The sequence below is a fragment of the Pseudomonas sp. H1_F01 genome, from assembly GCF_054681425.1.
In genome coordinates this window covers 6,595,759-6,653,429 of the sequence record NZ_CP162823.1, presented here as the reverse complement: position 1 = coordinate 6,653,429, position 57,671 = coordinate 6,595,759, and the positions used below count along the sequence as shown (strand labels likewise).

Annotated in this window: 37 protein-coding genes and 1 tRNA gene (2 of these 38 only partly in view); 21 read left to right on the top strand and 17 right to left on the bottom strand. The window is 61.3% G+C overall.

Features of this window, described 5'->3' with window-relative positions; all coding sequences use genetic code 11:
* From AB4O09_RS29825 to AB4O09_RS29815, 3 genes are all read left to right on the top strand, one after another.
* Nucleotides 1-1,384: the 3' portion of a vWA domain-containing protein gene (locus AB4O09_RS29825; protein WP_003196478.1), read on the top strand. The gene continues 290 nt to the left of window position 1, outside the view; the window shows 1,384 of its 1,674 coding nt (coding positions 291-1,674); its start codon lies off the left edge, out of view; it ends in the stop codon at nt 1,382-1,384.
* 170 nt (nt 1,385-1,554) lie between these two features.
* Nucleotides 1,555-2,127, top strand: a complete 573-nt coding sequence (locus AB4O09_RS29820) for an RNA polymerase sigma factor (protein ID WP_003196480.1) — start codon at nt 1,555-1,557, stop codon at nt 2,125-2,127.
* Entirely contained in the window at nt 2,124-2,741 is a 618-nt protein-coding gene (locus tag AB4O09_RS29815) for a hypothetical protein (protein ID WP_013692007.1), read from the top strand. Before AB4O09_RS29820 ends, AB4O09_RS29815 begins: the two co-directional genes overlap by 4 nt.
* Before the next feature lie 62 nt (nt 2,742-2,803).
* On the opposite strand, the gene AB4O09_RS29810 is transcribed toward AB4O09_RS29815, so the two are convergent.
* Nucleotides 2,804-2,880: transfer RNA gene (locus AB4O09_RS29810), tRNA-Arg, on the bottom strand.
* 350 nt (nt 2,881-3,230) lie between these two features.
* Here AB4O09_RS29810 and gabD point away from each other — a divergent pair.
* From gabD to AB4O09_RS29795, 3 genes are all read left to right on the top strand, one after another.
* Complete coding sequence (gene gabD, locus AB4O09_RS29805) at nt 3,231-4,673, top strand: NADP-dependent succinate-semialdehyde dehydrogenase (protein WP_003196484.1); 1,443 nt, start codon at nt 3,231-3,233, stop codon at nt 4,671-4,673.
* A 171-nt stretch (nt 4,674-4,844) separates the two neighbouring features.
* Nucleotides 4,845-6,122, top strand: a complete 1,278-nt coding sequence (gene gabT, locus AB4O09_RS29800) for a 4-aminobutyrate--2-oxoglutarate transaminase (RefSeq protein WP_003196486.1) — start codon at nt 4,845-4,847, stop codon at nt 6,120-6,122.
* Between the two features lie 138 nt (nt 6,123-6,260).
* Nucleotides 6,261-7,475: a response regulator gene (locus AB4O09_RS29795; RefSeq protein WP_003196488.1), complete on the top strand. Its 1,215-nt coding sequence runs from the start codon at nt 6,261-6,263 to the stop codon at nt 7,473-7,475.
* Nucleotides 7,476-7,623: 148 nt separating this feature from the next.
* Here the strand turns inward: AB4O09_RS29795 and AB4O09_RS29790 are convergent, their stop codons facing one another.
* A complete protein-coding gene (locus AB4O09_RS29790; RefSeq protein ID WP_027912073.1) occupies nt 7,624-8,613 on the bottom strand; it encodes a GGDEF domain-containing protein in 990 nt (329 codons plus the stop codon).
* Nucleotides 8,614-8,899: 286 nt separating this feature from the next.
* Entirely contained in the window at nt 8,900-10,087 is a 1,188-nt protein-coding gene (gene desA / locus AB4O09_RS29785) for a delta-9 fatty acid desaturase DesA (protein ID WP_003196493.1), read from the bottom strand.
* A 143-nt stretch (nt 10,088-10,230) separates the two neighbouring features.
* Here desA and dibA point away from each other — a divergent pair, with 143 nt between their 5' ends.
* Complete coding sequence (gene dibA / locus AB4O09_RS29780; protein ID WP_003196496.1) at nt 10,231-12,138, top strand: phosphodiesterase DibA; 1,908 nt, start codon at nt 10,231-10,233, stop codon at nt 12,136-12,138.
* Nucleotides 12,139-12,580: 442 nt separating this feature from the next.
* Here the strand turns inward: dibA and AB4O09_RS29775 are convergent, their stop codons facing one another.
* Nucleotides 12,581-12,964 (bottom strand): DUF6124 family protein, encoded by a 384-nt coding sequence (locus AB4O09_RS29775; RefSeq protein WP_003196498.1) that lies wholly within the window; start codon nt 12,962-12,964, stop codon nt 12,581-12,583.
* Between the two features lie 487 nt (nt 12,965-13,451).
* Between AB4O09_RS29775 and oscA the strand changes: the two genes are divergently transcribed.
* From oscA to AB4O09_RS29735, 8 genes are all read left to right on the top strand, one after another.
* Entirely contained in the window at nt 13,452-13,634 is a 183-nt protein-coding gene (gene oscA / locus AB4O09_RS29770; protein WP_003186967.1) for a sulfur starvation response protein OscA, read from the top strand.
* Nucleotides 13,635-13,773: 139 nt separating this feature from the next.
* The gene (locus tag AB4O09_RS29765; protein ID WP_003196501.1) at nt 13,774-14,787 is read left to right on the top strand and encodes a sulfate ABC transporter substrate-binding protein; all 1,014 of its coding nucleotides are present in this window, start codon (nt 13,774-13,776) and stop codon (nt 14,785-14,787) included.
* Between the two features lie 177 nt (nt 14,788-14,964).
* Nucleotides 14,965-15,783, top strand: a complete 819-nt coding sequence (gene cysT / locus AB4O09_RS29760; RefSeq protein WP_013692011.1) for a sulfate ABC transporter permease subunit CysT — start codon at nt 14,965-14,967, stop codon at nt 15,781-15,783.
* A 12-nt stretch (nt 15,784-15,795) separates the two neighbouring features.
* Nucleotides 15,796-16,665, top strand: a complete 870-nt coding sequence (gene cysW, locus AB4O09_RS29755; RefSeq protein ID WP_003196505.1) for a sulfate ABC transporter permease subunit CysW — start codon at nt 15,796-15,798, stop codon at nt 16,663-16,665.
* Nucleotides 16,666-16,668: 3 nt separating this feature from the next.
* On the top strand, nt 16,669-17,658 hold the full coding sequence (locus AB4O09_RS29750) for a sulfate/molybdate ABC transporter ATP-binding protein (RefSeq protein WP_003196507.1): 990 nt from the start codon (nt 16,669-16,671) through the stop codon (nt 17,656-17,658).
* Between the two features lie 281 nt (nt 17,659-17,939).
* On the top strand, nt 17,940-19,301 hold the full coding sequence (locus tag AB4O09_RS29745; protein WP_003196508.1) for a hypothetical protein: 1,362 nt from the start codon (nt 17,940-17,942) through the stop codon (nt 19,299-19,301).
* The gene (locus AB4O09_RS29740; protein ID WP_003196510.1) at nt 19,298-19,810 is read left to right on the top strand and encodes a hypothetical protein; all 513 of its coding nucleotides are present in this window, start codon (nt 19,298-19,300) and stop codon (nt 19,808-19,810) included. Before AB4O09_RS29745 ends, AB4O09_RS29740 begins: the two co-directional genes overlap by 4 nt.
* Nucleotides 19,807-21,984, top strand: a complete 2,178-nt coding sequence (locus AB4O09_RS29735; RefSeq protein WP_003196512.1) for a GMC family oxidoreductase — start codon at nt 19,807-19,809, stop codon at nt 21,982-21,984. Before AB4O09_RS29740 ends, AB4O09_RS29735 begins: the two co-directional genes overlap by 4 nt.
* A 171-nt stretch (nt 21,985-22,155) precedes the next feature.
* Here the strand turns inward: AB4O09_RS29735 and AB4O09_RS29730 are convergent, their stop codons facing one another.
* Nucleotides 22,156-22,680 (bottom strand): Mpo1 family 2-hydroxy fatty acid dioxygenase, encoded by a 525-nt coding sequence (locus AB4O09_RS29730; RefSeq protein WP_003196514.1) that lies wholly within the window; start codon nt 22,678-22,680, stop codon nt 22,156-22,158.
* 87 nt (nt 22,681-22,767) lie between these two features.
* On the opposite strand from AB4O09_RS29730, the gene AB4O09_RS29725 reads away from it, so the two are divergent.
* Nucleotides 22,768-23,454, top strand: coding sequence for a Crp/Fnr family transcriptional regulator (locus AB4O09_RS29725; RefSeq protein WP_003196516.1), 687 nt, complete (start codon nt 22,768-22,770; stop codon nt 23,452-23,454).
* Between the two features lie 66 nt (nt 23,455-23,520).
* Here AB4O09_RS29725 and AB4O09_RS29720 read toward each other — a convergent pair whose 3' ends face one another.
* A complete protein-coding gene (locus AB4O09_RS29720; protein ID WP_003196518.1) occupies nt 23,521-24,525 on the bottom strand; it encodes an AraC family transcriptional regulator in 1,005 nt (334 codons plus the stop codon).
* Between the two features lie 100 nt (nt 24,526-24,625).
* On the opposite strand from AB4O09_RS29720, the gene AB4O09_RS29715 reads away from it, so the two are divergent.
* Complete coding sequence (locus tag AB4O09_RS29715) at nt 24,626-25,699, top strand: fatty acid desaturase (RefSeq protein WP_028237215.1); 1,074 nt, start codon at nt 24,626-24,628, stop codon at nt 25,697-25,699.
* A 127-nt stretch (nt 25,700-25,826) separates the two neighbouring features.
* Here the strand turns inward: AB4O09_RS29715 and AB4O09_RS29710 are convergent, their stop codons facing one another.
* From AB4O09_RS29710 to AB4O09_RS29700, 3 genes are all read right to left on the bottom strand, one after another.
* Complete coding sequence (locus AB4O09_RS29710; protein ID WP_003196522.1) at nt 25,827-28,331, bottom strand: TonB-dependent siderophore receptor; 2,505 nt, start codon at nt 28,329-28,331, stop codon at nt 25,827-25,829.
* 85 nt (nt 28,332-28,416) lie between these two features.
* Nucleotides 28,417-29,418: a FecR domain-containing protein gene (locus tag AB4O09_RS29705; RefSeq protein ID WP_033063711.1), complete on the bottom strand. Its 1,002-nt coding sequence runs from the start codon at nt 29,416-29,418 to the stop codon at nt 28,417-28,419.
* Nucleotides 29,408-29,908: a sigma-70 family RNA polymerase sigma factor gene (locus AB4O09_RS29700; protein ID WP_028237216.1), complete on the bottom strand. Its 501-nt coding sequence runs from the start codon at nt 29,906-29,908 to the stop codon at nt 29,408-29,410. The genes AB4O09_RS29705 and AB4O09_RS29700 overlap by 11 nt, the downstream gene beginning before the upstream one ends.
* A 253-nt stretch (nt 29,909-30,161) precedes the next feature.
* Here AB4O09_RS29700 and AB4O09_RS29695 point away from each other — a divergent pair, with 253 nt between their 5' ends.
* Entirely contained in the window at nt 30,162-32,042 is a 1,881-nt protein-coding gene (locus AB4O09_RS29695) for a methyl-accepting chemotaxis protein (protein WP_003196528.1), read from the top strand.
* 230 nt (nt 32,043-32,272) lie between these two features.
* Here the strand turns inward: AB4O09_RS29695 and AB4O09_RS29690 are convergent, their stop codons facing one another.
* From AB4O09_RS29690 to AB4O09_RS29670, 5 genes are all read right to left on the bottom strand, one after another.
* Nucleotides 32,273-32,743: an SRPBCC family protein gene (locus tag AB4O09_RS29690; RefSeq protein ID WP_003196529.1), complete on the bottom strand. Its 471-nt coding sequence runs from the start codon at nt 32,741-32,743 to the stop codon at nt 32,273-32,275.
* Nucleotides 32,744-32,775: 32 nt separating this feature from the next.
* The gene (locus AB4O09_RS29685; RefSeq protein WP_460107829.1) at nt 32,776-36,315 is read right to left on the bottom strand and encodes an amino acid adenylation domain-containing protein; all 3,540 of its coding nucleotides are present in this window, start codon (nt 36,313-36,315) and stop codon (nt 32,776-32,778) included.
* Between the two features lie 10 nt (nt 36,316-36,325).
* Nucleotides 36,326-37,258 (bottom strand): diiron oxygenase, encoded by a 933-nt coding sequence (locus tag AB4O09_RS29680; RefSeq protein ID WP_003196532.1) that lies wholly within the window; start codon nt 37,256-37,258, stop codon nt 36,326-36,328.
* On the bottom strand, nt 37,255-38,031 hold the full coding sequence (locus AB4O09_RS29675) for a DUF3050 domain-containing protein (RefSeq protein ID WP_003196534.1): 777 nt from the start codon (nt 38,029-38,031) through the stop codon (nt 37,255-37,257). Before AB4O09_RS29675 ends, AB4O09_RS29680 begins: the two co-directional genes overlap by 4 nt.
* A 684-nt stretch (nt 38,032-38,715) precedes the next feature.
* Nucleotides 38,716-39,408 carry a GntR family transcriptional regulator gene (locus AB4O09_RS29670; RefSeq protein WP_003196536.1) on the bottom strand — a complete coding sequence of 231 codons (693 nt, stop codon included), beginning with the start codon at nt 39,406-39,408 and terminating at the stop codon, nt 38,716-38,718.
* Between the two features lie 269 nt (nt 39,409-39,677).
* Here AB4O09_RS29670 and lapG point away from each other — a divergent pair, with 269 nt between their 5' ends.
* Both lapG and lapD read left to right on the top strand, forming a co-directional pair.
* A complete protein-coding gene (lapG, locus tag AB4O09_RS29665) occupies nt 39,678-40,301 on the top strand; it encodes a cysteine protease LapG (RefSeq protein WP_371856198.1) in 624 nt (207 codons plus the stop codon).
* Nucleotides 40,302-40,315: 14 nt separating this feature from the next.
* Nucleotides 40,316-42,262, top strand: a complete 1,947-nt coding sequence (lapD, locus tag AB4O09_RS29660) for a cyclic di-GMP receptor LapD (RefSeq protein WP_027912081.1) — start codon at nt 40,316-40,318, stop codon at nt 42,260-42,262.
* A gap of 874 nt (nt 42,263-43,136) precedes the next feature.
* On the opposite strand, the gene AB4O09_RS29655 is transcribed toward lapD, so the two are convergent.
* Nucleotides 43,137-44,567: an IS1182 family transposase gene (locus AB4O09_RS29655; RefSeq protein ID WP_069970836.1), complete on the bottom strand. Its 1,431-nt coding sequence runs from the start codon at nt 44,565-44,567 to the stop codon at nt 43,137-43,139.
* A gap of 494 nt (nt 44,568-45,061) precedes the next feature.
* Here AB4O09_RS29655 and AB4O09_RS29650 point away from each other — a divergent pair, with 494 nt between their 5' ends.
* On the top strand, nt 45,062-45,406 hold the full coding sequence (locus AB4O09_RS29650) for a DUF6124 family protein (RefSeq protein WP_043043120.1): 345 nt from the start codon (nt 45,062-45,064) through the stop codon (nt 45,404-45,406).
* A gap of 151 nt (nt 45,407-45,557) precedes the next feature.
* Here the strand turns inward: AB4O09_RS29650 and AB4O09_RS29645 are convergent, their stop codons facing one another.
* The gene (locus tag AB4O09_RS29645; RefSeq protein WP_003196545.1) at nt 45,558-45,896 is read right to left on the bottom strand and encodes a hypothetical protein; all 339 of its coding nucleotides are present in this window, start codon (nt 45,894-45,896) and stop codon (nt 45,558-45,560) included.
* 141 nt (nt 45,897-46,037) lie between these two features.
* On the bottom strand, nt 46,038-57,671 hold the 3' portion of the coding sequence (locus tag AB4O09_RS29640) for a retention module-containing protein (RefSeq protein ID WP_460107826.1). Its footprint extends 2,505 nt past the window's final position; only the last 11,634 of its 14,139 coding nucleotides appear in the window; its start codon lies beyond the right edge, outside the window; it ends in the stop codon at nt 46,038-46,040.

Below are 57,671 nucleotides of genomic sequence, written 5' to 3'. Positions count from 1 at the left end.
CAACCCCATCCATAGCGTCGCCGAAACGCCGGTCTCGACCTTCAGCGTGGATGTCGACACCGGCAGCTATGCCAATGTGCGACGTTTGCTCAATCAAGGCAGCCTGCCGCCCGAAGGTGCCGTGCGACTGGAGGAAATGGTCAATTATTTTCCGTATAGCTATGCCCTGCCCACCGACGGTTCACCCTTTGGTTTGACCACCGAGGTGGCACCATCGCCGTGGAACCCTCACACCCGCTTGTTGCGCATCGGCATCAAGGCCAGCGACCGTGCTGTGGCGGATCTGGCGCCGGCCAACCTGGTCTTCCTGGTGGATGTTTCCGGTTCCATGGACCGTCGCGAAGGCCTGCCGCTGGTCAAGAGCACGCTGAAATTGCTGGTGGACCAATTGCGCGATCAGGACCGGGTATCCCTGGTGGTCTATGCCGGCGAATCCCGGGTGGTGCTCAAGCCCACTTCGGGGCGCGACAAGGTGACAATCCGCAACGCCATCGACCAACTCGACGCCGGTGGTTCCACCGCAGGCGCCTCGGGTATCGAACTGGCCTACCAGATGGCTCGGGAGAGCTTTATCGACAAAGGCATCAACCGCATCCTGCTGGCCACCGATGGCGACTTCAACGTCGGCGTCAGTGATTTCGACAGCCTCAAGCAGATGGCGGTGGACCAGCGTAAGAGTGGCGTTTCCCTGACGACGCTGGGCTTCGGTGTGGATAACTACAATGAACACCTGATGGAGCAATTGGCTGACGCCGGTGACGGTAACTACGCCTACATCGACAACCTGCTCGAGGCGCGCAAAGTCCTGGTCGACCAGCTCAGCTCCACCCTGGCGGTGGTGGCGCGGGATGTGAAGTTGCAGGTGGAGTTCAACCCCGCCCAGGTCAGTGAGTATCGCCTGCTCGGTTATGAGAACCGCGCGTTGAAGCGTGAGGATTTCAACAACGACAAGGTCGATGCGGGCGAGATCGGCGCCGGGCATACGGTGACGGCCTTGTATGAAATTGTCCCGAAAGGCCAACCGGGCTGGTTGGAGCCGCTGCGCTATGCCAGCACGCCCCAATCGGAGGGTAAATCAGGCGAATTGGCGATGTTGCGCGTACGCTACAAACCCGCTGAGGGCGGTAGCAGTCGATTGATCGAGCATCCGATTGCGGGCGTGCAGGACGAACACAAGGCCAGCGATGACCTGCGTTTCTCGGCTGCCGTGGCGGCCTTCGCCCAGCAGCTCAAGGGTGATGGGCGTTACACTGGGACGATGAGCTTGAAGGACACTGCGCAATTGGCGCGCTCGGCCCGTGGTGATGACCCGTTCGGGCTGCGTGCCGAGTTCGTGCAGTTGGTGGAACTGGCCCAGAGCCTCGAGCCCGCGGCCAAGCGCTGATCCCGAGCACAACGAGGACCAAAATGTGGGAGCTGGCTTGCCTGCGAAGGCGGCGTTTCAGGCACAGCAGTTTCGCCTGACACGCCGCCTTCGCGGGCAAGCCCTGCTCCCACAGAGTCCTCTGCAATCTGCAAGACCGTGTTCTACATCGAAAGGAGTTCGTCCCCCACATGCCCGCTGCGCTTGATTCTCCCAGCGACGAATCGCTGCTGGCCCGCTACCGCAATGGCGATGGGGCTTCTTTCGAAGTCCTCTACGCCCGCCATCGGCAAGGGCTCTACCGTTTCCTGGTGTCCTTGAGCAACAAGGCCGAACTGGCCGAAGAAGTGTTCCAAGACACTTGGCTCAGCCTGATTCGCAGCACCACCCAGCCACAAGGCCGGGCGAGTTTTCGCACCTGGCTGTTCCAGATTGCCCGCAACCGCTTGATCGACCACTGGCGCAAGCATGGTGTCCGCAACCCGTTGCACGACAGCTACGACGAGCAGCTTCACGTCCAACCCGACGACACCAGCAGCCCTGAGCGACAGTTGACCCTGAGTCGAGACCAGGCGCGTCTCGACGCTGCATTGCAGGCTTTGCCCGAAGATCAGCGGGAAGTCTTCCTGCTGCGCCTGCACGGCGACCTGGAGCTGCCACAGATTGCCGCCTTGACCGGCGCCCCGCTGGAAACGGTCAAGAGCCGCTTGCGTTACGCCCAGCAGAAATTGCATCGCCTGCTGGCCGAGGAGGTACCCGCATGATCGACCCCAAAAACACCCCGGCCCCCGACGATGAAGTGCTGATCGAGCATTTCCGCCAACACGCCAGCGCCGAGCCGCCGGCCTCCCTGGACGCCTTCATCCTGGCCGCTGCCCGCCGTGAAGCCCCGACGCCCGCGCCAAGCCTGTGGCAGCGCTGGCTACAGGCCTGCCAACGGCCGCGCTGGCAAATGGCATTCGCCACGGTTGCCGGCGTGGCGCTGATGATCGGCCTGGTACTGCGTTCGCCCGTGACCCACGACGAACTGTCCGCACCCGCCTCGATGGAGTTTTCCGCCGATCGGCAAGCGCCCGCCGTTGCCGCTGCACCGCCGCCGGCGATGCCCGCCCCTGCACCGATCATCCGCATGGCGCCCCAGGGCGAACTGGCCCGAGCCCCGGCAAGCCCTGACCAGACCCTTGCGGAAAAGTCGGCGGCGAAAATGAGCAAACCCGCGCCCGCTGCACTGCCATCGTTGGAGCAAGGCTTGCTGGAGATACTGCGCTTGCGCGAGGCGGGAGAGAGCAAGGCTGCTGATGAAAAGCTGCTGGCGCTGCATCAGCGCTTTCCCGAGGAGGACTTGCCGGCGCGGTTGGAGGCGTTGCGCAAGCGTTGAGTAAGATCAGCGCCCACAAAAAAGCCCCAGGCCTTGCGACCTGGGGCTTTTGATTCTGAAGATGGTGCACCAGGCGGGATTCGAACCCACGACCCCTGCCTTCGGAGGGCAGTACTCTATCCAGCTGAGCTACTGGTGCGACGCGGGCGCCATGATACTCATATGCATCGCGGGCGTCCATGCTGCTGATTTGCCGGTGTTTTCATGAGGCTGGGCGGGCATCGGCTACGCTGATCAGAAAAAACGGGCAAATTCGTTTTTTTCGTTCTTTTTTTCGAACAGCCTATTGTCCTTCACCCCTATCGGCCCTAGGATTCGTTTGAGATTTCAAACGCTCTTGTCTGGGTGCTGAACCGCACGTCTGTGCTTTTGTGCGTTATTTCTGTGCTTCAGCCCGGTGAATGATTTCCCTGACGGCAGCCCCCCGAGGCGCCTTTCTACAAATCTAATTCGCTCCGCGCGTGCGCGGTGCTGTTAAGGAAAGCCGACATGCAGCTTAAAGACACCCAGTTGTTCCGCCAACAAGCCTTTATCGATGGCGCTTGGGTCGATGCGGACAATGGTCAGACGATCAAGGTCACCAACCCGGCAACGGGCGAAGTGCTGGGCACTGTGCCGAAAATGGGCGCCGCCGAAACCCGCCGGGCGATTGAAGCCGCCGACAAGGCACTGCCGGCCTGGCGTGCACTGACCGCCAAGGAGCGCGCCAACAAGCTGCGCCGCTGGTACGAATTGCTGATCGAAAACCAGGACGACCTCGGTCGCCTGATGACCCTGGAACAAGGCAAGCCACTGGCCGAAGCCAAGGGCGAAATCGTCTACGCCGCCTCGTTCATCGAATGGTTCGCCGAAGAAGCCAAGCGCATCTACGGTGACGTGATTCCCGGCCACCAACCCGACAAACGCCTGATCGTGATCAAGCAGCCGATCGGCGTGACCGCAGCCATTACCCCGTGGAACTTCCCGGCCGCGATGATCACCCGCAAGGCCGGCCCGGCCCTGGCTGCCGGTTGCACCATGGTCATCAAGCCAGCTTCGCAAACCCCGTTCTCGGCCCTGGCCCTCGTGGAACTGGCGCACCGTGCCGGGATCCCGCAAGGCGTGCTGAGCGTGGTCACCGGTAGCGCCGGCGACATCGGTGGCGAGCTGACCAGCAACCCGATCGTGCGCAAGCTGTCGTTCACCGGTTCGACCGAGATCGGTCGCCAGTTGATGGCCGAATGTGCCAAGGACATCAAGAAAGTCTCCCTGGAACTGGGCGGCAACGCGCCGTTCATCGTGTTCGACGACGCGGACCTGGATAAGGCCGTCGAAGGCGCGATCATTTCCAAATACCGCAACAACGGCCAGACCTGCGTCTGCGCCAACCGCCTGTACATCCAGGATTCGGTGTACGACGCGTTTGCCGAAAAACTGAAAGTGGCGGTGGCCAAGCTCAAGATCGGCAACGGCCTGGACGATGGCACCACCACCGGTCCCTTGATCGACGGCAAAGCGGTCGCCAAGGTGCAGGAACACATCGCTGATGCCGTCAGTAAAGGCGCGACCGTGCTGTCGGGCGGCAAGGCAATGGAAGGCAACTTCTTCGAGCCGACCATCCTGACCAACGTGCCGAAGAACGCTGCAGTGGCGAAAGAAGAAACCTTCGGCCCGCTGGCACCGCTGTTCCGTTTCAAAGACGAAGCCGAAGTGATCGCGATGTCCAACGACACCGAGTTCGGCCTGGCCTCGTACTTCTATGCTCGCGACCTGGGCCGTGTGTTCCGTGTGGCCGAAGCCCTGGAATACGGCATGGTCGGCGTCAACACCGGGTTGATTTCCAACGAAGTCGCGCCATTCGGCGGCATCAAGGCTTCGGGCCTGGGCCGTGAAGGCTCCAAGTACGGCATCGAGGATTACCTGGAAATCAAATACCTCTGCCTGGGTATCTGATCTGCTTCAAGCGCAAAGGGCACGAGAGCGCTGTCCCTTTGCGCGTTTCACCCGTTCTGTTTCTTGTGGCCGGAACGCTGCGGCAGTCGATCATCGCATGCTGTCGCAGTTGCCTCCCCGCCATGTATTCCTTGAGCCACGCCGACCGATGAGCGGCGAATGAGGACTGTAATGAGCAAGACTAACGCTGACTTGATGGCCCGCCGTACCGCCGCTGTTCCACGCGGTGTTGGCCAGATTCACCCGATCTTTGCCGAATCGGCGAAGAACGCCACGGTAACTGACGTTGAAGGTCGTGAATTCATCGACTTCGCCGGCGGCATCGCCGTGCTGAACACCGGCCACGTACACCCGAAAATCATCGCCGCCGTGACCGAGCAGCTGAACAAGCTGACCCACACCTGCTTCCAGGTCCTGGCCTACGAGCCCTACGTGGAACTGTGCGAAAAAATCAACGCCAAGGTGCCGGGTGATTTCGCCAAGAAAACCCTGCTGGTGACCACCGGTTCGGAAGCGGTGGAAAACGCCGTGAAAATCGCCCGCGCCGCCACGGGCCGTGCCGGTGTGATCGCCTTCACCGGCGCTTACCACGGTCGCACCATGATGACCTTGGGCCTGACCGGTAAAGTCGTGCCGTACTCGGCCGGCATGGGTCTGATGCCCGGCGGCATCTTCCGCGCGCTTTACCCGAACGAACTGCACGGCGTGAGCATCGACGACTCCATCGCCAGCATCGAGCGTATCTTCAAGAACGACGCCGAGCCGCGTGACATCGCGGCAATCATCATCGAGCCGGTACAGGGCGAAGGTGGTTTCTACGTAGCACCCAAGGAATTCATGAAGCGCCTGCGCGCTTTGTGCGACCAGCACGGCATCCTGCTGATCGCTGACGAAGTGCAGACCGGTGCCGGCCGTACCGGCACCTTCTTCGCCATGGAGCAGATGGGCGTTGCCGCCGACCTGACCACCTTCGCCAAATCCATCGCTGGCGGCTTCCCGTTGGCCGGTGTGTGCGGCAAGGCCGAGTACATGGATGCAATCGCGCCGGGTGGCCTGGGTGGCACCTACGCCGGTAGCCCGATCGCCTGTGCGGCGGCGTTGGCGGTAATGGACGTGTTCGAAGAAGAACACCTGCTGGACCGCTGCAAGGCGGTGGGCGAGCGTCTGGTGACCGGCCTCAAGGCGATCCAGAAGAAGTACCCGGTCATCGGTGACGTGCGTGCCCTGGGCGCGATGATCGCCGTGGAGCTGTTCGAAAACGGCGACTCCCACAAGCCGAACGCGGCAGCGGTAGCCCAAATCGTGGCCAAGGCGCGCGACAAGGGCCTGATCCTGCTGTCCTGCGGCACCTACGGCAACGTACTGCGGGTGCTGGTGCCGCTGACCGCGCCGGACGAGCAACTGGACAAAGGCCTGGCGATCCTCGAAGAGTGCTTCTCCGAACTCTGAGTGACGGTTGTGCGCTGATCCACAAAAACCCGCCTTCTGGCGGGTTTTTTCATGTCCGCGAACCTGCCCGGTGGATTTTGAGCTGTCTGGAACGGCCACCAAGGTCTAAGGTGCAAGTATGGCAAGGGAGCATGCTGCATGACTGCTGTGGATTTACCCGCTGTACCGCGTGTGTTGATCGCCGAGGCCGATCCGGCGTCCCGTGAGCTGCTTGAGCAGGTGTTGTCGGGTGTGCGCTGCGATGCTCGGGTGGACACTTGTGGCGACGGCAAAGAGGCTTTGGATTTGCTGGCGAAACATCCCTACGACCTGGTGATCGCCGATTGGGAGCTGCCGGGGGTTGATGGCCTGGCGATTCTGCGTGGCCTTCGCCAGCAGCATCGCACCCCGCCGTTGCCGTTCATCCTGATGAGCCGACGCAACGACAGCGCCAGCGTGCGCGAGGTCTTGCCGCTGGCGCCGACCGCGTATCTGACCAAGCCCTTGAACCGGGAGAACCTGACCCAGCGTTTGCAGGGGTTGTTGGTGGGCGGTGAAGAAACCTCCAACGATGCGCCGGTTCCGGGGCCGGGGTTGACCCTGATAGCTTTTCTGGAGCGTCGGCGTGATCTGTCCGAAGGCGCGCCGCTGATGACCGATGTGCAGGTGGCAGTCAAGCGCTGCCTCAACCCCGCTGGCCTGGATCTGAAGCTGCTGGAAGAAGAGATTCGTACCGACCCGCAAATCACTGGGGTGCTGATTGCGGCGGCCAACAGCGCTGCCCAGCATCAGGGCGGCGGCCCGGTGCAGACCGTGGCCCAGGCGCTGCACCAGCTCGGCACCGGGCAAAGCATGAACCTGATTCTCGGCCTGACCCTCAAGCGCTGCGCCCGGCTCACCGTTCCCTGTCTGGCGGACTATGCCAAGCGCTACTGGGAATTGTCGCTGCACACCGCGGAGTACGCCCGGATCCTGGCGCGGCTACTGGATCTGGAACCGGAGCGTTGTTACTGCGCGGGGCTGTTACACCGCCTGGGCGACCTGGCGCTGTTGCGTTGCCTGGAGGAGTGGACCCAGGCGGGTGGCGAGTTGGATGAGTTGGAGGAAGTAGGGAGTTGCCTAGATCAATACGGCGCCGGTTTCGGCTCGGCGCTGCGCACTCGCTGGCGCCTGCCGCTGGAGCTGCGTGAGTTGATCGCGGCAGCCTATAGCCTGGGTGGTGGGGTTTATTCCCGCGAGGCACTGGTGATGAACATGGCGGCGCAGATGGCCCACCTGACCGAGCATGAAGGACTTGAAGAGCTGGCCCGGGGGCGCACGGCACGGTTGCTGAAGATCGGCTTGCCGGAGTTGATGCGGTTGCGCCGCAAGTAGCACCACCACCTAACCCCCCTGTGGGAGCGAGCTTTGTGGGAGCAAAGCTTGCTCGCGATGCAGGCAACTCGGGTTCAAGTGGACACCGAGGCGCTGCTATCGCGGGCAAGCCTTGCTCCCACAGGGGTTCAGTGGCGGGACAACTCACTCAAGCCGCGATGATGCGGTTCTTGCCCTGGCGCTTGGCTTCGTACATGGCCGCGTCGGCGCGGGCGAACAGGCTGTCGAGGCTCTGGTCGTCGGCCGTGATGCCGGTCAGGCCCTGGCTGACGGTAATACCGAAGCCCCGTTCCCCGCTGCGGAAGGCCAGGCGCTGGATCTCCCGTTGCAACCGCTCGGCCACTTGCAGCGCCATGTCCGGGGCGCAGCCGGGGAACACCGCGGCGAACTCTTCGCCGCCGATCCGCCCGAACAGGTCACCGCGCCGGAGCACGGACCGCCCGCTTTCGGCGATTCTCTGCAACACGGTATCGCCTTCCTGGTGGCCGTAGGTGTCGTTGATCACCTTGAAGTCATCGATGTCGAGCAACAGGAACGCCATGGGCATGCCTTGTAGCCGTGCCTGCTCGAATTCACGGTGGGCGCATTCGAAGAAATGCCGGCGATTGCTGCTTTGGGTCAGCACGTCGGTGGTCGCCAGGCGCTGGAGTTCGCTTTCCAGCAGCTTCTTTTCGGTGATGTCTTCGGCAATGCCCACCACAATCACCGGTTGCCCTGGCTCGGCCTTGCGGTTGATGAAGCATTTGTCGCTCAGCCAGCGGATCTGGCCGTTGCCGGCGATGATGCGGTATTCACGGTCTTCGACGGCGCCTTTGACCAATACTTCGGCCAGGCTGCGTTCGGCGTATTCCAGGTCGTCGGGGTAGATTGCGTCGCGCCATTCGTTGAAGTCAGCCAGGACCAGGCCGGCGGGGCGGCCGAAGATCCGCTCGTAGGCGGGGCTGACATACAGCACTTGGCGGGTTTCCCAGTTGAACGCCCACAGCACGGCATTGACGCTGACCAGCAACGAGCTGAACAGCTGCTCACGCTCGCTCAGGCGCGCCACTTCACCCTGGGCATGCATCAGCGCCATGAGCGTCTGGGCTGCCTCGGGCCAATGAGGTAGGGAGTAATCCTGTAGGTTCTTGTCGACCATCGGTACAAATCTCAAAGAGCATGCACTGCTGTTGGTTCGCACGCGCTTTCTCCAAAACCCGCCTGGATGGCGAAGTGCTCTTTGAGATAGGGGATTTGGGGCGAAGTTCCTTTTCAGGCGACGAAGGGCGGGGGATTTAGCCGGTCAGTTTATGGGGGCTGAACTTGTGGCCAGAGATTGCCCCCGCTGGGCCTGTAGGAGCTGTCGAGCGGAGCGAGGCTGCGATCTTTCCCCTGACGCTTGAATCTCAAGCGAAAGATCGAAAGATCGCAGCCTTCGGCAGCTCCTACAGGGCCGTGGCAGGCCGTAGCGAGTAGGTCTTGAGCTGGTCGGCGAAGTCCCGCAGGGACTGGATGCCGCTGGCCTCGGCCTCGTGGACCCATTCCTTGATGGCGGCGAGCATGTCGTGGCCGTTGCTGCTGGTCTTGACCCAGATCTGCTGCAAGGCCAGGCGTTTCTCGTAGATCACCTTCAGCGCCTGGCTGTGTTCGAGCATGTTCTGGATGCGCACGTGGTGACGGTCGTCCAGCAGGCTGGTTTCCCGCGACAGCAGGCGTTTGGCCCGGTGGAACTGATGACGCACCGAGTGATCGACCTTTTCCAGTTCCTGCTTGACCAGCGGCGCGATGACCAGCCGGCGGTACTGCGCCATGATCTGGAAACGGTTGTTGAGAATCGCCATGGCCGTGTCCATGTCCAGGTGGCCCTTGCCTTCGACCCGGTGGGCGATCGGCGCAACCCGCTGGACCTTGGCCAGGCGCAGGACACTGAACACCCGGATCCAGGCCCAGCCCAGGTCGAACTCCCATTTGCGTACCGACAGCTTGGCCGAGTTGGGGTAGGTGTGGTGGTTGTTGTGCAGTTCTTCGCCGCCGATCAGGATGCCCCAGGGCACCAGGTTGGTCGCCGCATCGCGGCATTCGAAGTTGCGGTAGCCCACGGCATGGCCCAGGCCGTTGACCACGCCGGCGGCCCACACGGGAATCCACATCATCTGGATGGCCCAGATGGTGATGCCGATGGTGCCGAACAGCAGCAGGTCGATGACGCCCATGATCGCCACGCCCAGCAGCGGGAAGCGGCTGTAGAGGTTGCGCTCGATCCAGTCGTCGGGGCAGTTCTTGCCGTAGATGCGCAGGGTTTCCGGATTTTCCGCCTCGGCGCGATACAGCTCGGCGCCTTTGCGCAGCACGGTGGACAAGCCTTTTATGACCGGGCTGTGGGGGTCGTCGACGGTTTCGCATTTGGCGTGGTGCTTGCGGTGGATGGCGGTCCACTCGCGGGTGTTCTGTGCCGTGGTCAGCCACAGCCAGAAACGGAAGAAATGTTTGAGACCCGCATTGAGCTCCAGGGAGCGGTGCGCCGAATAACGGTGCAGGTAGACCGTGACGGCAATGATCGTGACGTGGGTCATCAGCAGGGTGACTGCCACCAGTGACCAGGCCGACAAGCCAAGAAAACCTTCGTACCACATAGGCTGTAGGGCCCTCATAAAGATAGAAACAGCCGTTGCATTATCACCGGCCCTACAGATAAAACCAGTCGGCCTTTCAGATAAGAGTGGCTGGATGTTTCTTCCTCTATAATCCACCTCTTTGTAGGGACATGGATGGCCGAATGACTGTCTATCAACGCAGTGCCATGCGCGTAGCGCTGCTTTATCTTGTGCTGTCAGTCATCTGGCTGCAACTGACTGGTTATTTATCGACCAGTTTCTTCGATCAATTCGCCGACAGACAACGCTGGCTACTGATCAACGGCTATGCCTGGGCTCTGTTCAGCGCCGGGTTGGTCTTCCTGGCGCGGGCGCGGATCTCGCGATTTTTCGCCAAGGGCGAGCACGGCGCCGATCGAGAGCGCCTGCGCCAGGCTGCCGCCGTCTTCGATTGCACCCGCGAAGGGGTGTTGGTGACCGACCGCAACGGCCTGATCGTGCACGTGAACCGGGCCTTCATCGCGATCACCGGTTATGTGCGGGACGAAGTGCTGGGCCAGCGCCCCAGCCTGTTCAAGTCCGGTCGCCACGGGCCGGAGTTCTATCGCGACATGTTTGCTTCCCTGAACAGCCAGGGCGAATGGAGCGGCGAGATCTGGAATCGGCGTAAAAGCGGTGAGATCTACCCGCAATGGCAGACGATCCGCGTCATTCGCGACGACAGCGGCGAGGTCAGCCATTATGTCGCGGTGTTTTCCGACATCAGCGCCATCAAGGATTCCGAGCATGAACTGGCTTACCTGGCCCATCACGACCCGTTGACCGGCTTGCCCAACCGCCTGCTGTTTTCCGATCGCACCGAGCAGGCCTTGGCGTCAGCGCAATTGCACAAGCGTGGCTGTGCCCTGTTGCTGCTGGACCTGGATCACTTCAAGAACATCAATGACAGCCTGGGTCACAACGTGGGCGATGAATTGCTCAAAGGCGTGGCCGAGCGGTTTCGCGGGCTTTTTGCGCCAGGGGTGACCCTGGCCCGGCTCGGGGGCGACGAATTTGCGGTGCTGGTGGAAAACTGCTCGCAGCCAGGCCAGGCAGCGGCGTTGGCCCGGCGCATCCTCGATGCCTTGAAAGAGCCCCTGCGGTTCGATGACCACGCATTGTTCATCAATGCCAGCATCGGCATCAGCCTGTTTCCCGGCGATGCCCTGAGCGCCGGGCAACTGCTGCGCAATGCCGATTCGGCGTTGTTCAAGGCCAAGAACGCCGGACGCGACGGCTATGCCTTGTACACCGAAGAACTCACGGCCCACGCCCAGCAGCGGGTCGAGATTGCCTTCGAATTGCGGCGCGCGCTGCAGCAACAGGAGTTGCGCGTTCACTACCAGCCGGTCCACGAGCTGGCGACCAGTCGTCTGATCGGTGTCGAGGCGCTGGTGCGATGGGAGCATCCCACGCGGGGGCTGGTGTCGCCGGCCGAGTTCATTCCCATCGCTGAACGTACCGGCCTGATTGCCCAGGTCGATGCCTGGGTCATGGACCAGGCCTGCCGGCAGATGTGTCAGTGGCAGCAGGCCGGCGTGGCGCTGTCGTTTGTCGCCGTCAACGTATCGAGTCGGTTGTTTGCCCGTCGCGAGTTGTATGACCAAGTCGCCCAGGTGTTGCACGACACGGGCCTGGATCCGGGTTGCCTGGAACTGGAAGTGACGGAAAGCGCGGTGATGGAAGACCCAGAGGTGGCACTGGAGCAGATGCATCGCCTGCGGGAGCTGGGCGTGCGCCTGGCCATCGACGATTTTGGCACGGGCTATTCGTCGTTGCTGCGGCTCAAGCGTTTGCCGGTGCAGAAGCTGAAGATCGATCAGGGTTTTGTCGCGGGGTTGCCGTGGGATGAGGATGATGCGGCGATCGTCCGGGTGATCATTGCCCTGGCCCACAGCATGGGTATGCAGGTGCACGCCGAGGGCATCGAGCAGCGTGAGCAGGCGGCTTTTTTGCTTGGCCAGGCTTGTGAGCTGGGGCAGGGTTACTGGTTTGGCCGGCCCGTGGCGGCGGCGCTGTTGGATTGGGATCGGGTGCCGGTTATTGCTTGATCGTCAGGGGTATTGATGTTGGTCGAGTGCATATCTGTTGCTGCGGTAACGGCGGCTTAGGGTTCCGCCCTGACGGCGGCTCACTTTTGAAGAGCCCGGAAGCCGGCCCAGTCAAAAGTAAGCAAAACGCTTTTGCCCCACCACTCGGCACCTCGCTTGGGCTCGGTGTGCCCTCACTCCGGCATTGCTCCGTGGGCCCGCCGCGAAGGGCCATCCATGGCCCAGCGCGGCTATCCCGGCATCCATGCCGGGATGCCCACTGCGCAATGCCTTCGTTCGGCCAGCGTGGTTAATGGGGCGCCGAGATCAACGTCCACCACGAGGCGGCCTAGTAGCCGACCTGGTTCTCCCGGTCGTACACCCCTCAGATCTGTTTGAGCAGGACCTGTGGGAGCAAAGCTTGCTCGCGAAGGCGTCGGCTCAGCTTGCATCAATGCAAGCGCTACCCCTTGGCCCCAGGCGCCGCCATCTCCTTGGTTTCCAGATGATCCAACGCCCGCTCGACCAACAACTGCACCCCATCGGCCATGCGGCTGATCGCCAGGGCGACGCAGCGGCGTGAGTCATCCACGTCGTCAGCCAGGTCGGCGGCGATGGTGCTGATGGAGAGCAGGTCTTCGGAGGCGTTGGCGAGCAGGGTTTCGGTGTCGATGTGAGGGGCGACGATGAACAGCTTGGTGCTGTCGGGTTCAGGCGGTGAGGCGGGCTTGGGGTTGAGGTAGTAGTCGAGGGCGCGGGTGGCGGCGTCATCGAGCTTTTTTTCTTCCTGCGCTTGGACGCGGGATTTGTGGCCGTTTTGCGGCGGATTAGGTGATGGCTTGAACATAGTTGTACTCCGAAGTTTTCAGGAGCCAACACCGCTTCGCTTGCACAGTCGAGAGAGGTGGCAGCTATGCATAGGTGTGCAAGACCGGTCGGAGTACCCGGCAGACCCGAAGATCTCCCATACACAGCTGCCATAACGACTCGCGAGCATAAAAAAATGCCCGATGAATAGCCATCGACAATTGTGTCCTCCGCCGGACTTGCACGTCCGTGTCACCGTTTTTTGCGATGACGAACAGAGGTTATCCGCGCCATAGAGCGCTGCCTAGTTCATGAACGGCCCGGCGTTTTGAAGGAAATATCCGAGGGTTTGGCAGGGAAAAAGCCCCTAACCACCCCTGCCGTAGAACGTCGGCTACTTTCTGTAATTTTGGTTATATAAAAATTCTTAAATAGTCTTTTTAAGAATATCTGCACTTATCTAGTATTGCTCCCACGCCGCAAGCAGTGCCGCCCACTGCCAGGCATTCATTCAAAGGAGCAGCAGCATGAGTGCATCTCTACGTAGCGTTGACGGCCAGGACGAAGCAACCATCTTGCGCGAGATCCAGAGCGCATTGCGCGATCTGCGTTTTGGGGCGGTGGAAATCACCGTGCACAACGCGCAGGTGGTTCAGATCGAACGCAAGGAAAAATTCCGGCTGCAGCAGCCGAGTCATAAGCCGTCTTGAAGAAAGACAAAAGATCGCAGCCTTCGGCGGTGCCTACGGGGGGCTGAGTGTAGGAGCTGCCGAAGGCTGCGATCTTTTTCTACAAGCCAAACGAATTTCCAGAAGCCATAAGAAAACCAGAATTCCAGGAGCTTTCACCATGTCGTCCATTCGTCGTTATGCCCTGGCCGCGCTGGCCAGTGCTGTTTTTGCAGGTTCCGCCGTCGCCAAAGATTACGAGCTGCTCAACGTGTCCTACGACCCGACGCGTGAGCTTTACCAGGATTACAACGCCGAATTCGCCAGTTTCTGGAAGAAAGCGCACCCGGACGACAGCGTGAAGATCCAGCAGTCCCACGGTGGTTCGGGCAAGCAAGGCCGGGCGGTGATCGATGGTCTGCGGGCCGACGTGGTGACTCTGGCCCTGGCTGGTGACATCGATGAAATCGCCAAGCTGGGCAAATCCCTGCCAGCGGACTGGCAAACACGCCTGCCGGAAGCCAGCACGCCCTACACGTCCACCATCGTGTTCCTGGTGCGCAAGGGCAACCCCAAGGGCATCAAGGATTGGGGCGACCTGATCAAGAACGACGTGTCGGTCATCACCCCGAACCCGAAGACCTCCGGCGGTGCGCGCTGGAACTTCCTCGCCGCCTGGGCCTATGGCCTGAAGGCCAACGGGGGTGACGAAGCCAAGGCCAAGGAATACGTGCAGGCACTGTTCAAGCACGTGCCGATCCTCGACACCGGTGCCCGTGGCTCGACCATTACCTTCGTCAACAACGGTCAGGGCGACGTATTGCTGGCCTGGGAAAACGAAGCCTTCCTGGCGTTGAAAGAGGACGGTGGTGCGGACAAGTTCGACATCGTCGTGCCGTCGCTGTCGATCCTCGCCGAACCGCCTGTGGCGGTGGTGGACAAGAACGCCGAGAAAAAGGGCAACCTGGAGATCGCCGAAGCCTACCTCAAGCACTTGTACAGCCCGGCCGGCCAGGAAATCGCCGCGAAAAATTTCTATCGTCCACGGGACAAGGATGTGGCCGCCAAGTACGCCCGGCAGTTCCCGAAACTGGACCTGGTGACCATCGACAAGGACTTCGGCGGCTGGAAAAGCGCCCAACCGAAATTCTTCAACGATGGTGGCGTGTTCGACCAGATCTATCAGGCGCAGTAAGCTGAAACAAAGCTAAATCCGGACACCGAATTTGTGGCGAGGGGATTTTGTGGGAGCAAGGCTTGCCCGCGATGGATGCGATGCGGTCCTTCAGAAACCGAGTCGCCTCTATCGCGGGCAAGCCTTGCTCCCACCCAGTCTTGCTTCCATGTTTAGTGTTTTTAACCAAGGACCTTTATGTCGCGTCGCATATCCCCCGTCATACCCGGCTTCGGGCTGACGCTGGGCTACACCCTGGTGTACCTCAGTCTGATTGTGCTCATACCCCTGGCGGCGATGTTCGTGCATGCCGCCCAGCTCACCTGGGAACAGTTCTGGGCGATCATTTCGGCGCCGCGTGTGCTGGCGGCCCTGAAACTCAGTTTCGGCACCGCGCTGTACGCCGCCATCATCAACGGCGTGATCGGTACGTTGCTGGCCTGGGTACTGGTGCGCTACACCTTCCCCGGTCGCAAGATCATCGACGCGATGATCGACCTGCCGTTCGCCCTGCCCACCGCCGTGGCCGGTATTGCCCTGACGGCGTTGTATGCGCCGACCGGCCTGGTCGGCCAGTTCGCCACTGACCTGGGCTTCAAGATCGCCTATACGCCGCTGGGCATCACCCTGGCGCTGACCTTCGTGACGTTGCCGTTCGTGGTGCGCACGGTGCAGCCGGTGCTGGCCGATATTCCCCGTGAAGTCGAAGAAGCCGCTGCCTGCCTCGGCGCCAAGCCATGGCAGGTGTTCCGCCACATCCTCGTGCCGGCGTTGTTGCCGGCCTGGTTGACCGGCTTCGCCCTGGCCTTTGCCCGTGGCGTGGGCGAGTACGGTTCGGTGATTTTCATCGCCGGCAACATGCCGATGAAAACCGAGATCCTGCCGCTGCTGATCATGGTCAAGCTCGACCAATACGACTACACCGGCGCCACCTCCATCGGCGTGCTGATGCTGGTGGTTTCCTTCGTCCTGTTGCTGCTGATCAACCTGCTGCAGCGGCGCATCGAAACCCCATAAGGAGGTGCGAACATGTCCCAATCGTCTATTTCCGCGGCCTCCACCAATGCCGCTCGCCGCGGCAGTGCAACGTCGCGGCGCGTGTTGATCGGCCTCGGCTGGCTGATTTTTGCGCTGTTTCTGCTGTTACCGCTGTTCATCGTGGTGTCCCAGGGCCTGAAGCTCGGGCTGGGGGCGTTCTTCACCGCGATCTTTGAACCCGACGCACTGTCGGCGTTGAAGCTCACGGTGGTTGCGGTGCTGATCTCGGTGCCGCTGAACCTGGTGTTCGGCGTCAGTGCCGCGTGGTGCGTGAGCAAATATTCATTCCGCGGCAAGAGCATGCTGGTGACGCTGATCGACCTGCCGTTCTCGGTGTCGCCAGTGATCGCGGGCCTGGTCTACGTGCTGATGTTTGGCGCCCAGGGCTTGTTCGGGCCGTGGCTGTCGGATCACGACATCCAGATCGTGTTTGCGCTGCCGGGCATCGTCCTGGCGACCATCTTCGTCACCGTACCGTTCGTGGCTCGTGAACTGATCCCGCTGATGCAGGAGCAGGGCACCCAGGAAGAGGAGGCTGCGCGCCTGCTCGGCGCCAATGGCTGGCAGATGTTCTGGCATGTCACCGTGCCGAACATCAAGTGGGGCCTGATCTATGGCGTAGTGTTGTGCACCGCCCGGGCCATGGGTGAGTTCGGCGCGGTGTCGGTGGTGTCCGGGCACATTCGCGGGGTGACCAACACCCTGCCGCTGCACGTCGAGATCCTCTACAACGAATACAACCACGTGGCCGCGTTCGCTGTGGCGAGCCTGTTGCTGATCCTGGCGCTCTTCATCCTGCTGCTCAAGCAGTGGAGCGAAAACCGAATCAACCGCCTGCGCGCCAGCGCCGCGGAGGAATAAGTCATGTCGATCGAAGTCCGTAACGTCAGCAAGAATTTCAACGCGTTCAGGGCCCTGGACGAGATCAGCCTGGATATCCAGAGCGGCGAGCTGGTGGCGCTGCTGGGCCCGTCGGGTTGCGGCAAGACCACTCTGCTGCGGATCATCGCCGGCCTCGAAACCCCGGACCAAGGCAGCATCGTGTTCCACGGCGAGGACGTGTCCGGCCACGACGTGCGTGATCGCAACGTCGGTTTCGTGTTCCAGCACTACGCCTTGTTCCGCCACATGACGGTGTTCGACAACGTTGCCTTCGGCCTGCGCATGAAGCCCAAGAACCAGCGCCCGAACGAAAGCCAGATCGCGACCAAGGTCCACGAGCTGTTGAACATGGTGCAGCTGGACTGGCTCGCCGACCGTTACCCGGAGCAGCTGTCCGGCGGCCAGCGCCAGCGTATCGCCCTGGCCCGCGCCCTGGCGGTGGAGCCCAAGGTGTTGCTGCTGGATGAACCGTTCGGCGCCCTCGACGCCAAGGTCCGCAAGGAACTGCGCCGCTGGCTGGCGCGGCTGCACGAGGACATCAACCTGACCTCGGTGTTCGTGACACACGACCAGGAAGAGGCCATGGAAGTCGCCGATCGGATCGTGGTGATGAACAAAGGCGTGATCGAGCAGATCGGCTCGCCCGGCGACGTCTACGAAAACCCGGCCAGCGATTTTGTGTATCACTTCCTCGGCGACTCGAACCGCCTGCACTTGGGTGAGGACCGGCATGTGCTGTTCCGCCCTCACGAAGTTTCGCTGTCGCGCTCGGAGCTGGAAGACCACCACGCCGCCGAAGTGCGCGACATCCGTCCGCTCGGCGCCACCACTCGGGTGACCCTGAAGGTGGAAGGCCAGAGCGAGCTGATCGAGGCGGAAGTGGTGAAGGATCACGACAGCCTGGTGGGCCTGGCGAAGGGCGAGACGCTGTTCTTCAAGCCGAAGGTCTGGCAGAAAGTCGCCAACCTCTAAAAGCAAAAGCATCGTCGGAACGCCGCCCGGAGCAAGCTCGCTCCCACAGGGGATTTGTGTGTGGCGCAGATCCATTGTGGGAGCGAGCCTGCTCGCGATGGCGTCCTCGACATTACCTCGATCTGAATCTGAATAACGACGTTTCTGTTTGCTTCAATCGGTTCTACTTCTGCACCTGTCCTTGAATCAAACCCTACCTAGACTCTGACTTGCCAGGAGGCAGTGAGAGTCCAATGACGGACCGGTGTTATCTCCTGGCGCCTGATGCCAAGGAGATGAGTATGAGAGTGGAAGTCAGTCGGCATGGCCCGCTTGGCTGTGCATTGTTAGGCGTCTTGCTGGCCCCGGCCGCCAGCGCCGCCCCCTCGTTGTCCCCCCAGATACCCTTCGATGTCACGGTGACCAAGCCCGTTTCACTGGTCAGCCTGCAAGCCAATTTCGATGAGCTGTCGTGGCAGACCTTCATCGCCCTGAGCTGGCCGGCGCTGGATAACGGCGACCCCAATACCGGCACCTCCATCGGCAAGCAGGATGGCGCCACCGTGTGGGAAAGCTGGAAAGAGAGCTACCAGATTTTCCGCGCCAAGGGCCAGGCCCCGCTGCCCTGGAATGCCCCGGCGACCCTGCCCGAAGCGTGCAAGTCGCTCAAGCCCGGTCGCCTGTTGCAGCAAATGGGCAAGGTGCCCGATGTGCTGGATGAATTTATCCAGCCCTTCGAGAGCGGCCCGCTGGTGGACCAGAACGGTACGTACACGCGCAACGAAATCGTGGTCAACCAATCGATGTTCAACGGCATCGTCGACAACGGCCTGTACAGCATTGAAGGACAGCAGGCGTTTTTCGCCGCGAAGCCGACCAATGCCGTGGCGTTCAGTTGTGGTTCCACCGAGACCAAGCAGGTCGGCGCGGTGATGGTGAAGGCGTCGTGGAAAGTACTGGGCCCCAACGACAACCGGCAGGACTTTCACACCGTCGATGCGCTGGTCTACACCCCGGGCAACAACGACCCGAGCCATGGACCGATTGTCGCGGAGTCGTGCGTGTCCGAGCCGGTCGGTTTGGTGGGGTTGCACATGGTCCATAAGACCGCCAGTGCGGCGCAATGGGTCTGGTCAACCTTTGAGCATGTGAAAAACGTGCCGGAAAAAACCACGCCCGTTGCCCAGCGGACGGGGCCTTATCTGTTCTACAACGCAGCCAGCACAAGCGACATCAACCAGCCGCCACCACGGCCATGGAACCCGGCGGTCAAGGCGACGCCCTCGCAGATCGTGCGCGACGTGCCGCTCACCGAGGCCACCAAAAAACTGAACGCTACGTATCAAGGTCTGTTGCGTACGGTGAACCCGAAGAGCGTCTGGGCGAACTATCAACTGATCAGTACCCAGTGGCCGTCAGACCCGCCCAAGAACTGCCAGATATCGGCCGCCAACCCGCTGGGCAGCCCTGCGCCCTCGTTCCTGGCCAACGCCACGCTGGAGACCTACATCCAGGGCACCGTGCCCCAGGCGTCTTCCAGTTGCATGGCTTGCCATGGCAATGCGGCCACCCATGTCACCGAGTCGCCGCGTACCAGCTTCGCGGATTTCACCTATTTGCTCGAACGCGCACAGTCCACCAGTGGACAAGGAGCCAAGCAATGAGCAGCAATCTGGATAATTTCGTAGGCCTGTCATCAGCCCTTATTGGCATCTCGACGGATCGTTTGGCACCTCAGATCGACCCGGTCGGTTTGCCGCCGATCTTTCTCGATTATGTCACTGCGCGAGTTCCTTCCGACGTGCTCAACGCGCTCTTGACTCAATACGCCACCCTGGTGGCTGAGCACTTCCCGCCCGACCAGATCGCCCAGCAGATACTGAAGTTCAACATGCAACCGACGATTCCACGCACGGTACTCGCCGCGCGCTCGATCATGAAGCTGTGGTTGTTGGGCGTCTGGTATCAACCGTTCGATATGGCGCCTTTCAAGAAAGATGATTCAGCGGTGGTGTCCGATCAGGCCTACATCCACAGCTGGGCCTGGAAAATCGCTCAGGCTCACCCGATGGGCTACAGCGAATCGTTTTTTGGGTATTGGAACAGCGCGCCCTCCAGCCTTGAAGATTTGACCGGCGTATCCGCTAACGGACAGCAAGGAGCGTTGTCATGAGTACCGAACAAGCCGAAGTGGTGATCGTTGGCGCAGGCCTGGCCGGTAGCATCATTGCCTATCAGTTGAGCATGGCCGGGATTGATGTACTGGTACTCGAATCGGGGCCGGAGATACCGGTCAATCGTGCCCAGTATCTGGAGCGTTTCTATACCGCGACGCTGAAAACCCCTGAGTCCCCTTACCCACCAAGCACGACACTGGACCCACATCTCAAGGGGCCGGCCGAACTGAACGCTCCACGGGCGACCATTGCCGATCTGCTCAATGGCAACTGGAACAACCCGGCGGTCAGCTACTTGGTCCAGAAAGGCCCGATGCCCTTTACGAGCACTTACGAACGGGTGGGTGGCGGCACGACATGGCATTGGGTCGGAACCTGCCTGCGCATGGTGCCGAACGATTTTCGCCTGCGGTCCAAGTATGGCGTCGGGGTGGATTGGCCGATAGGTTATGACGATCTGCAAAGCGCCTATTGCCGGGCGGAAGCGGAAATCGGTGTGTCGGCCAACGTCGCCGACCAAGGTTATCTGGGCATGACCTTTCCCGAGGGTTATGCATTCCCGATGCGCAGCATTCCGTTGTCGCTGGTCGATGGCAGCTTTGTCACGGCTGTCACGGGACAGACGTTCGATAGCCTGCCGCTGGTAGTCAGCCCGACGCCGGCTGGGCGCAACTCCCAACCTTATGCCGGTCGCCGGGTATGCGCCGGCAATACCAACTGCACGCCGATCTGCCCGATCCAGGCCAAGTACGACGCCACTGTGACCATGAACAAAGCGTTGAATACTGGCAAGGTCCGCGTGCTTTATCGAACCGTGGCCAGCAAAGTAACCGTTGGCACTGACAGCAATATCAATGGCATCGAGTTCAAGCAATATCAGTTGGAAGATGGCCCCGTCACTGGAACCGGCGTGGCAATAGGACAACGTTATGTGATCGCCGCCCATGCGATCGAAACACCGAAACTGCTACTGCACTCCGGCGTGGCCAACAGCAGCGGGCAAGTGGGGCGCGGCCTGGCTGACCATCCCATTTATCTGGCGTGGGGGTTGATGCCCGAGGGCAAGGCGATTTTCCCCTACCGGGGACCGCTATCGACGGCCGGCATCGAAAGCCTGCGCGACGGTGCCTTTCGCAGCGATCGTGCGGCGTGGCGTATCGAGATTGGCAACGAAGGTTGGAACTGGCCGGCCGGTGATCCCTACACCACGGTCGCTGACTTTATCGATGGGAAGAACAATGGTGGCGCCAACCCGAGCAATAAATTGCTATCCGGAACGGCGTTGGTACAAAAGCTCAACGACGTCTTCACCCGCCAGTTCCGGATCGGTTTCCTGGTCGAGCAGGTCGAGGACGATCCCGACCACGCGCAATGCTACATCGTGCCCTCGACCCAATACACGGACCGGCTCGGCATCCCTCGGCCGGAAATCCACTACAACCTGTCCGAGTACACCATGAAGGGTTTCCAGCAGGCGAAAGTACTGGCGACACGCATCATCGAGGAGCTGCTCGGTGCCCAGGAGTTGACGGGCATCATCGGACCTGGATGTTTTACGTACGACAAGGTGCCCTACAGCTTCCAGGGCGCCGGCCACCTGATGGGGACTTATCGCATGGGCGATGACCCCACCAAGTCTGTGGTGGACAAGTACCAGCGCAGTTGGGACCACAAGAACCTGTTCCTGGTGGGCGATGGCGTGTTCCCCAGCACCGGCACCTCGAACCCGAGCCTGACGATTGCGGCGCTGTCGTTCCAGGCTGGGGATACGCTGGCCAATGACCTGCGGGCGGTGACGATGCAGGTCCAATCCAACGTCGCCTGGCAGGGCACTGGCGTGCAGGTCAACGGGTTGGTACCGCGACTGGTGCGCTATGTCAGTGGGCGATGGTGTGCCAGTCCGCAGGGTGGCAATGTCGATGGAAATGGCGGTTCGAGGCACATCGACTACAGCAGCTATGCCTTGCCCGGTGCCGCCGAAGGCGCCTTGATCGGTCGCGTGGGCAATGATGGCAAGCCGTTCCTGGTGGGTGACCTGGGGCAGGTTCCGGGCGACCAGCAAGGGGAACTGCAACTGTGCATCAACGATGACCTGACCGGGCAGCACGGGTCTGGCTTGAAAGATAACACCGGCGCGCTGACGATTCGGGTCGAGTTTGGTGCGCTGTAAGGCTTGAGCGGTAACGGTCCAACTCCTGTGGGAGCGAGCTTGTGGGAGCAAGGCTTGCCCGCGATGGCATCGCCTCGGTCTATCAGTTACACCGAGGTGTTTGCATCGCGGGCAAGCCTTGCTCCCACAGGTTCGTTCCCACAAGGGGGGAGGCGGGGTATTGCGGTGTTTTCAGGCGGCCGAGCGCTGGTTGCGCAACGCCACCGGCCCGACGCGCTCTTCGATGGCCTGCTTCAGTTCGCCGCGAAGCCCCAGCAGAAAACCCGCTTCCACTACCACAAACAGCGGCCCGACAATCAGCCCGGTGAGGTCGTCGACGAACGCCGGCTTGCGGCCTTCGTAATAGTGACCGACGAACTGGATCACCCAACCCACCACGAACATCCCCAGGCCACTGCCCAGCCACACCAGGGTGCTTTGCGCGGCGAGCACCTGGCCCAGCCATAGCGCCAGGCCCAGCAGCACCGTCATCAACACCCCCAGGCGCAACTCCAGGCGCAGGTAGAACCAGGCACTGGCCACGGCCACCAGCAGCGCCGGCGACACGAGGACTGCGCCCACTGGCCAGCCGGGCCGTGACAGCAGCACGGCGACGGCGACGAAGATCAGCGGGATACCGATGAAATGGCTGGCGATGTTGCGCGGGTCGCGATGATAGGCGGCGTATTGACTGAGATGATCGACGAGGCTTTTCATTGTTGTTCCTCCTGAGGTGATGCCTGCATGATGCCCAGGTACCACAAGGCGTTCTGTCAGTTAGCCGACACTTGTCCCGGAGTTTCCATGAATTCGCATCCCTGGCACTCACACCTGATGGCCGGCCACTGGTACAGCCATCTGCCTGTTGAGTTACACAATAGTCTGCTGGGCATGGCACGGGTGCGCCGCCTGCCGCCGGGGCATCGGTTGTTCCAGCGTGGCGACCCACCGTGCGGGCTGTATGCCGTGCTGGAGGGCGCGGTGCGCGTCGGTGCGGTGAACGAACAGGGCAAGGAGGCGTTGCTGAGCGTGGTAGAGGCGCCCCACTGGTTCGGTGAAATCTGCCTGTTCGATGGCCAGCCGCGCACTCATGATGCGGTGGTTGTCGGTCAATGTACGCTTCTGCACGTGCCCCAGGCGCCGTTGCTGGCATTCCTGCAAGAGCAGCCGATCCACTGGCGGCATCTTGCATTATTGATGAGCCACAAACTGCGCCTGACCTTCATCAACCTCGAACACCTGAGCCTGATGCCCGCCCCGGCCCGCGTGGCCCACCGCCTGCTGCTGATCGCCGAAGGCTACGGTGAAATCGAACCGGCCCGCCGGGTCCTGCAACTGCCCCAGGAACAACTGGCGCTGATGCTCGCGCTGTCACGCCAGACCACCAACCAGATCCTCAAGGACCTGCAGGCCCAGGGCATCCTGCACCTGGGTTACGGCGAGATCGAAATCCTCGACATCGAGCGGTTGCGGGCCCTGACCACGCCCTGAACCCGATCTGAACCTTGTGGGAGCGAGCTTGCTCGCGATTGGCGGCAGCCCAGGCACTGCAAATCCCTAGCGCAACCCTTCCCGAAACTGCCCTGGCGTCATCCCGGTCCAGCGCTTGAATGCGCGGCTGAAGCTGCTGGCATCGGCAAAACCCAACAGGTAGCTGACTTCGCTCAGCGAGCAATTCGGATCCCGCAGGTGCAGCAGCGCCAGATTCTCCCGGCACTCGTTGAGCAGGGCGTCGAAACGGCAGCCTTCGTCGGCCAGGTGCCGTTGCAGGCTGCGCAGGCTCAGGTGCATGGCTTGGGCGATGCGTTCGGCGCTGGGCTCGCCTTCGGGCAATTGGGCCTCGATGGCCGAACGTACCTTGCGCTCCCAGGTCAGCGGCTTGAGCTGGGCGAGGGTGCGTTCGAGCACGGTTTCGTTGTGTTCGGCCAGTTCCGGGTTGGCGTCGTCCAGATGGCTGTCGAAATCAGCGAGGTTGAACTCCAGGCAATCCTGCGCGGCGCCGAAATGCACCGGCGAGCGGAACACTTTGTGCCAGGGGCTGGGGTCCGCCGGTTCCGGGCGCCGCAGGTACACCGCCAGCGGTGCGTAATCACGGCCGAGGCGGTTGCGACAGGTGCGCACGTAAATCGCCGTGAACGCGTCGATGGCTTCAAAGGCTGGCACCGGTCGGCCCGGCGGCACCTCGAGGCTAAAGCGATAGCGGTCCTCTGCGCGGATCAGTTGGAGGGTCAGTGCATCGCTGACCACCGGGTGATAGCGCACGATCCGTTCGAACACTTCCCGCAGGCTGCCGCTCGCCACCAAGGCATAACCCAGTGCGTGAAACGTGGTGGGGCTGACGAAGCGCGACACCCGCAGGCCGATGGCCGGGTCGCCGCTGGCCTGCACGGCCAATGCCCACAGGCGGGTAGTGGCCGAGAGCGGGTAACGGGCGTTCGGGTCGTCCATCCATTGCGGGTCGAGGCCGGCCTCGACGCACAAGGCGTGGCTGTCCAGGCCCAACGCATCGAGCTGTTTGCGCAGGGCGCGGGTCCAGCTGGCAAGGGAGGTGGGTTCAGTCATGACGATTGGCGCTTGCGGTCAACAGGTTGGCGTTTACGGCTACCACCCCGTGGGACTACGCCCGGCAGGATGAGCACATCTCTAACAGAGGATGTAAGCCATGCACGGCACTTGCGCAAGCCCCGAGCGATTGAATGCACAACAACGATCGGCCCATATTCGCCAGGTGGTCCTGGCCCGGGGCGAAGAATTGCGCCAGCGCTATCCGATCCTGCGCCACCAGGATGCGTTGGGCGCGGGCATCCTGGCGTTCGCCCTGGCCGGGATGATCGGTTCGGCGCTGCTCTACATCAACGGTCACCTGGCCGGGTGGGCGTGCCTGTTGCTCAACGCGTTTTTCGCGTCCCTGACCCACGAGCTGGAACACGACCTGATCCACAGCATGTATTTTCGCAAGCAGCGCCTGCCCCACAACTTGATGATGGGCCTGGTGTGGCTGGCGCGGCCGAGCACGATCAATCCGTGGATCCGTCGCCACCTGCACCTCAACCATCACAAGGTGTCCGGCAGCGAGGCCGACATGGAAGAGCGGGCCATCACCAACGGCGAGCCCTGGGGACTGGCGCGGTTGCTGATGGTCGGGGACAACGTGATGTCGGCCTTCATCCGCCTGCTGCGGGCCAAGACCTGGGCGCACAAGCGCAGCATTCTCAAGCGTACGCTGAAGGTGTATTTCCCGCTGGCGTTGCTGCACTGGGGCGCCTGGTATGTGTTTCTCGGTTTTCATGGGGCCAACGGCATCGCCAGTCTGCTGGGGACTTCAATTGATTGGTCGTCCACAACGCTGGCGGTTATGCACGTGATCGACATCGCCGCGGTGGTGATCATCGGCCCGAACGTGTTGCGCACCTTTTGCCTGCATTTCGTCAGCTCGAACATGCACTACTACGGCGACATCGAGCCGGGCAATGTCATCCAGCAGACCCAGGTGCTCAACCCCTGGTGGCTGTGGCCGTTGCAGGCGTTCTGCTTCAACTTCGGCAGCAGTCACGGCATTCATCATTTCGTGGTGAAGGAGCCGTTCTACATTCGTCAACTGACGGTGCCGGTGGCGCATGAGGTGATGCGCGAGATGGGTGTGCGGTTCAATGATTTTGGCACGTTTGAACGGGCGAACCGGTTTGTGCGGGAAGAGGGTGTGGTGCGGGAGGAAGGGGATACGGTTCGGGTCTGATCGTTCCCATGCTCTGCGTGGGAACGCATCCCGTGACGCTCCGCGTCACACTCCAGAAGCGGAACGCGGAGCGTCCCTGGCGACGTTCCCACGCGGGAGCGTGGGAACGATCGATCTGAGGAACAGGTTAGAACTGATAACTCACCGTCGCCGCCACATTGCGTTCTTCACCCATGTAGCAATAGCTCAGGCTGGCGCACGAAGCGACGTAGGTTTCGTTGGTCAGGTTGTTCGCGTTCAGGCGCACGTCCACGCCCTTCAAGCCGACCTTGCCCAGGTCATACCCCACCGAGGCATCGAACAACGTGTAGGACGGCACCTTCATGGTGTTCTCCGCATCGGCCCAGCTGTAGCCGACATAGCGCACGCCGCCACCCAGGCGCAGGCCGTCGAGGGCGCCGCTGTCGAACTTGTAGTCAGCCCAGACCGAAGCCATGTGGCGCGGGGCCTGGGTCGGTGAGTTGCCCTTGTTTTCGATGATGTCGGTGGTGGTGCTCAAGGTGCTGATCATCGATTTCGAGTATTCGATGTCGGTGAAGGTGTAGCTGCCCAGCACTTTGAATTGTTCCGTCAACTGCAGGTGCGCTTCCAGTTCCAGGCCCTGGGAGCGCACGGCCCCGACGGCGCGGTAGAAGTTTTCCTGGGGCAGTTTGGTCGCCAGGTTTTCCTGGTCGATGCGAAACAGCGAGGCGGTGTACAGGTCATCGGTGCCCGGCGGCTGATACTTCAGGCCCAGTTCCCATTGCTTGCCATCGGTCGGCGGCAGTGGGTTGCCGGCGCTGTCTGCGTAGGAGTTCGGATTGAACGACTCGGAGTAGCTGATGTACGGCGCCAGGCCGTTGTCGAACAGGTACAGCGCCCCGGCGCGGCCCGTGAGCTTGGTGCGTTTGTCGTTGATCTCGGTGCCTTCCGGGCGGCCAAATTCGGCGATGCGGTTTTCATCCGAGGTTCGGACCCAGTCCTGGCGCAGGCCGAGGGAGAAGCGCCATTTGTCCATTTCCACCAGGTCTTGCAGATACACGCCGGTCTGCTCCAGGCGCCGCAGGTAACTGGTGGGGCTGAAGTAGGTGATGGTCGAGTTGCCGTAGGTCGGGTCTAAGGCATTGATCGGCGCGAGGCTGCCGCTGGTCCAGTCGACCACGGTTTTGCGCCGCTGGTAGTCGACCCCCATCAGCACGGTGTGCTTGGTCGCGCCGGTAAAAAATTCGGCTTGCAGCATGTTGTCGACGATGAAGGAGTGGAGCTTTTCTTCGGCGCCGGTGTAGTAGCGGTTCAGCTCGTTGCTGGTGGGCGTGGTCCAGCCATAGGCGTAGACCTGATCGTTGGTGACTTGGGAGTCCAGGTAGCGGAAGTTCTGCCGGGCGGTGAAGACATCGTTGAAACGGTGCTCGAACTGGTAGCCGAACGACTGCTGGTCGCGTTCGTAACCGTCGACGCCAGGCTCGCCTTCGAAGAAGCTTTCGGAGATCCGCCGGCCGTTGCGCTGATGCAAGGTGCCGTCGGCCGGCATGCCACCGTGGTAGCCGCCGTCGGGGTCATGCTGCAGGTAGGCTTGCAGGGTCAGCGAGGTGTCCTCGCTGAAGTCGATGTTCACCGTGGGCGCGAGGGCGAAGCGTTTTTCCTTGTTGTGGTCGAACTGGGTGTCGGAGGTGTCCGCCAGGCCGATCAGGCGATAGGTGATGCGTTTGTCGTCATCCACGGGGCCAGTGAAGTCGAAGCCCATGCCGCGTTGGCCCTGGGTACCGACCGTGGCCTGGATCTGGTGATAGGCCTCGTACTGTGGCTTCTTGCTGGTGAGCGCTACCAGGCCGCCGGGCGAGCTGCGGCCGTAGAGCACCGAGGACGGACCCTTGAGAATGTCGACCCGCTCCAGGAAGTACGGATCGACCTGCATCGAGCTGTAGGTGCCGCTGTCGCCCATGGACTTGAGGCCGTCGAGGTAGATGTTATCCACCGAGCCGTCGTTGAAACCGCGCATCGCCACGTAGTCGTAGCGATGGGTCGCACCGTAGGGGTTGGTCAGCACGCCGGGGGTGTAGCGCATGGCCTGGGACACGGTTTGCGCGCCCTGGTCGTCCATTTGTTCGCGGGTGACCACGGACACGCTCTGGGAGGTTTCGCGCAGGGCGGTACTGGTCTTGGTGGCGACCTGGCTGTGGGTGGCGTTGTAGCCTTCCATGCTGCCCAGGGCGTTACCCAGGGCGAAGCCCTTGATGTCGGTGGTCGGCAGTTCCAGCGTGCTGCCAGCGGTCTGGGTTTGCAGCACGTAGCTGCTGCCATCCTGGCTGACGGCAACCAGCCCCGAGCCGCTGAGCAGTTGGCTCAGGGCCTGGTCGGGCGAGTACTCGCCCTTGAGTCCCGGGGACTGGACGCCGCCGGTTTGCGCCGGCGTGCTTGCCAGGGTGATCCCGGCCTGGCGGGCGAACTGGTTCAGTACGTCGCTCAGTGGGCCGGGGGCGATGTTGTAGCCCTGACGGCTGGCGGTCACGCCGCTTTGTGCGGCGAGCGCGAGCATCGGCACGACGCTGACCCCAAGCGCAGTGGAGAACAGCGCTGCATGGATCGCCTGGCGCAACAGGCCCGGTTGCGCAGAGAAGCCGAAGGGGTTCTTGAGAAGCAAGCGCTCAGTCATTGTAGGTTCCGTTGGAGTCGCTGAAGGCAGATAAGGGGTGCTTACTGTCCTAGCCGGACGCCGGCCTGAAACCCGCCAAAAAAAATCAAGCCAGGCGCTGCACCGTGATCCACCAACGGGTTCGATAACGGACTTGCACGGGGAGCGTGCGTGGCAGGACGGCGAGCAATTTGTCGGTGTCCTCCAAACGAAAAACCCCCGACAAGCGCAGGTCGGCAATCGACGCCGCGCAGTTCAAATAGCCTGGGCGGTAGCGTCCTACTTCGTTGAGAAAGTCTGCCAGGCGCATGTTGCGCGTGACGATCAAGCCGTCGGCCCAGGCGCCTGCGTCCATGTCCAGCGGCGGCGCCAGGGTCGCCGTCGATGTGGTGACCAGGTAGCTTTGCCCGGCCTCGACCTGAATGGGTGTGCCATCGCTGTTTGGGTGCGAACGGATAACCACCCGGCCGCTGGTGACGCTCAAGCGTGTGCAGTCGCTGTCCTGGCGCACGACGAAGCGCCCTTCCAGGCCTTCGAACAGGCCATGGCGGCTTTGTACCCGCAGCGGGCGCCCCGGGTCGCGGCCACAGGTGACCATGATTTCGCCGCGGGCCAGGGTAATCAGGCGCTGCCGGGCGCTGAAATCCAGGTTGGCGGCGCTGTGGGTATTGAGCTCTAGCCGCGTGCCGTCCGGCAGCTGGAAGCCTCGGCGCTCACCGGTGGCGGTGGCGAAATCGGCATTCCACGGCTGCCAGCCCAGGTCCTTGCCCAGCCATGCCGCGCAGCCCACAAGTGCGACGCCCGACAACAACTTCAGGGCCTGGCGACGACTGAGGCGCTGGGCGCTGTTTTCCAGGGTATCCAGGGCGACATGAGCACCGGGCACGGCCCGCAGGTTGGAGGTCAATTCACTGTGCAGCGATTGCACCCGTTGCCAGGCCAGTTCGTGTTCCGGGTGGGCGGCGCGCCAGGTGTCGCACTGTTGGCGCAGGGTCGGGTGGGTGGTGTGATTGCGCAGGCGCAGCAGCCAGTTGATCGCCTGCCTGACCACCTGTTGCGACGGGCCGTTGCGTCGGCTCTGCAAGTGCTCCGCCGGCTCAGCTTTCATAGCGCAACACATAGCAGTGGTACAGCGCATCGGCGACGTAGCGTTCCACCGAGCGCAACGAAATGCCCATCTGTTCGGCAATCTGCTTGTACGTCAGGCCTTCGCACTGGGCCAACAGAAAGGCCCTGCGCACTTTTGGCTTGAGGCCTTCGAGCATCCTGGCGATGGCTTCGAGCAGTTCCAGAATCAGGGCCTGTGCTTCAGCACCAGGGGTTTCGGCTTCCGGCAGGTGAGCTATGGTTTCCAGGTAGGCGCGTTCGATTTCCGCTCGACGCCAATGGTCGATCACCAGGCCTTGGGCGATGGTGCGCAAAAAGGCGCGTGGGGCGCGAAGCTCCAGGCGTTCGCTACGCTGCAACAGGCGCATGAAGGTGTCTTGGGCCAGGTCCGCGGCATCGGCGGCGTTGCCCAGGCGGGTGCGCAGCCACGTATTGAGCCAGCCGTGATGACGGCTGTAGAGCGCCTGTACTGCTAACTCGGGAGATGACATGGACGCAACGGCCTGGATGTTACAAATGATAATAGGTCGCATTGTCATCAGCCGTCGGCGAATTTGCAACCACCGTTCGCTCGCCGTGTCCTCCCGTCGGCTATTTCTTCGCATCCCTAATTATTTGTACAGGTTTGCCGACAGACTTGTACGTGTGCACCAAAGTGGAGCGGATTGATAACCGCTCGCACTGTTACATGGAACGTTGCAAATCTGGAATGCACCCCCACTCCTTGCATAAGAAGCCTCATCAATGAATCTAAAGTTCAGCCACAAAATCCTTCTTGCCGCCTCTGGTGTGGTGGTCCTGGCTTTTGCCCTGTTCACGCTCTACAACGATTATTTGCAGCGCAACACCATCGGCAGCAGCCTTGAGTCGTCCATCGAGCAATCCGGCGACCTGACGGCCAGCAGCATCCAGAACTGGATGAGTGGCCGGATACTGGTACTGGAAAACCTGGCGCAAAACATCGCGCACCAGGGCGCTACTGCCGATCTGCCGGGGCTGGTCGATCAGCCGGCGCTGACCTCGAACTTCCAGTTCACTTATGTGGGCCAGGCCAACGGCGTCTTCACCCAGCGCCCGGACGCCAAAATGCCTGACGGCTACGACCCGCGTCAGCGCCCCTGGTACAAACAGGCGGTGACCGCCGATAAAACCATGCTGACCCCGCCTTACCTGGCGGCGGTGGGTGGCCTGGTGGTGACCGTTGCCCTGCCGGTGAAGCACAACGGCGAACTGCTCGGCGTGGTGGGCGGCGACCTGAGCCTGGAAACCCTGGTGAAAATCATCAACTCCGTGGACTTCGGTGGTATCGGCCATGCGTTCCTGGTCAGCGGCGACGGTCAGGTAATCGTCAGCCCGGATAAAGACCAGGTGATGAAGAACCTCAAGGACATCTACCCCGGTACCCCGGTGCGCATTGGCAAGGGTATCCAGGAGGTTGAGCTGAACGGGCAGGACCGTATCCTTTCGTTCACCCCGGTTACCGGCCTGCCGAACGCCGAGTGGTACATCGGCCTGTCGATCGACAAGGCCAAGGCCTACGCGCCGTTGAGCCAGTTCCGTACGTCTGCGCTGATTGCGATGTTTGTCGCGGTGGCGGCCATTGCGTTGCTGCTGAGCCTGTTGATCCAGGTGCTGATGCGTCCGTTGACCACCATGGGCCGTGCCATGCAGGACATCGCCCAGGGCGAAGGCGACCTGACCCGGCGCCTGGTGGTGCAGGGCAAGGATGAGTTCGCGGTGCTGGGTGGCTCGTTCAACCAGTTCGTGGAGCGGATTCACGCGTCGATCTCGGAAGTGTCTTCCGCCACTCGCCAGGTGCATGACCTGTCGCAGCGGGTGATGACCTCGTCCAACGCTTCGCTCGTCGGCTCGGATGAGCAGAGCGCTCGCACCAACAGCGTGGCTGCGGCCATCAACGAGTTGGGCGCCGCGACCCAGGAAATCGCCCGCAATGCCGCCGATGCCTCGCAACATGCCAGCGGTGCCAGCGAGCAGGCCGATGACGGTCGCCAGGTGGTGGAAAAAACCATCCAGGCCATGACCGAGCTATCGCAGAAAATCAGCCTTTCGTGCACCCAGATCGAAACCCTGAACGCCAGCACCGACAACATCGGCCACATCCTGGACGTGATCAAGGGCATCTCCCAGCAAACCAACCTGCTGGCCCTGAACGCGGCCATCGAAGCGGCCCGTGCCGGTGAAGCCGGGCGTGGTTTTGCGGTGGTGGCCGATGAAGTGCGCAACCTGGCGCATCGCACCCAGGAGTCGGCGGAAGAAATCCACAAGATGATTACCTCGCTTCAAATCGGCTCCCGTGAAGCGGTGACTACGATGAACGCCAGCCAGACGTCCAGCGAAGAAAGCGTGGAAGTGGCCAACCAGGCCGGCCTGCGACTGGTCAGCGTGACGCAGCGTATCGGTGAGATCGACGGCATGAACCAGTCGGTGGCTGCTGCGACCGAAGAGCAGACCGCTGTGGTTGAAACCCTCAACATGGACGTCAGCCACATCAACCTGCTGAACCAGCAAAGCGTGGCCAACCTCAATGAAACCCTGAAGGATTGCGATGCCTTGTCGCAACAGGCCAATCGACTGAAGCAACTGGTGGACAGCTTCAAGATCTGACCCAGTCGCAAGCCGACCCACCGCCATCGCGAGCAAGCTCGCTCCCACAGGGGACTGGCGGTGGGTCGGTATTTTGCATTCAACCCCGGAACCAAAACTGTGGGAGCGAGCCTGCTCGCGATGGCGGCCATCCAGTCAACATCGCCGACACAGACCCACCGCTTTCGCGAGCAAGCCCACACACATAGGTTTGGTGGTGGCCCTGAGTCTCAAGGCCACCCTGGAGCAGGTTATGCCTCGGGGAACATCCCCTGCACATTCCCCATCGCCTCATCGGCGAAGCCCTGGAGGAAATCCCGGAAGCCCGCCGGCGTGTGGGCGTCGGTGTGGTCGGCGATGATGGTCCAGGTGGCACGGCAGCGGTTGTCCGCCAGGGGTTCGACGCGCATGGCTGCCCACAGGTTGTCGATGCCCAGGGTGTTGTAGATCAGCGTCCAGGTCATGTGCATGGCCTGGTCGTCGCGGCTGTTGAGCTGTTCCACCACCAGGTTCTGCCCATCGCGGAAGAATTTCTTGCGCAGGGACCTCACACCCTCGCCGGTCATTTCGATGTGCTCCAGTGCCGGAATGAAATGGTTGAATCCGCCAAAATCACCCACCACGTCCCAGACGCGCGCCGCGTCGGCCGCGACCTCCACCGAGGTTTCGACCTGGCAGGCTTGGGGGTTTTTGATCAGGGTGTCGGGTTGAAATGCACTCATGGTCTTGCTCCTTGCTTTGGGTTGAGGGTGTTTCAGATGAAGTCGATGGCCTTGAGGTAATCGGCGCCGCGACGCAGCAGGGCCGGGGACTTTTCCGGGTAGCTGGCGCCCATCTGCCGCACGCCGGCGCGGGCGTTGTCGTGGCTGATCAGCGAGATATCGCCGATGTCTTCCTCGAAGCCGTTGAGGTAGAAACCCAATACGCCAAACAACGCGTTGTCGGCATCGACCCGAGCCAATTGCCGTTGCCACTCGGCAACGCTGACCAACGAAAATTCCCGGCCGCTGTCGCGAAACGAGGCGACGTAAGCGTCCCAGCTCAAAGGCTGCGGGTTGTGCAGGTTGAACACCGCTTGCGTCGGCTGGTAGCGGCTGGCGTGGAAGGCGATGAAGCGGGCCAGGAAATCCACCGGCATCAGGTCGAAATTGAGGGACAGCTCCGGCACCTGGCCGAGCTGGATCGAGCCTTTGAGCATCAGCATCAACCGATTTTTATGGGGCTGGCAGACCCCGGTCAGGCTGTTGAAACTGATGTTGCCGGGGCGGAACAGATTGACCGACACCCCGCGATCCCGGGCCCGTTGCAGGATCCGTTCGCCGACCCATTTGGACAGGTTGTAGCCGTTCTTGATGTAGATCGGCGGCGTCTTGGCGGCTGGCTGTTCCAGCACCTGGCCGTCGGCGTCCAGGGCACTGGAGGCGGAAAGCGTGGAGACGAAGTTGAAGATCTTCTTGCTGCGCCCTTCACACAGGCGCAGGCATTCGAAGATCGGCTCCACGTTGTCCCGCGCCAGGGACTCGTAGTCGAGCACATGGTTGACGTGGGCGGCGTTGTGCACCAGCGCGCCGAAGGTACGGTCGATGCGGGCGTAGACGTCGTCCGGCAAACCCAGTTGCGGTTGAGTAATGTCGGCGGCGTACACACTGACGCGGTCCAGGTCCAGGTGGGTCAGGTGATTGTCCTGAAGGGCTTGGGAGAAGCGCTCGGCCGCGCTTTGTTCCGCGCTCGCGCGCACCAGGCACGCGACTTCGGTGGCGCCCCAGGCCAGCAGTGCCTCGACGATGTGCACGCCGAGAAAACTGTTGGCGCCGGTCACCACCACCTTGTGCACATCGCCGCATTGGCTGATGGGCAATGGATCGAGGTTGAGCTCGGCCTCGGCATCGATGAAGGCCTGGGGGCTGAGGATCGATGCACTGTTTTGATCAGGATCGTCCAGCAACTTGGCCAAGGTCATCAGCGTCGGTGCTTCGATGAAGCGATTGATCGACAGGCTGCGGCCGAACGTCTGGCGGATGCTCAACAGCAGTCGCGACAGCAGGATCGAATGCCCACCGAGGTTGAAGAAACTTTCGTCGGTGGCGATGTCCTCGACCGGCAGTTCAAGCAGTTCGGCCCACAGTTGCTGCAGTTGTGTCTCGAGGGCGTTCTGCGGCTGCCGGCGTTGGCCGTCGACCTGCACCTGCACCGCCATGGCGAGCAAGGCCCGGCGATCGACCTTGCCGTTGCTGGTGTACGGCAGGCTCGGCAATTCGACGTAGGCGGCCGGGTGCATGTAGCTGGGCAAGCTGTTCTGCACATGCTCGCGTAACGCCTGGAGGGCGTCACCGGAGTGCTCGGGATGAACCAGGAACGCCAGGATCCGCCGCCGTTCATCGACCCCCACCGCCACTTGGCGAAACAACTGGCTATCGCGCAGGCAGTGCTCGATTTCCTCGGGCTCGACCCGAAAACCGCGGATCTTCACCTGGTTATCGCGCCGACCACACAGTTCGATGCCGTTGTCGGTCCACTGGCCGATATCACCCGTGCGATAGATCCGCAGCGTTTGCCCGGTGGGCAGCGTCAGGTCGAGGTAACGTGTCGCGGTCAGCGTCGGGTCGTTCAGATAACCCAGCCCGACGCCCGGGCCGGCGATGTACAGCTCGCCGGGAACACCCTGGGGAACCGGCTGCAACTGTTCGTCCAGGATCAGCACCCGGCCATTGGCGATGGGCACGCCGAGGTTGCGGTTGTTGTCGCCGACGCCTAACTGTCGTGTGGTCGCCAGCACCGTGGTTTCGGTCGGGCCGTAGATGTTGTGGAACTGGCATTGTGGCGCGAGCTGTTCGATCACGAACGGTTCGCAGACATCGCCACCGGTGATCAGGTGCGCCAGGCCCAACGGTGTATCAAGGGGCATGACGCTCAGCAGCGCAGGCGGCAGGAAGGCATGGCTGATGTGCTGCTGGTGAATCAACGCGACCAATTGCTGCGGATCGCGGCGCTGGTCTTCGCTGGGCACCACCAGCAGGGCGCCGTGGATGAAGGTCGGGAGGATATCCAGCAGCGACGCGTCGAAGTTGATGGTGGAAAACTGCAACGCCCGGCTGTCTCGTTGCAACCCGACGTAGTCGCCGTACCAGGCACAGAAGTGACTGAGGTTGCGGTGGCTGAGCAACACGCCCTTGGGCTGGCCGGTGGTGCCGGAGGTGTAGATCGCCACGGCTGGTTCGTCGCTGTCCACTGTGCGGCGGATCAACGAGGTCGGGATGCCGGGCTTGGGCGATGGCAGTTGCTGGACATTGAGCGTTGGCAACGACAGGTCGCCCAGATCGCTGTCGCCGTCGTGCAGCAGCAGGTCGGCCTGGGCATTTTCCAGGATGAAGCGCCGACGTTGCGCCGGGTGCTGCGGGTCCAGTGGCAGGTACACTGCCCCACAGCCCAGCACTGCCAGGATCGCCGCATACAGGTGCGCGGACTTGGGCAGGCAGACACCGATCACCTTGTGGGAGGAAGGCCTGTGGGAGGAAGGCTTGCCCCCGATGAACGATGACGCGGTTGGGTTGAGAACCTCGGTGTCCTCATCGCGGGCAAGCCTTGCTCCCACAGGTTCTCCAGCAGATCCTTTCTCATGTTCTGCTCGGTGCAGTATTTCCAGCATCGGTTGCTGCAACCTCAGCGCCAGGCGGCGCAAGGATTTGTAGTCGATGAGTTGTCCATCGACCCACAGGGCCGGTTGCGTCGCGTCGTCGAGCATGCGCTGTTCGATGCTGTGCATCACCGGCACATCGGCGGCGGCCAGCAGCCAGTGCACTGGCGGCCGATTGAGGCCGTGCTCGAACGCCAGCGGCTCCAGTGCATCGAGCCCGAGCAGAGGTTGGTCGACAGCGTCAGCGTGCACCGTCGGCCAGTGATCGAAGCAGGTGTCATCCCGGGATAACTGGCTGACCAGCCGTGCGCCGGTCTCGACCACGGTCGCCAGGGTACGCAACCGCAGGGACTGACCGCTGCCATCGCTTTGCGGCGCAATCACTTCCTGGCATAACAGCCGCTGCGCGCCGTCGCGGAATATCACCACCGGTTGCGGCAATACCTCGCCGGGTAGCGTGCGCAGCGCCACGCGGACCTGGAGGCATGAGAGGGCTTCAATGGCCCGCGGTGTCGTACCGTCGTCGATCAACAGGTCGACCGCGCCGTGGTTGGCCGGCGATTGCCGATCCACGATGCCATGGCCGTGCAGCTCCAGTTCCCGGGCCAGTTCGGCCATGGCCTGGCTGGTGCCAGGCACTGCAATTTCGAGGCGTTTCATCGAAAGGTCCTCATGGAGTCAGATAATCAGCGAGGGCGTCGCGTACGCAGGGGGACGCGAGCATCGAGCTGCTGCGGAAAAAGCGCGTGATGTTGCCCACCAACGGGTGAAAACGATTGATGGGGTAGGCCAGCGCACTGGCCTCTTCACGCAGCGACTGGCGTACCGATTCGTCGACGGGCAGGTGGGCGATCAGCTCGAAGTCGAACGCTTGCTGCAGGTCGCTCGCCAGGTACTGGACGATGAAACCGGGCATCAAGCGCGCAATCGCCGCGCGGTCCTCTTCGGGCGCGGTGCGCCAGTAAATCTGCACCAGTCGCGTCCAGAAACCGGAGTGCCGGCCCTCGTCGAGCAAGTGATCGGCCATCAGCCCCTTGATCGAGGCCTTGACCGAGTCGTCCCGGGCGAAGGCCGCCACTTCGTTGGTGACGGTGTTCTCTGCGATGGCGATGCAGATCAGTTCCACGGCGCTGAGCAGATGTTCCGGCGCCTGGGCCAGGGTCGCCGGTATCGCGCGGCTGAGTTCGATCTGCCCCGGCAACGGGATCGGTTCGATGCCGGTCATATCGATGGTCTGCTGCATGAAGTCCATCGCCACCAGCGCGTGATAATCCTCATCCACCACCACGGTCATCGCGTCGTAGCGGCAGGCGAACGGGAATTCGATGCCGAAGCGGTTCTTGGCGATGCGGCGGGCGGTGTGGTCCACCAGTTCGGTCTCGAAAATCACCACGTCGTTGATGAACTTGTAGAGGCTCTGCACCAGCACAAAGTCGCGCAATTGCGGACAGTGGCTGAGGAAGGTCTGGCTGTGCACCAGCGGCTGGCGGCTCATGGGGAAGATCAGTTTGTCGTCGTCTTCGACCCGGCGCCGTGGCCGGGTACGGATCGTCGCGCGGCTTTCCCAGGCGTCGGCGAAAGATTGGTATTCGACAGCGTTCATGGCGTCACCTGTGCAACCGGCTGGGCCATGCTCTGGCGCAAGCCATCCCACAAGGCCGCGCGGCTGTGGACAGCGGCGAGCGCGGCGACCAGTACTTCGGTTTCGCGCTGCGGGTCGCCATCGATCAGCCGGGCCAACAACTTTTCTGCCGCCGGGCCATGGTCTTCGGAATCGACTTCGATGTGCCGCTGCAGGTAATAACGAAAGGTCGGCGCCTGATCCAGGCCAATGCCCCAAGCGTCGAGCATGCGCTGGAACATCTGCGGGATGACACTCTCGCGACCATGCACGAAGGCCGCTGCCACGCTGTGGGCCGGGGCGTGCAGGGCGGTGTGCAAGGTCTGGCGGACAAACCGTGCCGCCGCCGGTTCGACCTCGACGCTGTCCAGCGCAGTTTCGGGGCTGACGCCTTCCTGTTGCAGGGTGATGAATTGCTCGATCGCGCGGGTATCGGCACCGATTTCCCGCATGGCGTCCAGGTACAGTTCGAAGTGGCTGCAATAGCCTGCGCCGGGGCGGTCATCCGACTCTTCTCCCAGCACGATTTCATTGATCAGGCGTGCCGCGTGCGGGTCGGCCGGCGGCAGCCAGGGCAGGTGGACGCAGGTGAGCTCGCGTTGCAGCCGCTTGGTCAGCGACATGAAGTCCCAGACGGCAAAGACATGGCTTTCCATAAAGCGGCGTAACAGATCGATTGATGTAATCTCGGAAAAAACCGGGTGTTGGCCAAGTTCGTGTTTTTTTAGAGATAGTTGTTCTTTGGTTGGCTGCATCGGAACGTCCTCATCAATGATATTTTGTCCGGAAGGTTGCTCGTTATTTAATTAAGGCGAGCGGGTGCCTGAACCGGAATCCATGAATTGCCCAAGGGGCTTAAGTATTCTCTTTTAATCGTAATTTCGGCTTTGGATGCCAGTATTTGCTTGGCTTGTCGCAAGTCGAAAGGGTCGCCAGTAACGCGACGAATAAAAAACTAATACATGAAACAAGTAAGCGGCAAGTACTTTTTTAATTATTTAAAGTTAGTGTTTTATTGGGCGCGAAGAGGGCTGTTAAAACTTTTTATATAAGTTTTATTTGGGCGAAGAAGCTCCTTCCGATTTAGGGGTATCAGAATCGAATAGTTCGAGTGAATGCCTCACTCGGAGCACTTCAGGGATCGGGGAGTTAAGAAGTTTTATGTTATGGGCAGGACGTCGGTCGGACATCCGATCATCCCGCCGGTTGGACGACGCTCCTTGCGTATTGGCTTCGATTCGTCTGGCCTCAGCCAGGCGTTGACTTCTTCAGGTCTGTTTTGAATCGACAAGCGCAAGAGTGAGCCCAAATCGATGGCAGTGCCATTGAACTGATGGGACGACGAGTCGCGGCCACGGCCAAGCCGCGCCGCGCAGGCGACAAGTGAGTCGGAAGGATATGTAAGAAGTTTTTACGCCGGCTGGACCGTCGAGGTGGGATCAAAGATTCGACGACTGTTCCAGGTACCGGCGCATGGTGACCGAGGCTTTTTCCAGGTGTCGCTCCAGCAATACGACGGCGTTATCGATGTCCTTGGCACGCGCGGCGTCGAGCAGCGCGCGATGATCGTCCTGGCTCAACTTGCCCAGCCCCATGGATGACAGATGAAAACGCAGGAAGCGCTCTTCTTCATTGAGCTCGCGCTCGATCAGGTCCAGCAGCTTGCTGTTGGGTGCCTTGTGATAAAGCGACATGTGGAACAGCCGGTTGAGCTTGCCGATCTGGGCGTGATCGGTTTCCGTTTCCAGCTGTTCGATGTACTGGGCGGCCAGTGCCAGGTCGTTGTCATCTAGCAGTGGAATGGACAGGCGCAAGGCGAACGATTCCAGGACCGAGCGCAGGGCGTAGGTTTCTACCGCATTGTTGGTGATCAACGGCGCCACCACGGCGCCCTTGTGCTGAACCACATTGAGCAGTGACTGCGCTTCGAGCTGGCGCAATGCCTCGCGCACCGGCATGCGGCTCACGCCGAACAGGTCGGCCAGTTCCTGCTGGCGCAGGGCGGTGCCGCAAGGCAGGCGTCCATCGAGGATAGCCTCGCGCAGAGACTCTTCGATGATCGAGCGAGCCTGGTCAGCCGGGATGGGGCCGTTGACCTGGATAGTGCTGAGTGGTTTGGGCTTTTGTGTCACGACAACACCTGACTGATAGTAACGACAATTGGATCCAAGCCAACGTTAGTTACAGATTGCCAAGCCGTCAAAATCTCGCGGCCCCAGTTCCTGAACTAAAGTTTAGTCTGCTTGCGGTGATTGCAACCTGCCATTGTTTTTTACCCGGCCAGGCTTCACCATCCAACGAATTTCCAACGGCCCTTTTCGGACGTATTCCCTTGGCTGCACCTTTCCCTGTTCTCAGGTCCTTGCGCTGGCTGTGTTCGGCATTGTTGCTGGCCGGCCTGATGCTGGGTGGCTTGCAGGCTGACTGGGACTTTGCGCAGATCAGCCGACGGGCGCAAGCGTTATATGGTCCCTTGGGCGAAGGTCAGCAACGGATCGACGCATGGCAGCAACTGTTGGCGACCCAGAAACAGATCCCGGAACTGGAACAGCTCAAGGTGGTGAACCTGTTTTTCAACAAACAGGTGCGCTACGTGGAAGACATCGACCTGTGGCGCGAGGTCGACTACTGGGAGACCCCGATCCAGGCCCTGTGGAAGGGCGCCGGCGATTGTGAAGACTACGCCATCGCCAAGTATTTCAGCCTGCGCCATCTCGGGGTGTCCAGTGACAAGCTGCGCATCACTTACGTCAAGGCCTTGCGGCAGAACCGTGCGCACATGGTGCTCACCTATTACGCCACGCCCGAGGCGATGCCGCTGGTACTCGACAGCCTGATCGACGGCATCCTGCCGGCCAGCCAGCGAACCGACTTGCTCCCGGTCTACTCTTTCAATGCCGAAGGGCTGTGGCTGCCGGGCGCCAAGGGCAACAAGAAAGTGGGTGACACCAAGCGCCTGTCCCGGTGGCAGGATGTGTTGAAGAAAATGCAGGCCGAAGGTTTTCCGGTCGAGACGACTAACTAGGAGCGCGCGCTCAGATGTCCTTGTTCAAACAGCTGTTGATCGCTATCTGTCTGTTCCTGGTGGTTGCCTTCAGCGGCAGCTTCATGGTCAGCCTGGAGAGTTCGCGGGCCCAGTACGTCAATCAGTTGCGCTCCCACGCCCAGGACGCGGCCACGGCGCTGGCGTTGTCGCTGACGCCGAACATCGACGACCCGGCGATGGTGGAGCTGATGGTCAGCTCGATCTTCGACAGCGGCTACTACGCCAGCATCCGCGTGGTCGACGTGGCCACCGACAAGACCCTCGTCGAGCGCACCGGCACGCCGGACGCCGGCAGCGTGCCGCAATGGTTCGTCAAGCTGATCGGCCTGGAACCGGCCGGAGGCGATGCCATCGTCAGCCGCGGCTGGGAACAGGCGGCCCGGGTTGAAGTGGTCAGCCACCCGATGTTCGCCCTCGCCAAGCTGTGGCAGAGCGCGTTGGGCAGCCTGGGTTGGCTTTTGCTGTGCGGTGCCGTGAGCGCGGTGCTGGGGGCCTTGCTGCTGCGTCGTCAGCTCAAGCCGCTGGACTACATGGTGCACCAGTCCCATGCCATCGCCCGTCGCGAGTTCCTGAGCCTGCCAGAGCTGCCGCGCACGCCTGAACTGCGCCGCGTGGTGCAGGCGATGAACCAGATGGTCGAGAAGCTCAAGGCGCTGTTCCAGGAGCAGGCCGAGCGCAGCGAGAAACTGCGGGTCGAATCCTACCAGGACAACCTCACGGGCCTGGCCAACCGGCGCTACTTCGAAATGCAGCTCAATGCCCGGGTGAGCAACCCGGAGCAGGCCAGCTCCGGTTATCTGCTGTTGCTGCGGGTCAAGGACTTGGCCGGTTTGAACCAGCGGCTGGGCGGGCAGCGCACCGACCAGTTGCTCCAGGCCGTGGGTGAGCAATTGCTGCGTGAGTGCGAGCGGTATCCGGAAACCCACAATCTGGTCACGCGTATTCGCGGTGGGGAGTTTGCGGTGCTGGCACCTGGGCTGGTGCGCGAGGAAGCGCTGCAACTGGCGCAGAACCTTGAGGCTGCGTTGGCGAGCCTGCATGCGACCGGCGCGACGGATGTGGCGTCGGTGGCCTCCATCGGGCTGGCGCCGTTCGTCCATGGCGACTCGCCGCAAGCGGTGCTCCAGCTCGGCGACCAGGCCCTGGCCCAGGCCGAAAGCCAGGGCGAACCGGGTTGGGCCTGCCTGGATCACAGCGCGGTGGCCAGTGTCGGTGACGATCACCATGCCTGGCACACGTTGCTCGACCAGGCGTTGAATCATCAGCGTTTCGAACTGTACTTCCAGCCGGTGGTGGCCGCCCAGGACACCCAGGTGGTGCTGCATTACAAAGTGCTGTCGCGGCTGCTCGACGAGCATGGCCAGACCATCCCCGCCGGGCGGTTCCTGCCCTGGTTGGAGCGCTTCGGCTGGACTGCGCGCCTGGACCGTTTGATGCTTGAACAGGTGCTCAGGCAAATGGCCGGGCATGAACAGTCTCTGGCGTTGAACCTGTCTTCGGCGACCTTGGCCGATCCGCAGGCGCTGAACAAGATCTTTGAGATCCTGCGGGCGCATTCCAACCTTGGGTCGCGCCTGACCCTGGAGATTGGTGAAGAGCAATTGCCGGAGCAAGCGGTGCTGGAGCAGTTGACCCGGCGTCTGCGTGAGTTGGGCTTCTCCTTGAGCCTGCAGCGTTTTGGTGGGCGGTTCAGCATGATCGGTAACTTGTCGCGTTTGGGGTTGGCTTACTTGAAGATCGATGGCAGTTATATCCGCGCGATTGATCAGGAAAGTGACAAGCGACTGTTCATCGAGGCGATCCAGCGGGCTGCTCACAGTATTGACCTGCCGTTGATTGCTGAGCGGGTTGAGACGGAGGGGGAGTTGGCGGTGATTCGTGAGATGGGGTTGTTTGGGGTTCAGGGGCAATTGGTGGGTGAGCCTAAGCGTTGGGGGTGAGGCGGTCTTTTATCCTTCTGACTGAGTACATATCCGTTTCTGCGGTAACGGCTGCTTAGGGTTCCGCCCTTACGGCGGCTCACTTTTTTTCAAGCGCCAAAAAAAGTAAGCAAAAAAGGCTTGCCCCACCACTCGGTGCCTCGCTTAGGCTCGGCATGCCCGAACGCAGGCATTGCTCCGTGGGCCCGCCGCGAGGCGGCCTGGTAGCCGACCTGGCTCTCCCGGTCGTACACCCGTCAGATCTGTTTGAGCAGGACCTGTGGGAGCAAAGCTTGCTCGCGAGGCGGCCTGACAGCCGACCTGGCTCTCCCGGTCGTACACCCGTCAGATCTGTTTGAGCAGGACTTGTGGGAGCAAAGCTTGCTCGCGAAGCGACGGCACATTCAGCATTGATGCAAGCAGACCCACCGCCATCGCGAGCAAGCTTTGCTCCCACAGGGACCGGCGGTGGACACTGATCTTATAAACGACCAAAAACCTATGTGCGAGCTTGCTCGCGATAGCGGTGGTTCAGTCACATGGATGCTGGGTTTGCCGGCCTCTTCGCGAGCAAGCCCGCTCCCACAGGGGAAACGCAGTCCCTCCAAGAACCAGGTCGGCTTCCAGGCCGCCTCGTGGTGGACGTTGATCTCGGGCGCCCCATTAACCACGCTGGCCGAACGCAGGCATTGCGCAGTGGGCACCTCGGCATGGATGCCGAGGTAGCCGCGCTGGGCCCAGAGTGTGTAAAAACCGATAAAAACATCGTCGGCACGTAGTGCCGACAGGTGTTGGCCAACTGATTAAAACCTGAAGGGTTCCTGTAGCTCCAAGCGGCCCCTACGAACGCTAGCAAGGCTTCATAGCTTGATTAACGGGGCAAAACGGCAGGCTTTCAGGCCGCCAGCGCCTTCATCAGACCCTGCGCACCAAGGATTTTCATCACTCTTTTCCAATTGTAAGCGAGCACATTCAAGCTCATTTCAGTGCTGACCCCAGCCAGCCGCCGTGTCAGAAAATGCGTCGCTCCCATCCATTGCTTCAGCGTCCCGAAGGGGTGCTCGACCGTTCGCTTGCGGATGTTCATCATCTGCGGCTCATTGTTCATCCGGGCCTGCATTTCCTCCAGTAACGCCTCATGTTCCCAGCGCCGAATTTTTCGCTCTCTGGCCGGTGTGCATTGCGCCTTTATCGAACAGGCTCGGCAGTTGGAGTGCCAGTAAACGTCCAGCTTCTTGCCCTTGTCGACGTAAGAGTTGCGCCAGATCAGCACTTGCTTGGCGGGGCAGACGTACACATCTTTGTCTGCCTCGTATACAAACTCGTCATTGCCGAAACGACCATCAAATTTGGCCCGCGAGCTCAGCGTTTTCGGCACATAAGCTGTGATCCCTGCCTCGTGACAGGCCAGGATTTCTCCACTTTTGTAATACCCTCGGTCCGCCACCACCGACAACGATTCGATTTGCATCGCCTCACGGGCTTGCTGGGCCATCGAGCTAAGCTGATCACGGTCGTGACCGACATTGGTCACCTCGTGCGCAACGATCAAATGGTGTTTGGTATCGACTGCTGTCTGCACGTTGTAGCCCACGATGCCATGACCGCTCGTCATCATCATCGAGCGCGCGTCCGGGTCGGTTAGCGAGATCTGTTTGTCCGGCGATGCTTCAAGCTGTATTTCAATCGCTTGGAGTGCCTTCATCTGCTCCTTCAATTTGGCGATTTTCTCTTCCAGGCCGCCTTTGGGCCCTGAAGACTTGGGCTCTTCCCGATCAGCCTCATCCAGGGCTTTCAGATAACGGGCAATGCTTGACTCGATGTCTTCCATCCGGCGCTTCAGCTTGGCGCTGGTAAAATTGCGGTCGCGGTTGTTCACCGCCTTGAATTTACTGCCATCGATGGCAACGAAATGCTCCGAGAACAGCCCCAATTGTTGACACAACACGACGAACTGCCGACAGACTCCTCGAATGGCCTTTCCGTTGTCTTTGCGGAAATTGGCGATGGTCTTGAAATCCGGCATCAGGCGACCGGTCAGCCACATCAGCTCGACGTTGCGCTGCGCCTCGCGCTCAAGGCGCCGGCTTGACTGGATACGGTTGAGATAGCCGTAGATGTAGATCTTCAGCATGACTGCAGGGTGGTAAGCCGGTCGGCCCGTTTTAGCGGGGACAGCGCTGTCAAAACCCAAGCTGATCAGGTCGAGCTCATCCACGAAGACATCGACAACGCGCACCGGATTGGTGTCGCTGACGTAGTCGTCCAAGCTCTCGGGGAGCAAGGTAGTTTGATCTCGGTGTTCACCTTGGATGAAGCGTTTCATGGGCAGCCCTTGCGATGAAGTCCTGGGGAATCATAGCAAGGGTTGGCTTCGGGGTTTTTACACACTCTGGGCCATGGATGGCCCTTCGCGGCGGCCCACGGAGCAATGCCGGAGTGAGGGCACACCGAGCCTAAGCGAGGTGCCAAGTGGTAGGGCAGAAGCGCTTTGGTTACTTTCGACTGGGCCGGCTTCCGGGCTTCTCAAAAGTGAGCCGCCGTCAGGGCGGAACCCTAAGTGGCCGTTACCGCAGAAACGGATATACACCCCCCTCTAAAAGTAAGGTCCTAGGAGATTTCCTTCGAGTTGTAGCGAACGTGGTGAACTTGTCCGGCGTCTGCCTCGTGGCTAGTCTGGGTTTGTCACTGAAAAAACGGTGACACGGACGTGCAAGTCCGAAATATCTGTTTAGGGCGAAACGGCCCATGCCATTCAGCGATCTCATTTGGACTCGCTGTGTAGCAAAGGCTCCTTACTAGTCGTTTAGGAGTTCTCCAATGACAACAGCGGAAACGAAAAACACCTCACGCAGCTCCACCACACTCGACGAAGCCGCCGAACGCGTCCTCGACTACTACCTCAATCCCAAACCCACCGATGAAGCCTCGGGAAAAAACCAAACTGCCCAGCTCTTCATGGTCTCCCCGGACATCGACACCGAAACCCTCCTGGCCAATGCCTCCGAAGACCTGCTGTCCATCAGCGCCATCGCCGCCGACCTGGCTGACGACGTCGACGTCTCGCGCCGCAGCGTGATCCTGGCGATCAGTCGAATGGCCGATGGGGTGCATCTGTTGGTGGAGGGGGCGATGGATCGGCTTGAAGTGCAAGCGTCGAATTGACAGACCTGCGGTGAATTGACGATTGTCATCGCGAGCAAGCTCGCTCCCACAAGGGATCTGTTGGCGAATGGAAAATAGCGCCCTGACACAGATCCACTGTGGGAGCGAGCTTGCTCGCGATGAGGGCAGCCCGACACCGATGAAACCAGGGCTAGATCAACCCCTTCTCATCATCATCGATCAACCGGCTCAACCCGCCCAAGGCTTCCCGGGCCTGGGTGCGGTCCATCAGCTTGGCCTGGGCCGCCGGTGGCAGGTCGGTGACGCGGATCACGCCTTTGCTGGTCAGCACCTGGATCAAGTCATCGAGTACCCGGATCATCTCCAGGTCGCTTTGCTTGAGCTGCTTGAGGCTGTTTTCCACCGCCTGGTTGGCGAACCAGTCCTGGATCTCGTGGTTGTCGGCCGGCAAGGTTTCGGTGGCCTCGGCGTAAGCGGTGGCTTCTACGCGCACCAGCAGGCCTTGTGCATCGCGTTGCACATAAAACATCGGGCATCCCTCATGTATGAAGCGGCATCATGCTGGGCAGCATAGGCCAACTGTGGGGGAGTATGGAGGGTGGAGACGAAATCGTCATCCTGGGAGCAGCCATGCACGACCGCCCTGTGAAGGGCGGTCGTGAGGGCCCGGTCAGCTGTTGTTGTGATCGACCTTGATGGTCGGGTCGCTGCCGGCGATCAACGAGTTCAGGTTCACGTTCGACCAGTTGTTGCCTTCGAGCTTGATCGTCACGTCCGGGGTCGCGGCGCCGCCGTTGGCCCCATTGAACTGACCGGAGGTGCTGACCTGCAGCGACGATACGCCATCGACCGTGCTGATTTTCAGGAAGTGGTCGATGGTGCTGCCGCTTTCGCCCTGCAACAGATCCCGCAGGTCGATCCGGTCTCCTTCGCTGGCCTTGAAGTCCTTGATCACGTCGGTGCCGGTGTCGCCGGCCTTCCAGACAAAGGTATCGCCGCCCAGGCCGCCGATCAGGGTGTCATTGCCCTGGCCGCCGATCAGTGTGTCGTTACCCGTGCCACCGAGCAGAATGTCATTGCCCTTGCCACCGTCGAGCGTGTCGTTGCCGCCCTGGCCGAAAATGATGTCGTTGCCGGCGCCGCCCAGCAGGGTGTCATTGCCATCGTGGGCACCGGACACATCGAACGCGGTGTAGTGTTCGGTGATGTACTGGTGCACGTTGCTGGTGGTGACCTTGCTGACGTCCACGCCGTTCTGCTGGGCGACGAAAGCCTGGATGGCCTGGTAGCCCTCGCCGGCAACGCCGTTGAAGCTCACCAGGTCGCCGAACAGGATGTCGTTGCCGTTGCCGCCGTTGACCGTATCGGAGCCCGGCAAGGTCGCTTCGGTGTGGCCGATGATCGAGTTGGCCAGGTTGTTCGGGTCGATGTTGGTCTGCGGCGTCGAGTCCGAGTCGTAGGGCTTGAGGTCGTTCAGAGTCACGTCGTTGTTCAGGCCGATGGCCTCGACGGTGCTCAGGCCCTTGAGCAGCGTGAAGCTGTCGGTCGAGCCCGCTGCCGAATCGACATAGTTCCAGTAATCGCCATAACCGGTGCCGCCCTGGTTCGACAATTCAAAGGTGCCATTGCCCTCGGCATGCACGGTGCCGACATAACTGTCGTTCCAATTCTTTCCGCTTTTGGTCGACAGGTACATCTGGCCGTTTTCGTAGATGGTGTACTTGTGCGTGCTGTCGATCGTCTGGGTGTAGTACTTGCCGACGGTGTAGTTGGCTGCGCTCAGCACATCATCGAGCTTGACGTTGCCGTACAAGGTCGGGTTGGTCTGTTCGCCGGTCTGGTAGAAGGTCGGTTTGCCGTCGGTAATGAAATACGTCAGGTTTTTCGCGCCGGTATTGTTCAAGGCCTGGGTGCTGTTGAAGAAGTTCGCCGTGGTCTTGAACACGTCTTCGTAGTTGGTGCCGCCACCGGACACCATCGAGTCGAGCACGCCTTTGAGCAGGGTCAAGGCGTTCGGGTCGTTGAGGTTGACCGCGACGGTCTTGTTCACCTGGTTATCAAAGTCCGCCAGAAAGATATTCACCGTCCCGGCGTTACTGCCCATGCTTTGCTTGAGGGTGTTGAACACCGAGGTCAGCGAGGCCTTGGCCGCTGCGATGGACGAGTCGCTCATGCTGCCAGAGCTGTCGACCATGAAGGCGATGTTGTAGTTGACGCCCGGCACTACGGTCAGCCCGCCAATGTCGGCGACGACGATGTCGTTGCCGTCGGTGCCGGTGACGTTGTCACTGCCCGACGTGGCGGTGATGGCGTTGTAGGTCGCCGGGTACACGGTGACTGGGATTTGCGCCGTGGTGGTCGCCGATCCTCCGAGGGCTTCGGTGGAGGTGGAGGTCACGGTCAGATTGAGCTGGCCGTTGTAATAGGTCGGTGGGGTCAGGGTCAGGCTGCCCAGGTTCCAGCCACTGACCGATGCTTCGCCGTTGCTGCCCACGGTCGCGAAGTGGCCCGCGCCGTCGCTCAGCACACTCCCTTCCGGCATGCCGCCAATCTTCACGCTCAGGCTTTCGGAGCCGTCGGTGTCGGTCAGGGCGGTGGTGATTTTCGACAGGTGCACGCTGGTGCCTTCGGCGCCTTCGTTGAGCTTGAAGCCGTCGTAGTAGCCTTCGCCGTTGGTGCCGTGCAGGTCGGAGACGGTCACGCCAGAATTCGCCAGGTCGGTCACGCCGGTATAGAGCGGCACGCCGGCACTGCTCAGGTCGACCGGTGTGCTGCCGTTGACCGACAGGTTCACGTCATAGCTGCCCGGGCCGGTCTGGTTGTGGTGGTAGATGTCCAGGGTGTAGTAGCCGCTGGTGGTCGGCGTGAACGAACCGTTCAACTGGCCGCCCGCCCCCCAAGTGGTGGCCGCGGCGGTTTTGCCGCCGATGGTCACCAGCAGGCTGTCGTCGCCGGTACCGCTGAAGGTGTAGGTCTTGCCGGCTTCGAGGAAGATCAGGCCCGAGGTTTTCGACGCGGTGCCCGGGTTGACGTTGCTGTCGGACTGCACGTTGGTCACGGTGCTGCTGCTGTTCGGCGTGCCGGCGGCATCGATCACCGACTTGAGCGTGCCGGACGGCGCGCCGCTGCCATCGGTGCCCAGGCCCGACAGGCCGGTCCAGACTTCCTTGATCAAACCGGTGGAGGTCACGTTGTTGCCGGCCACGTTGAGAGTCGGTGCGTCGGCGACTGGGGTGATGTCGATCTTCACGGTGCTGGTATTGCCCAGCGCCTGGCCGTCGGTTGGCTGGAACTTGACCTGTGCGTAGTCGGCCTGGTTGTTGCCCGTGCTGCTGCCAACATAACCATTGGCGCCGGATTCGTTGGCGTCCGGAGTGAAGCGCAGCTTGCCGGCGTCGATGTCAGCCTTGGTGAAGGTCTGGTTGTTGGCCACGTCTTTCCAGGTTGCACCGTCCAGATACTGCAACTTGCCATCGGCCGGCAGCTCGGTGATTTTCACACCCAGGCTGGTGGCGGAACTGTCCACGTCGCTGATGCCGAACGTCGACCAGCCGAGGACCAGTGAAGTGTCTTCGGTACCGGTCACCGCGCCGCCAGTGGCCACTGGCGCGTCGTTGACCCCGACCACGTTCACGGTGGTGGTGGCAGTGTTGGAGTAGCTCGTGCCGTCAGTCACTGTCACGGTGATGATGCGCGGTACGGTGCTCGGATCTTCGCTGTTGTTGATGAAGCTGATGTTCTTGATCTGCTGCATGTAGTCGGCCAGCGTCGCATTGCCCGTCAGCGTCAGGACGACCTTGCCGTCGGTGCTGTTGGCGTTGATGCTGATGCCGTTGACGCTGTTGCCCAGGTTCAGCGCATCGCCAGGCTGACGGTTGGTCAGCACGATGGTCGCGCCGGTCAGCATGGTGCTGTCCGGGTCAGTGATGCTCAGGTCGGTGTCGGCGATGGACATGCCCGGACCGGTGGTGCCTTCGGTGAAGGTCACCTGGTAATCGGCGCCGGTCTTGCCGCTGGAGTTGTTGGCGTCCAGGTCGAGTGCCGGTGGCGCATCGTTGTCGATGATCGAGGTACTGACGCTGCCATTGGTGCCGCTGACCGCCAGGTGCTCGAAGTTGCCACCGGTGGCCGAGTCGATCTTGACCACGAAGTTCTCGGTGCCTTCGGTGATCTTGTCGTCCAGCGTCGCCACGTTGAAGGTGGCGCTGGTAGCGTTGGCCGGGATCTTCACGGTGTAGACACCGGTGAAGTCCGTGCCATCGGCGGCGGTGCCGCTGTAGACGATCTTGAGCGTCACCTCTGTTTGCGCCGGGTTCGTCAGGCTGACGGTATAGGTGGCCGCCTGGCCTTCGGTGACCGACGTGCTGCCGGTGATGCTGACGGTGGTGTTGTCGATGGTGTCGGTGACATCGGTCGCCGCAGGCGTGGTGCTCGGAACCAGGTTCTCGAAGTTACCACCAGTGGCTTTATCGATGCTGACTTCAACTTTGCCAGCGTCTTTGTAGACGTCGTCTTTTGGCGCATCGACAGTGACGGTGCCAGTGGTGGCGCCCGCAGCGATGTTGATCACAGCGCCGTTGCTCAAGGTGACGGTCACTGGCGAGCCAGCGGCGTTGGTCAGGGTGGCGGTGTAAACGATGGAGCCGCCTTCGGCGACGCTATCGGTTGCACTCAAGGTCAGGCCAGTGGTGTCCTGAGTGTCTGTGACGGTGGTGTCGGCAGGCTTGCCGTCGATGTCCAGTTTTTCGTAGTTGCCGCCCTTGGCGTCGTCGATTTTGACGCTCAGGCTGTCGCCGCCCGCGAGGGCGTCGTTTGGCGTAACGAAGTTCACCGAAGCGGAGCTGGCACCGACTGGGATGGTGATGGTCTGGCCGTTGCTCAACGTCACGACGAGCGGGGCATCAGTGACCGGTGCGTTGACCGAGGCGGTGTACACCACGGTGCCGCCTTCCGCGACGGTGGACGTTGCGGTCAGGCTCACGGTCGAGGTGTCGATGGTATCGGTAACGTCAGTCACCGCAGGCGTGGTGCTCGGAACCAGGTTCTCGAAGTTACCACCAGTGGCTTTATCGATGCTGACTTCAACTTTGCCAGCGTCTTTGTAGACGTCGTCTTTTGGCGCATCGACAGTGACGGTGCCAGTGGTGGCGCCCGCAGCGATGTTGATTACAGCGCCGTTGCTCAAGGTGACGGTCACTGGCGAGCCAGCGGCGTTGGTCAGGGTGGCGGTGTAAACGATGGAGCCGCCTTCGGCGACGCTATCGGTTGCACTCAAGGTCAGGCCAGTGGTGTCCTGAGTGTCTGTGACGGTGGTGTCGGCAGGCTTGCCGTCGATGTCCAGTTTTTCGTAGTTGCCGCCCTTGGCGTCGTCGATTTTGACGCTCAGGCTGTCGCCGCCCGCGAGGGCGTCGTTTGGCGTAACGAAGTTCACCGAAGCGGAGCTGGCACCGACTGGGATGGTGATGGTCTGGCCGTTGCTCAACGTCACGACGAGCGGGGCATCAGTGACCGGTGCGTTGACCGAGGCGGTGTACACCACGGTGCCGCCTTCCGCGACGGTGGACGTTGCGGTCAGGCTCACGGTCGAGGTGTCGATGGTATCGGTAACGTCAGTCACCGCAGGCGTGGTGCTCGGAACCAGGTTCTCGAAGTTACCACCAGTGGCTTTATCGATGCTGACTTCAACTTTGCCAGCGTCTTTGTAGACGTCGTCTTTTGGCGCATCGACAGTGACGGTGCCAGTGGTGGCGCCCGCAGCGATGTTGATTACAGCGCCGTTGCTCAAGGTGACGGTCACTGGCGAGCCAGCGGCGTTGGTCAATGTTGCGGTGTAAACGATGGAACCGCCTTCGGTGACAGTGTCAGTTGCCGAGAGCGTCAGGCCAGTGGTGTCCTGGGTGTCTGTGACGATGGTGTCGGCAGGCTTGCCGTCGATGTCCAGTTTTTCGTAATTACCGCCCTTGGCGTCATCAATCTTCACGCTCAGGTTATCGCCGCCTGCGAGGGCGTCGTTCGGCGTAACGAAGTTCACCGAAGCGGAGCTGGCGCCGACCGGGATGGTGATGGTCTGGCCGTTGCTCAACGTCACGACGAGCGGAGCATCAGTGACCGGTGCATTGACCGAGGCGGTGTACACCACGGTGCCGCCTTCCGCGACGGTGGACGTTGCGGTCAGGCTGACAGTCGAGGTGTCGATGGTATCGGTAACGTCAGTCACCGCAGGCGTGGTGCTCGGAACCAGGTTCTCGAAGTTACCGCCAGTGGCTTTATCGATGCTGACTTCAACTTTGCCAGCGTCTTTGTAGACGTCGTCTTTTGGCGCATCGACAGTGACGGTGCCAGTGGTGGCGCCTGCGGCGATGTTGATGACGACGCCGTTGCTCAAAGTCACAGTGACAGGCGAGCCAGCGGCGTTGGTTAGGGTGGCGGTGTAAACGATCGAGCCGCCTTCAGCAACGCTATCGGTTGCACTCAAGGTCAGGCCGGTAGTGTCCTGTACATCGGTAACGGTGGTGTCGGCAGGCTTGCCGTCGATGGCAAGGTTCTCGTAATTGCCACCCTTGGCGTCGTCGATTTTGACGCTCAGGTTATCGCCGCCCGCGAGGGCGTCGTTTGGTGTAACGAAGTTCACGGTGCCGCTGCTGGCGCCAACCGGAATGGTGATGGTCTGGCCGTTCGACAGGGTGATAACCAACGGAGCGTCGGTCACGGGTGCGTTAACCGAGGCGGTGTAAACGACAGTCCCACCTTCGGCCACAGTCGAAGTCGCAGTGAGCGAAACGGTGCTGGTGTCGATGGTGTCAGTGACATCGGTCACTGCTGGCGTGGTACTCGGAACCAGGTTCTCGAAGTTACCGCCAGTAGCCTTGTCGATGCTGACTTCAACTTTACCAGCGTCTTTGTAGACGTCGTCTTTTGGTGCATCGACAGTGACGGTGCCGGTGGTGGCGCCCGCAGCGATGTTGATCACGGCGCCGTTGCTCAGGGTCACAGTGACAGGTGAGCCAGCGGCGTTGGTCAATGTTGCGGTGTAAACGATGGAGCCGCCTTCGGCGACGCTATCGGTTGCACTCAAGGTCAGGCCAGTGGTGTCCTGAGTGTCTGTGACGGTGGTTTCGGCAGGCTTGCCGTCGATGTCCAGTTTTTCGTAGTTGCCGCCCTTGGCGTCGTCGATTTTGACGCTCAGGCTGTCGCCGCCCGCGAGGGCGTCGTTTGGCGTAACGAAGTTCACCGAAGCGGAGCTGGCACCGACTGGGATGGTGATGGTCTGGCCGTTGCTCAACGTCACGACGAGCGGGGCATCAGTGACCGGTGCATTGACCGAGGCGGTGTACACCACGGTGCCGCCTTCCGCGACGGTGGACGTTGCGGTCAGGCTGACAGTCGAGGTGTCGATGGTATCGGTAACGTCAGTCACCGCAGGCGTGGTGCTCGGAACCAGGTTCTCGAAGTTACCACCAGTGGCTTTATCGATGCTGACTTCAACTTTACCAGCGTCTTTGTAGACGTCGTCTTTTGGTGCGTCGACGGTCACGGTGCCAGTGGTGGCGCCCGCAGCGATGTTGATCACCGCGCCGTTGCTCAAGGTGACGGTCACTGGCGAGCCAGCGGCGTTGGTCAATGTTGCGGTGTAAACGATGGAACCGCCTTCGGTGACAGTGTCAGTTGCCGAGAGCGTCAGGCCAGTGGTGTCCTGGGTGTCTGTGACGATGGTGTCGGCAGGCTTGCCGTCGATGTCCAGTTTTTCGTAATTACCGCCCTTGGCGTCATCAATCTTCACGCTCAGGTTATCGCCGCCTGCGAGGGCGTCGTTTGGTGTCACGAAGTTCACCGAAGCGGAGCTGGCACCGACCGGAATGGTGATGGTCTGGCCGTTCGACAGGGTGATAACCAACGGAGCATCGGTCACGGGTGCGTTGACCGAGGCGGTGTAAACCACGGTCCCACCTTCGGCCACCGTCGAAGTCGCTGTGAGCGAAACGGTGCTGGTGTCGATGGTGTCGGTAACGTCGGTCACCGCTGGGGTGGTGCTCGGAACCAGGTTCTCGAAGTTGCCGCCAGTGGCTTTATCGATGCTGACTTCGACTTTGCCGGCGTCTTTGTAGACGTCGTCTTTTGGTGCGTCGACGGTCACGGTGCCGGTAGTGGCGCCCGCAGCGATGTTGATCACCGCGCCGTTGCTCAGGGTCACAGTGACAGGCGAGCCGGCGGCGTTGGTCAATGTTGCGGTGTAAACGATCGAGCCGCCTTCGGCAACAGTGTCAGTTGCCGAGAGCGTCAGGCCAGTGGTGTCCTGGGTGTCTGTGACGATGGTGTCGGCAGGCTTGCCGTCGATGTCCAGTTTTTCGTAGTTGCCGCCCTTGGCGTCATCAATCTTCACGCTCAGGTTATCGCCGCCTGCGAGGGCGTCGTTTGGCGTAACGAAGTTCACGGTGCCGCTGCTGGCGCCAACCGGGATGGTGATGGTCTGGCCGTTCGACAGGGTAATAACCAACGGAGCGTCGGTCACGGGTGCGTTAACCGAGGCGGTGTAAACCACGGTGCCACCTTCCGCGACGGTGGACGTTGCGGTCAGGCTGACAGTCGAGGTGTCGATGGTATCGGTAACGTCAGTCACCGCAGGCGTGGTGCTCGGAACCAGGTTCTCGAAGTTACCACCAGTGGCTTTATCGATGCTGACTTCGACTTTGCCGGCGTCTTTGTAGACGTCGTCTTTTGGCGCATCGACAGTGACGGTGCCGGTAGTGGCGCCCGCAGCGATGTTGATCACCGCGCCATTGCTCAAGGTGACGGTCACTGGCGAGCCAGCGGCGTTGGTCAATGTTGCGGTGTAAACGATGGAACCGCCTTCGGCAACAGTGTCAGTTGCCGAGAGCGTCAGGCCAGTGGTGTCCTGAGTGTCTGTGACGGTGGTGTCGGCAGGCTTGCCGTCGATGTCCAGTTTTTCGTAGTTGCCGCCCTTGGCGTCGTCGATTTTGACGCTCAGGCTGTCGCCGCCCGCGAGGGCGTCGTTTGGCGTAACGAAGTTCACCGAAGCGGAGCTGGCACCGACTGGGATGGTGATGGTCTGGCCGTTGCTCAACGTCACGACGAGCGGGGCATCAGTGACCGGTGCATTGACCGAGGCGGTGTACACCACGGTGCCGCCTTCCGCGACGGTGGACGTTGCGGTCAGGCTGACAGTCGAGGTGTCGATGGTGTCGGTGACATCAGTCACCGCAGGCGTGGTGCTCGGAACCAGGTTCTCGAAGTTACCACCAGTGGCTTTATCGATGCTGACTTCAACTTTGCCAGCGTCTTTGTAGACGTCGTCTTTTGGCGCATCGACGGTCACGGTGCCAGTGGTGGCGCCCGCAGCGATGTTGATGACAGCGCCGTTGCTCAAGGTGACGGTCACTGGTGAGCCGGCGGCGTTGGTCAGGGTGGCGGTGTAAACGATGGAGCCGCCTTCGGCGACGCTATCGGTTGCACTCAAGGTCAGGCCAGTGGTGTCCTGAGTGTCTGTGACGGTGGTTTCGGCAGGCTTGCCGTCGATGTCCAGTTTTTCGTAGTTGCCGCCCTTGGCGTCGTCGATCTTCACGCTCAGGTTATCGCCGCCCGCGAGGGCGTCGTTTGGCGTGACGAAGTTCACGGTGCCGCTGCTGGCACCAACCGGAATGGTGATGGTCTGGCCGTTCGACAGGGTGATAACCAACGGAGCGTCGGTCACGGGTGCGTTGACCGAGGCGGTGTAAACCACGGTCCCACCTTCGGCCACCGTCGAAGTCGCTGTGAGCGAAACGGTGCTGGTGTCGATGGTGTCGGTAACGTCGGTCACCGCTGGGGTGGTGCTCGGAACCAGGTTCTCGAAGTTGCCGCCAGTGGCTTTATCGATGCTGACTTCGACTTTGCCGGCGTCTTTGTAGACGTCGTCTTTTGGTGCGTCGACGGTCACGGTGCCGGTAGTGGCGCCCGCAGCGATGTTGATCACCGCGCCGTTGCTCAGGGTCACAGTGACAGGCGAGCCGGCGGCGTTGGTCAATGTTGCGGTGTAAACGATCGAGCCGCCTTCAGCAACGCTATCGGTTGCACTCAAGGTCAGGCCGGTAGTGTCCTGCACATCGGTAACGGTGGTGTCCGCCGGGGTGGCGTCGATGTCCAGTTTTTCGTAATTGCCACCCTTGGCGTCATCAATCTTCACGCTCAGGTTATCGCCGCCCGCGAGGGCGTCGTTTGGTGTCACGAAGTTCACGGTGCCGCTGCTGGCGCCAACCGGAATGGTGATGGTCTGGCCGTTCGACAGGGTGATAACCAACGGAGCGTCGGTCACGGGTGCGTTAACCGAGGCGGTGTAAACGACAGTCCCACCTTCGGCCACCGTCGAAGTCGCTGTGAGCGAAACGGTGCTGGTGTCGATGGTATCGGTGACATCGGTCACTGCTGGCGTGGTACTCGGAACCAGGTTCTCGAAGTTACCGCCAGTAGCCTTGTCGATGCTGACTTCAACTTTGCCAGCGTCTTTGTAGACGTCGTCTTTTGGCGCATCGACAGTGACGGTGCCGGTGGTGGCGCCTGCTGCGATGTTGATGACGGCGCCGTTGCTCAAGGTGACGGTCACTGGTGAGCCGGCGGCGTTGGTCAGGGTGGCGGTGTAGACGATCGAGCCGCCTTCGGCTACTTCGGTAGACGCGGACAGACTCAGGCCAGTGGTGTCCTGAGTGTCTGTGACGGTGGTTTCGGCAGGCTTGCCGTCGATGTCCAGTTTTTCGTAGTTGCCACCCTTGGCGTCGTCGATTTTGACGCTCAGGTTATCGCCGCCTGCGAGGGCGTCGTTCGGCGTAACGAAGTTCACCGAAGCGGAGCTGGCGCCAACCGGAATGGTGATGGTCTGGCCGTTCGACAGGGTAATAACCAACGGAGCGTCGGTCACGGGTGCGTTAACCGAGGCGGTGTAAACCACGGTGCCGCCTTCGGCGACGGTGGACGTTGCGGTCAGGCTGACAGTCGAGGTGTCGATGGTATCGGTAACGTCAGTCACCGCAGGCGTGGTGCTAGGAACCAGGTTCTCGAAGTTGCCGCCAGTGGCTTTATCGATGCTGACTTCGACTTTACCAGCGTCTTTGTAGACGTCGTCTTTTGGCGCATCGACGGTCACGGTGCCAGTGGTGGCGCCTGCTGCGATGTTGATGACGGCGCCGTTGCTCAAAGTCACAGTGACAGGCGAGCCAGCGGCGTTGGTCAGGGTGGCGGTGTAAACGATGGAGCCGCCTTCAGCAACACTATCGGTTGCACTCAAGGTCAGGCCGGTAGTGTCCTGTACATCGGTAACGGTGGTATTCGCCGGAGTGGCGTCGATGTCCAGTTTTTCGTAGTTGCCGCCCTTGGCGTCGTCGATCTTCACGCTCAGGTTATCGCCGCCTGCGAGGGCGTCGTTTGGCGTAACGAAGTTCACGGTGCCGCTGCTGGCGCCAACCGGGATGGTGATGGTCTGGCCGTTCGACAGGGTAATAACCAACGGAGCGTCGGTCACGGGTGCATTGACCGAGGCGGTGTACACCACGGTGCCGCCTTCCGCGACGGTGGACGTTGCGGTCAGGCTGACAGTCGAGGTGTCGATGGTATCGGTAACGTCAGTCACCGCAGGCGTGGTGCTCGGAACCAGGTTCTCGAAGTTACCGCCAGTGGCTTTATCGATGCTGACTTCAACTTTGCCAGCGTCTTTGTAGACGTCGTCTTTTGGCGCATCGACAGTGACGGTGCCGGTAGTGGCGCCCGCAGCGATGTTGATTACAGCGCCGTTGCTCAAGGTGACGGTCACTGGTGAGCCGGCGGCGTTGGTCAGGGTGGCGGTGTAAACGATGGAACCGCCTTCAGCTACTTCGGTAGACGCGGACAGGCTCAGGTCAGTGGTGTCCACCGAATCGGTAATCGTGGTGACCGCAGGCGCGGTGCTCGGCACCAGATTTTCGAAGTTGCCACCTGTCGCACCGGTAATGGTGGTGCTGACGGTGCTGCCGTTGTTGTAGACGTCATTAGCCGGCGTCTCGACGTTGACGGTGCCAGTGGTCTGGCCGGCGGCGATGGTGATGATCGAGCCATTGCTCAGGGTCACGGTTACGGGAGTCTGGGCCGGGTTGGTCAGCGTCGCGGTGTAAACAATCGAACCGCCTTCGGTGATGGTGTCGCTGGCGGTCAGGGTCAGGCCAGTGCTGTCCACCGAATCGGTAATCGTGGTGACCGCAGGCGTCGTGCTCGGCACCAGATTTTCGAAGTTGCCGCCGGTTGCGCCGGTGATCGTAGTGCTGACCGTGCTGCCGTTGTTATA

Excerpts from the sequence above, each read along its gene's own strand:
- AB4O09_RS29820 (WP_003196480.1), top strand. The coding sequence starts at position 1,555 with ATGCCCGCTGCGCTTGATTCTCCCAGCGACGAATCGCTGCTGGCCCGC.
- AB4O09_RS29815 (WP_013692007.1), top strand. The coding sequence starts at position 2,124 with ATGATCGACCCCAAAAACACCCCGGCCCCCGACGATGAAGTGCTGATC.
- gabD (WP_003196484.1), top strand. The coding sequence starts at position 3,231 with ATGCAGCTTAAAGACACCCAGTTGTTCCGCCAACAAGCCTTTATCGAT.
- gabT (WP_003196486.1), top strand. The coding sequence starts at position 4,845 with ATGAGCAAGACTAACGCTGACTTGATGGCCCGCCGTACCGCCGCTGTT.
- AB4O09_RS29795 (WP_003196488.1), top strand. The coding sequence starts at position 6,261 with ATGACTGCTGTGGATTTACCCGCTGTACCGCGTGTGTTGATCGCCGAG.
- AB4O09_RS29790 (WP_027912073.1), bottom strand. The coding sequence starts at position 8,613 with ATGGTCGACAAGAACCTACAGGATTACTCCCTACCTCATTGGCCCGAG.
- desA (WP_003196493.1), bottom strand. The coding sequence starts at position 10,087 with ATGTGGTACGAAGGTTTTCTTGGCTTGTCGGCCTGGTCACTGGTGGCA.
- dibA (WP_003196496.1), top strand. The coding sequence starts at position 10,231 with ATGACTGTCTATCAACGCAGTGCCATGCGCGTAGCGCTGCTTTATCTT.
- AB4O09_RS29775 (WP_003196498.1), bottom strand. The coding sequence starts at position 12,964 with ATGTTCAAGCCATCACCTAATCCGCCGCAAAACGGCCACAAATCCCGC.
- oscA (WP_003186967.1), top strand. The coding sequence starts at position 13,452 with ATGAGTGCATCTCTACGTAGCGTTGACGGCCAGGACGAAGCAACCATC.
- AB4O09_RS29765 (WP_003196501.1), top strand. The coding sequence starts at position 13,774 with ATGTCGTCCATTCGTCGTTATGCCCTGGCCGCGCTGGCCAGTGCTGTT.
- cysT (WP_013692011.1), top strand. The coding sequence starts at position 14,965 with ATGTCGCGTCGCATATCCCCCGTCATACCCGGCTTCGGGCTGACGCTG.
- cysW (WP_003196505.1), top strand. The coding sequence starts at position 15,796 with ATGTCCCAATCGTCTATTTCCGCGGCCTCCACCAATGCCGCTCGCCGC.
- AB4O09_RS29750 (WP_003196507.1), top strand. The coding sequence starts at position 16,669 with ATGTCGATCGAAGTCCGTAACGTCAGCAAGAATTTCAACGCGTTCAGG.
- AB4O09_RS29745 (WP_003196508.1), top strand. The coding sequence starts at position 17,940 with ATGAGAGTGGAAGTCAGTCGGCATGGCCCGCTTGGCTGTGCATTGTTA.
- AB4O09_RS29740 (WP_003196510.1), top strand. The coding sequence starts at position 19,298 with ATGAGCAGCAATCTGGATAATTTCGTAGGCCTGTCATCAGCCCTTATT.
- AB4O09_RS29735 (WP_003196512.1), top strand. The coding sequence starts at position 19,807 with ATGAGTACCGAACAAGCCGAAGTGGTGATCGTTGGCGCAGGCCTGGCC.
- AB4O09_RS29730 (WP_003196514.1), bottom strand. The coding sequence starts at position 22,680 with ATGAAAAGCCTCGTCGATCATCTCAGTCAATACGCCGCCTATCATCGC.
- AB4O09_RS29725 (WP_003196516.1), top strand. The coding sequence starts at position 22,768 with ATGAATTCGCATCCCTGGCACTCACACCTGATGGCCGGCCACTGGTAC.
- AB4O09_RS29720 (WP_003196518.1), bottom strand. The coding sequence starts at position 24,525 with ATGACTGAACCCACCTCCCTTGCCAGCTGGACCCGCGCCCTGCGCAAA.
- AB4O09_RS29715 (WP_028237215.1), top strand. The coding sequence starts at position 24,626 with ATGCACGGCACTTGCGCAAGCCCCGAGCGATTGAATGCACAACAACGA.
- AB4O09_RS29710 (WP_003196522.1), bottom strand. The coding sequence starts at position 28,331 with ATGACTGAGCGCTTGCTTCTCAAGAACCCCTTCGGCTTCTCTGCGCAA.
- AB4O09_RS29705 (WP_033063711.1), bottom strand. The coding sequence starts at position 29,418 with ATGAAAGCTGAGCCGGCGGAGCACTTGCAGAGCCGACGCAACGGCCCG.
- AB4O09_RS29700 (WP_028237216.1), bottom strand. The coding sequence starts at position 29,908 with ATGTCATCTCCCGAGTTAGCAGTACAGGCGCTCTACAGCCGTCATCAC.
- AB4O09_RS29695 (WP_003196528.1), top strand. The coding sequence starts at position 30,162 with ATGAATCTAAAGTTCAGCCACAAAATCCTTCTTGCCGCCTCTGGTGTG.
- AB4O09_RS29690 (WP_003196529.1), bottom strand. The coding sequence starts at position 32,743 with ATGAGTGCATTTCAACCCGACACCCTGATCAAAAACCCCCAAGCCTGC.
- AB4O09_RS29685 (WP_460107829.1), bottom strand. The coding sequence starts at position 36,315 with ATGAAACGCCTCGAAATTGCAGTGCCTGGCACCAGCCAGGCCATGGCC.
- AB4O09_RS29680 (WP_003196532.1), bottom strand. The coding sequence starts at position 37,258 with ATGAACGCTGTCGAATACCAATCTTTCGCCGACGCCTGGGAAAGCCGC.
- AB4O09_RS29675 (WP_003196534.1), bottom strand. The coding sequence starts at position 38,031 with ATGCAGCCAACCAAAGAACAACTATCTCTAAAAAAACACGAACTTGGC.
- lapG (WP_371856198.1), top strand. The coding sequence starts at position 39,678 with ATGCTGGGTGGCTTGCAGGCTGACTGGGACTTTGCGCAGATCAGCCGA.
- lapD (WP_027912081.1), top strand. The coding sequence starts at position 40,316 with ATGTCCTTGTTCAAACAGCTGTTGATCGCTATCTGTCTGTTCCTGGTG.
- AB4O09_RS29655 (WP_069970836.1), bottom strand. The coding sequence starts at position 44,567 with ATGAAACGCTTCATCCAAGGTGAACACCGAGATCAAACTACCTTGCTC.
- AB4O09_RS29650 (WP_043043120.1), top strand. The coding sequence starts at position 45,062 with ATGACAACAGCGGAAACGAAAAACACCTCACGCAGCTCCACCACACTC.
- AB4O09_RS29645 (WP_003196545.1), bottom strand. The coding sequence starts at position 45,896 with ATGTTTTATGTGCAACGCGATGCACAAGGCCTGCTGGTGCGCGTAGAA.